This is a genomic window from SAR86 cluster bacterium, assembly GCA_029268615.1.
Classification (GTDB): domain Bacteria; phylum Pseudomonadota; class Gammaproteobacteria; order Magnimaribacterales; family Magnimaribacteraceae; genus JAQWNM01.
Genome location: JAQWNM010000015.1, coordinates 1 through 57,671 on the forward strand (window position 1 = coordinate 1; position 57,671 = coordinate 57,671).

The following is a 57,671-nucleotide window of genomic DNA, read 5'->3' on the forward strand; positions in this document are numbered from 1 at the left end:
AATTTCATGTTTGATTTTCAAGTTAGTCATAATGGAAGCTTTGAAGGACTTCAAGCTTTTAATCCAGTCACTAACCCTAGTTATACTTTAGCTGGATTGCAGATAGGTTGGTCACTGAATAGTTGGGAATTTATGCTAAATGTAGAGAATATTACTGATGAAGACTACTATGTAGATGTTCAATATTTATCTAACTTATATACTTTAGATGATAATGGGACAGGTAATATAATCATTGGTACCTTAGGTCAGCCTAGACTTTTCTCAGCTAGTCTTACCTATTATTTTGAGTAATATTTCAGAGGGAGGGTTTTATGAGTAAAACATTTAATATTCATCAAGATGAACTTGAAGGCAGATATGTCCAAATGGACCAAGTTGAATGGGTAGATTTTCCTGCTGCTTTATGTGAAGGGCCAATTAAATGGAAACTTTTAAATGTTTCTCCTGAACTGGGATCTTGGACTGCAATTTTTGATTGTCCGGCTGAGACTTCCTTCAATAGGCATATTCATATAGGACCTGGAGAGTACTTCTTAACCAAAGGACGTATGGATGTGAGAGGAGGAGATGATGATGGAGGATCTACTGCTATAGCTCCTGGATATGGTTATGAGCCCTGCAATGCAAGACATGACAAGACTTACTTTCCTGAGGATAGTGAGTTCTATATGAATTTTGTGGGACCTCTTAATTTTATTGATGAAGAGGGCAACACAATAGCATTAGTCACTTGGCAAGATGCTCAAGGTGCTTGGGAAGCATCATAAGTTAGAGTCATTATCAAAGACTCTATGTTAAAAATATTAAATTTTTTGAGGTAAAGTTATGTCAGAAGCTAAAGCCAATCCGGAATATAATCCATCAGGATATGGTGATTGTATTGATACAAATAGATTGCCTTGGATACCTGTACCAAATGTTAGTGGTATGTTTTTTAAACCGACTAGGGCAAGTTCAGAAAGTGGAATTTTTTCATTAATCTATAAGCTAGAGGCTGGAACTTCAATGCCTAGTGCAGTTTATTTAGGTGGTATGGATATGTTGATCCTTTCAGGAAAAGCTGAATATGACCAAGATGGTTCAAAGAGTATTTTAGAACCTGGAACTTGGGGTTTTATTTCTGCAAATTCTAAAGTAAATGCATTTGTGGCCATAGAGGATACTGAAGTGTTGGCTAATTTTTTTAGTGGAGTCGCTTTTTTAGGTGACGATGGATCTTTAGAATCATTATTTACAGCAGCAGATGTTTTAAGTCTTGCGAAAGAAAGTAAAGTTACTTTAGTTCCAAATTCATTATCAGCTTGTATGGAAGAGGGGACAATTCCATATAGTGGAAATGGCGAGCCTTTGGCAATAGCATCCTCAGATAATGCAAGTAAGATAGTTGATGAGCCAGTTTCTTCTTCATCAAATGGTTCTGTAACTCATCCTCACTTTGTTGACACACGTTCAGTACCCTGGTTAGTTCTTCCAACAATGCCAGACGTAGGTCTTAAGCTTCTTAGAGTTAGCGAAGAAACAGGCTTTGTATCTTTGATAGTTCGTCATAATGGAGTAGCTGATCCGCATACTCATTTAGGTGCTAGCGATTTCTTAGTTTTAACTGGGGCTTTAGGCGTAAGAGCAGGCCCTCCAGAAGGTTACGGTCCTGGAATGTGGTTTTATGAGCCAGCAGGTGCAAGACATGACGCAACACAAAGAGTTACAGAAGAGGACTTAATATACACAGCAAATATATATGGCCCTTTGTTCTTCGATCAAGGCAAGGGAACGCCAATAGATTACATTTTATCTTGGATGGACTACAAAGAGATGGCTGCAGCTTCAGGCGTTAAGCTTGTTCCTAGCACTACTCCAGGTGATTCTAATTTATTAGCTTGGTCTCCACTAAAAGCATCTAACTAAATTTTGATAAAGCATGGCTCATAAGAAGCTAGGCTATACTTTAATTACTAATGCTAGGATAATTGATGGTAGCGGAGGAGAGCCCTATTCAGGACATGTTCTTCTAAATAATAATAGAATAGATTCCATCTTGGATGATCTAAAAGATCTTTCTAAGAGCATCACTATAAGAAAGACTATAGATGCTGAAGGAAAAACTCTCATGCCAGGACTGATAGATGCGCATTGTCATATAAGTTTTGACGAACCTTCTTCTAATGACGAACTTTTTTTTCACAGAAGAGAAGGTTTAGCTTCCATCATTGCAAGTCAGAATGCCTATAAGGTTTTACAGGCAGGAGTTACAGGATTTCTTGATGCAGATAGTTTATATAATGTAGGCGTTGATTTAAGAGACGCAATCGAGAGCGGAATTGTTCAAGGCCCTAGAATGTCTGTAGGAGGGAATGCTTTAATGACTTCAGCAGGAGGCACTGCAGGAAGATTAATTCCTGACGAAGGAAAAAGGGGCTATGGAGCGGTAGTTAGGAATAAAGATGAAATAATTTTAGAAGTAAGAAGGCAAATAAAGTTAGGAGTTGACTGGATTAAGATTCATGTGTCTGGTTTAGTTCCTAGACAAACTTCTGATGGAGAACTAAAAGCATGGAGTTTAGAGGAATTAAAGGTAGCTTGCGACACAGCTCATGAACTAGATATTCCTGTAGTAGGTCACTGTAGAAGTGCTGATAGCGTGAAAGACTCTCTTTTAGCAGGTATGGATATGATCTTGCATGGCACGTATATGGATGAAGAAGGTTTAGAAATACTTGCTAATAAAAAAATACCGATAGTTCCTACTTTTACTTTTCAGGCAAACTTAATAGATTATGCAGATGAAATGGGTGCTTCAAAAGACTATAAAGAGATTTTTGAAAAGGAAATAGATGACAATATTGAGATTTTAAAAAAGGCTTATAGTCTAGGAGTTCCTTTCTTATGTGGCAGTGAAACAGGCTTTTCTGTTACTCCTTACGGTGATTGGCATTATAGAGAGCTAGAAGTTTTTGTGAATAAGCTTGGAATGACTCATTTAGAAGCAATAACTTGTGCTACCAAAAATGCAGCTCGAGCATTAAGGAAAGAAAAGGAGTTAGGCATGGTAAACCCTGGATTTCTAGCTGACTTGATTCTGATAGATGGAGACCCGTCTAAAGATGTAACTTTATTAGGAAAAAAAGACTTATTAAAAATGGTATTATTAGACGGTGAAGAAGTTGATTTAACTCCCAGACCAGAAAGACTGAAAGATCCTTCTGGATGGAGAGTTTCATCCTACTCAGAAAAAATACTAAAGAAATACTAAAAGAATTAATTTATGTCTAAATTATGTTTAGTGACAGGTGTTGGACCCGGAACAGGTAAAGCAACCGTCAAACGTTTCAGTGAGTCAGGTTATAAAGTTGCAATGCTTTCTCGTTCAGAAGAAAGATTATCCATTCTAGAAAGTGAAATTCCTAATACAAAAGCTTATCCTTGCGATGTTTCTAATGAAGAACAGATGGCTGAAGTAATTTCACTTGTTAAATCAGATTTAGGAATTCCTAATGTCCTTGTTCATAATGCTGTTAGAGGTGGGAGGGGAAATTTCCTAGAAATAAAACCAAAAGATTTACTTAAAAATTTTGAGATTAATACTATGGGTTTACTTTATCTCTCTCGAGGCTTTGCTGAGGATATGCTTAAAAGAGGTAATGGATCTATAATTGTTACAGGGAATACTTCCGCTAGAAGAGGCAAGCCTTGGTTTGCAACTACCGCTCCAACTAAAGCAGCTCAAAGAATACTTGCTGAGTCTATTGCTAGAGAGGTAGGACCTAAGGGGATTCATGTATCGTATATTCTTATAGATTCAGCAATTGATGTACCTTGGACTCGAGAAGCTTGGCCTGACAAACCTGATGATTTTTTTATGAAACCCTCTGCCATTGCTGATGAAATATTCCATATTGCTCATCAAGATAAATCAGCTTGGACTTTTGATGTAGAAATAAGGCCATTTGCTGAACCTTGGTAATGGATATTTTAGAAGAGATTAAATCAATTGTAGGCCAAAAAGGTATCTTATTGGGTCAAGATGTTTCAAATAGAAAGGCAGGTATATGGATAGAAGAAGGCATTAAAGCTAAGGCCATAGTAAGGCCAAAGAACACAGAGGAATTATCTAAAGTATTGAATTTATGTAATCATCACAAGCAAACCATAGTCCCTCATGGAGGTTTAACTGGGCTTGTTCAGGGGGCAATTACAAATAAAGAGCAAATAGCTCTTTCAACAGAAAGAATGACTTCTGTGTTAAATATTGACCCAATAGGAAGGACAATGACTGTAGAAGCAGGAGTGCAGTTAGAAAAAATACAACAAATTGCTAATGAGCATGAATTAATGTTTCCTTTGGATTTAGGTGCTCGCGGATCATGTTCAATAGGTGGAAATATTTCTACCAATGCCGGAGGAAACATGGTTATGCGTTATGGGATGATAAGAGATTCTATTTTAGGTTTAGAATCTGTTCTAGCCGATGGAAGAATATTATCTTCAATGAATCAAATGTTAAAAAATAATTCTGGTTATGATTTAAAACAACTTTTTATAGGGACAGAGGGTACTTTAGGTTTTGTTACAAAGGCAGTTCTTAGGTTAAGAGAAAAGCCTAAAAGTTGTAATACAGCTTTAGCTTCTTTTGATACATTTGATGAAGTAACCAATTTCTTAAAATTGATAGATCAAGGACTTGGAGGTAATTTAAGTTCTTTTGAAGTAATGTGGAAAGATTACTATAATTTAGTGACTAACCCTCCAGCTAAGAATAACCCTCCAATAGGTCAAGATTTTGCTTATTATGTATTAGTAGAATCAACAGGTTCAAATCAAGAAAAAGATGAAGTTCATTTTGAGTCTATTCTTGAAGAAGCAATAAATAGAGAATTAATTAAAGATGCTGTAATCGCCAAATCCCAGACAGAGAGACTTGCTTTATGGTCTATAAGAGATGATGTAGAGCAACAATTTCAGTATGGACCGGTAAAAATATTTGATGTTAGTTTGCCTATACTTTCGATGGAGAAATATATTCAAAATATAAATAATGAATTAAAAAAATATTGGGATTCATTTCATTGTACGGTTTTTGGTCATTTAGCAGATGGTAACTTGCATATTATTGTAGGAGTAGGTGCTGGTGATCATAAAACTATCCAAACCATAGAATCTTGCATTTATAAGCCATTAGAGCCTATAGGCGGTGCAATATCTGCAGAACATGGCATAGGTATTGAGAAAAAAGACTATTTATCAATTTCTAGGTCAAAGATTGAAATTGATGTCATGAAATCTCTTAAGAATTCTTTAGATCCAAATAGAATTTTAAACCCAGGCAAGGTATTTGATTAAATTTTAAAGATTATTGGTATAATTACTATTTATTTTACAACATAAATAAACTAAATATGAAAAATTCATTTTATTTCTTTTTAATTTTCTTATCATTGTCTATTTTTGCAAGCAAAGAGGAAGATGCGATTAGGGAAAGAATTGCCCCAGTAGGCAATGTATGTGTTGAAGGCCAAGATTGTGCATCAAAAGTTGTTCAGGTTCAGACATCGCAAATATCTTCAGAAGTTAATTTACCAAAGGTAATGTTATCTGGAGGAAATGAGCATGAAATAAAAATGCTCAATTTTGGACCAGGAGGTAATATGGTCTTTGATCCTCCTGTTATCAAAGTGTCAAAAGGAGATACCATTCATTTTAAGGCCACTGATATGTCGCATAATTCTGCTTCAATTGATGGAATGATTCCACCTGGTGCAGAATCTTGGCTAGGAAAAATGAGTCAAGATATAAGTGTGAAACTAGAATCTGAAGGGGTATATGTATATCAGTGTGATCCTCATGCCATGATGGCCATGATTGGAGTCATACAAGTAGGAGAACCTTTAAATCTTAAGGATGTAAAAGAAGTTGCAAAAGAACAAAAAGTTAGATTTTTAATGAATTCAGAAAGATTAGATGATTATTTGTCTCAACTGTAAATTAAGCTAAAAGGATAGTGAGTCTCCTTTTAAATAGACTTTTTCTTGAATAAAAGGAATAAAGTAAGAATGCATAAAACTTCTTTATTAATAATACTGTATATCCTTTTTGCTGCACCAGCAAATTTACTCGCAGAAGTTCAGAAAGGAGAAATGGTATACAAAAGAGCTTGCGGCACATGTCATGGAATAGGTGTGGCTGGAGCTCCAAAAATAGGAGATAAAGCTTCTTGGACTGTGATAAACGAAAAAGGTTTAGATATTCTTTTGCATTCAGTAGTTAATGGTTTAAATGGAATGCCCCCTAAGGGACTTTGCATGAATTGTTCTGAAGAAGAAATTAAGCAAGCAATAGAATATATCCTGGTCAAGTCTGGTCTAAATTTAGAATAAGATCTTTAATTTCTAGCCAATTTTTTGCCTCTAAGAATTCTGCTTTTTCTAATTCCCATTTTTTTTCAGTCGGGTTGAACCAGATTGCTTGAAAGCCAGAATTGATAGCTCCCAAAACGTCATGAGAAGGGTTATCTCCAACATGACAGATCTCAAACGGCTGTCTTTCAGTCTCACGAATTATCGCATGAAAGTTTTCTGGAGAAGGCTTGCTAGAATTGAGGTCAGATGATGAAAAATTAAAATCAAAGAACCTGTCCAGACCTATTTTTTTTATGTCAGCATTACCATTGGTTAGACCACCTAATATATATTTTTTGTTAAGAGATTCAAGCACCTTTAAGACATCATCATAGAAGGTAACATTATTTCTCGCTTCAAAAAAAACTTCAAAAGCTTCTTTACCAATCTTAGAGGCTTCTACTGAGCTATAGCCAGCTCTTATTGCTAGTTCTGTGATAGATAAAGTTCTTAGTTCAGATAATCTATTAATTAAGTCCTTGTCTTTATAGATTAAATCTTTTCTTATATTCAACAAAATATCTTCACTGAGTAATATTTCTACAGGAGAATAATTTTCTATAAGCCATTTTCTGGTTATTTTTTCTGCCTCCATGATAACAGGAAGGATTGGCCATAAAGTATCATCTAGATCAAAGCTTATGACTTTTATCATGATTTATTTTTCTTCGCCCTAGGATGAGTTTTATCATAGACTTTTGTTAAATGTTGGAAATCTAATTTTGTATATATTTGGGTTGTAGCTATATCAGAATGACCTAGCATTTCTTGAACAGCTCTTAAATCTCCACTGGACTCTAAAACATGGCTAGCAAAAGAATGTCTTAACATATGAGGATGAAGATCAGGAAGACCTCTTTTCTCACTAATTTTTTTTATCCTTAATTGCACGGATCTATGACCTAAGCGGTAACCCTTATTATTAATGAATAAGGCGTTAGTGGGATCTTTTAGATTTATCTTTATTTCCCGGGAACGCAACCATAAATTCAAAGATTGAATTGCTTTAATGCCTATAGGAACTATTCTTGTTTTATTTCCTTTTCCTAAAACTCGACAGGTTTGTTCTTTTATAGAAAGGTCTTCAATATTAATATTACAAAGCTCAGCAAGCCTCAATCCTGAAGAATAAAAAAGTTCAATTATTGCCTTATCTCTTATGTCTACCCAGGTTTTTGGTTTATAGTCTAAGAGCTTAAAGACCATATCAGCATCCATTGCTTTTGGAAGCAATTTTGGGCTTTTAGGGCCTTTGATATGAGCTAAAGGGTTATTATCAATCTCATCTTCATTAATTAGGTATTTAAAAAAACTTCTTATTGAAGATAAGAGCCGCTGAATACTTTTTTGGCTAAGCCCCTTTCTCCTTTCCTTATTTATGAATTGCCTGATATGTTTATCTTGTACTTCTTTCCATCTCCCTATATTCGATTCATATAATTCAGAAGATAATTTATTCAAATCTCGCTTATAGCCATCTAATGTATGACTAGAGTATTGCCGTGTAATTTTTAATTGATTAAGAAAGGATTCAATGCGCTTATTTAGCATCTAAATATTTTTCTTATCTATTATCTTGCTAAGAATTTCCAAAATAAAATCTAAGAATATAGTATCTTTATTCTTATTATACTTGCCTTCTAGGTGACTTCCAAACACTAACACACCTGAAACAGAGGTGCATTTAAGTTTTAAAATTGAGATATTCTTAATAACAGAATCTATTTCAAAGATCTTACGGACTTGTTTTGGGTTCACTGGGCCAAAGTAATTATTTTTAGATTTTAAAATATTTTCAATCTCTCTTTGTAGATTTTTTTCTTTTATTCTACCTACAGGCAAAAGATTATTAATTTCATCTATAAAAAAATATACTTTACAATCTGTAACTCCTAAATCGGAGATAAAGGTTGTTTCGACCTCCTCAATAACATCAGTTAACAAGTTACTTTCTAATAAATTTATGATAAGTTTTTTGCATATTTTTAAGAGCTCCTCATTATTTTTTGCATTTTCAAGAAGGGTATCTAGTTTGTTAGTAGTAACATTAGAGCTTTTTCTCAGTAATTCTACTTGTTTTTGTATTAAGGAAACAGCTGCTCCAGAATCATGAGATATATCTAAGGATTCTAGGATATCAGGATTTCTTTTTAAGAAATCAGGATTTAGAGCAAGAAATTCTCTAACTTTATTATCAGAAAGATTTTCTTTCATATTAGAATTCAAAGTGTCCATGAAAATGGGCATCTCCGAAAGCTTTTAGACTTTTAGATTTTGTATATTCTATTAATAATTTTCCCTCTTTAAAAAAGACATTTACTCTACTTTCCAAAAGATTTAATTCATTACCAATGACAACTGCTGCGCATGCACCACTTCCGCATGCTAAAGTCTCGCCTACACCCCTTTCATAGACCCTAAGATTTAGACTATTTCTGGAGGTTATGGATGCGATACCAAAATTAACTCCTTCTGGAAATTGCTTATCTTCTGAAAGGTCTAAACCCCATTTTTTTAGGGGAAATTCTTGTATATCATCCAAGAAAGCTACTATATGAGGGTTGCCAATGGATGCAATACCTACCTCTAATTTTTTATCTCCCCTTTTTAAGACATAATTCTCAGAGGGTTCATGAAGAAAAGGAAGATCAGAAGGTTTAAATCTAGGTAAAGGCATAGAAGTAGAAAAAATTCCATCATTTAAGGATTCTATATGCCAATTACCTCCATCAGTTTCTACTATAAACTTCTCGTCGGTAAGTAGTTTGTTTTCTACAACGTATTTTGCGAGACATCTTGAACCATTGATACAGTTTTGCGCTATTGAACCATCACTATTGAATATAGAAGTCCTAAGATCATTTTCTCGATTATGGGGAGGCTCGATAGTTAAGAGCTGGTCAAAGGAGGTTATTTTTTTTTTTGAAAAATCTTTAATTTGATCAGGTGAGATAGAATTATTTTCAGTAAGTAGATCTAGAATTAAAATTTCATTTCCCAAAGATGACATCTTTATGACCTTCATATTATCTTAAATTTCTTTTTCTAGTTTAACCATATCTTCAAATGACTCTTTTCTTCTAATAAGCTTAACAGTTGTCTCTTCAACTAAGATTTCAGGTGGTTTTGTTCGACTATTGTAGTTAGAGCTCATAGTAAAACCATAAGCACCACTGCTATGTATTGCCAATATGCTTCCTTCCTTTATAGCTAAGTTTCTTTTTTCCCCAAAAATATCTGCACTCTCGCATACAGGGCCTACAACAGTATAATTCTGAGGTGATAGATCTAAGTCTTCAATTGAAGTGATATTATGCCAAGCATTATATAAGGCAGGTCTTAAGAGATCATTCATACCTGCATCAATAAAAGCAAAAGATGAATTTTCTGTTTTTTTAATTAGTTCAACTTTTGTAATTATTACTCCCGAATTTCCAACTATGGACCTCCCCGGTTCTAGAATTAATTTATAGTTTTCACCTAACTCTTGTACTAATGAACTTACTATATTTTCAATAGATATTTCATCTTCTTGGTTATAAGTAATTCCTATTCCTCCGCCTAAATTAAGGTGAGTTATATCTAATCCTATTTCAATAAATTCCTCAGCACAAATTTTTACCTTTTCTAGGACTTCTAAGAGAATAGAAGGATCTGTTATTTGAGATCCAATATGGCAACTTATTCCATTTAAAGCGATTCCTTCTAAGTTTTTAGCATCTTTTGCAATATCTATCATTACTTCCTTTGAAAGGCCAAACTTACTATCCTTCAAGCCTGTAGAAATATACTCATGAGTTTGTGCTGAAATATCTGGATTTAGTCTCAACGAGCATTGGACCACTATTTTTTTATCCACGGCTAATTGATTAAGTTTAATCAGTTCACTATAGGACTCTATGTTTATAAATAAAATATCAGAGTCTATTGCAAATTTTAGTTCTTCCGTGGTCTTTCCTACCCCAGAAAAAACTATCTTTTTTGGATTTGCGCCTGCGAGTAGGGCTTTTCTAATCTCATTTGCAGACACAACATCAAATCCAGAATCTAAATCAGCTAATAGTTTAAGAATCTGTAAATTTGAATTTGATTTAACTGCAAAGCAAATCATATCTTGCGCTCTTAGCGAATGAAGATATTTCTGATAGTTTTCTTTAATAACAGATCCAGAATAAATATATGCAGGAGTTCCAAATTCTTCTGCTAGATCAGTTAATTGAATTTCATCAACGCAAAGAATATTATTTTTTTTGTTAAAACCTTTCATGTTCAGGGTATTGAAGATTAGCACTTTCAGGCATTATAAGAGGTCCTTTAATTCCGCATGAACTTAATGCAAAAAACAAGCTAAAACCAAGACATATTTTGATAATTGTATATTTAAGATTTTTCATTTCTTTTGTCTTAATTTTATTACTTCTTTAGCTTTTCTAGATGCCTTTAGTACTTGATCAGGAGAAGTTCCTCCAGTCTTATTTCTTAAATAAATAGTTTTATTTGGATCAAGAGAATTATATACATCACTTGAAATCAACTTTGAGAATTTTTTGAGTTCGTTAAGATTGAGCTCAAAAAGTTGCACACCTTTATCTTCTGCATAAGCTACTGCCTTTCCTACAATTTCATGAGATTTCCTAAAAGGAATATCTTTCATGACCAAATAATCAGCTAAATCCGTAGCTGTTATATGTCCTATATAACAGTCCTCTTTCATTTTAGCTTTATTAATTTTTACAGTCTTCAACATTGAACTGAAAATATCTAAACTTTCAATACAGTTATCCAAAGAGTTAAAAATGTATGCTTTATCTTCTTGCATATCCCTGTTGTAAGATAATGGCAGATTTTTCATTAAAGTTAGAAGCCCTAAAAGAGATGAAATATTTCTAGAGGATCTGCCTCTAATAATTTCTGCTACATCTGGATTTTTTTTCTGAGGCATTATTGAAGAACCTGTGCAGAATTCTTCACCTATATCAACATAATTGAATTGAGAGGACGACCATAAGACTAGTTCTTCACAAAATCTTGAAAGGTGAACCCCAAGAATGCTTGCAGAAGAAGCAATCTCAATCAAAAAATCTCTATCGCTAACTGCATCTAAAGAATTTTTAGTAATTCTTGCGAAGCCTAGTTTCTTAGCCAGTAAAGATCTATCTATTTTATATCTTGAGCCAGATAGAGCTGCTGAACCTAAAGGCATTTCATCCATTCTCTTTAAACCATCAGCAAATCTTTCATAGTCCCTTTGTAACATTTCAAACCAAGCTAACAAGTGATGACCTAAAGTTATCGGTTGGGCAATTTGCATATGAGTAAAACCAGGCATAATAGATTTATGATGCTTCTCAGCTAAGGAAGCAATTATTATTTGTGATTTTGTTATATTCTTTTGGAGATTCTTTATCAACTCCTTAAGATATAATTTTAGGTCTGTGGCAACCTGATCATTTCTAGACCTTCCTGTATGTATTTTTTTTCCAGCATTTCCTATTTTTTTTACTAAGGCTGACTCTATATTCATATGAACATCCTCGAGATTATATAGCCATTTGAATTTGTTTAACTCTATCTCTTTCTGAATAGATTTAAGTCCAGAAATTATCTTTTTTAGATCATTTCTAGTCAATATTCCTGCTTTATTAAGAGCTTTTCCATATTCTATTGACCCTTTTATATCTTCTAAGTAGATTCTTTTATCAACATCTAATGAGTTAGTAAAATTCTCAGCCATTGAGTTAGTTTCTTTATTGAATCTACCACCCCAAGATTTATTAGATTTTGTTTTTTTCATTTTTATAACCTTTTATCTAAATGACTTAATAATTGTCTCAGTTGGAGCTAATCTATTAATTGTATAGAAGTGGATACTAGGTACGCCATAAGAATAAAGTTTTTTGCAAAGATCTGTAATTATTTCTATTCCAAATTTTATTATATCTTCAGGATTTTCGTATGCCCTAAGTTTCTGCAAAAGGTCTTTAGGTATATTAGCACCGCATCCATCTGCAAATCTGATAACTGAATCTAGATCATGAATAGGCATTATTCCTGGCACGATAGGGAGATCTAATTTTTTCTTAGTACATAAGTCCATAAACTCATAATATGATTTTTCCTGATAAAAGAATTGAGTAATTGCTCCGTCCGCACCAGCTTCAACTTTAGATACAAAATTTTTAAAGTCTTGTTCAGCATTTAATGCTTCTGGGTGCTTTTCAGGATATGCTGCTACTTCTAAAGTAAAATATGAACCCATTTCATTTTTAATAAACTTTATCAAGTCTATTGCAAAAGGGAAATCTCCAATGCCACCAAATCCAGAGGGTAGATCACCTCTAAGAACCACTAATCTTGTTACGCCAATTTCTTTATACACATAAAGAAGTTCTTTTATGTCCTGCTTTGAGGATCCTATTCCGGATATATGAGCGCAAGCATTTGATTTAACTTCAGTAATTAAAGATTTGCAGGTTCCTATGGTTCCTTCTCTAGTTGATCCTCCTGCACCATAGGTAACAGAAAAGTATTCAGGATTGAACTTTTTAAATACTTTTGCTGTATTTATTAATTTTTCTTTTCCCGTTTCTGTTTTAGGCGGAAAAAATTCAAAGCTCAGTGCATTAGATTTATATTCCATGACTTAGACACTATAACTTAGTATTTATAAATGTCAGATTTGAATGGGCCTTCCCTAGAGACGTTTATATAGTCGGCTTGTTCCTGATTGAGTTTAGTTACCATTCCACCAAATCCTTCAACCATATAGGAAGCTACTTCTTCATCAAGAGCTTTAGGCAAGACTTCAACTTTTAGAAGGGCTAATCTTTTATCTTCATCATTAATTGAAGCAAAGGCTTGATCATAAAGGTACATTTGAGCTAACACTTGGTTTGCAAAAGAACCATCCATTATTCTTGACGGATGACCAGTTGCATTTCCTAAATTTATAAGTCTTCCTTCAGATAGTAGTATTAAGTAATCTGAGCTTTCAGGATCATGCTGACCTTCTGGTGAGGCATCTCTATAGACTTTATGAACTTGTGGCTTCACTTCGTCCCAGAACCAATTATCTTTCATAAATTTAGTATCTATTTCTGTATCAAAATGCCCAATATTACAAACAACCGAACCTTTTTTTAAAGAAGAAAGCATATTGGCATCACAAACATTATAATTGCCAGTAGTTGTTACAATTAAATCAGTATCATTCAGAAGCCTTGTGTCTATAGAGTCTATAGAGCCATTATTCACTCCATCGATATAAGGAGAAACTACTTCGAAACCGTCCATACAAGCTTGCATAGCGCATATTGGATCTATTTCAGTAACTTTAACAATCATTCCTTCTTGTCTTAGACTTTGAGCTGAACCTTTTCCTACATCCCCATAGCCTATAACTAGAGCTTTCCTTCCAGCTAAAAGCATATCTGTTGCTCGTTTAATGCCATCATTTAGACTATGTCTACAACCATATTTATTATCGTTTTTAGATTTAGTAACAGAATCATTTACATTGATTGCAGGGACTTTAAGTTCATTTCTTTCTATCATTTCATATAATCTATGAACTCCAGTTGTCGTTTCTTCAGTAATTCCATGAATTTTATCTAGCATTTCTGGATATTTTTCATGAACCATTGCAGTTAAGTCTCCTCCGTCATCAAGTATCATATTTGCGTCCCAAGGAGTTCCGTCTTTAAGAATAGTTTGTTCAATACACCAGAGGAACTCTTCATCATTTTGACCTTTCCAAGCATAAACAGGTATTTTCGAAGCGGCCATAGCGGCAGCAGCTTGATCTTGAGTGGAAAATATATTGCAAGATGACCACCTTACTTCTGCTCCTAGGACAGTTAAAGTCTCAATAAGCACAGCAGTTTGAACAGTCATATGAATGCATCCAATTATTTTAGCTCCCTTAAGCGGCTGATCCTTAGAATACCTTTCTCTCAATTTCATAAGCGCAGGCATTTCAGATTGGGCAATAACAATCTCTTTTCTACCCCATTCTGCTAGTGATAAATCTGAAACTTTATAATCTTTAAAATCTTCGCTCATAATTATTATGCGCTCCTTAACGCTTCTGCTTTGTCTGTTTTTTCCCAAGTAAAATCTATCTCATCTCTACCAAAGTGTCCGTAAGATGCTGTATTTAGGTAAATAGGTCTTTTTAAATCTAGCATAGCTATTAATTGTTTTGGTCTTAAATCAAAATTTTCATTTATTAAATCAGCTATCTTTTCTTCATCTATCTTAGCTGTTCCAAAAGTATTAACTGAAATAGAAGTAGGTTCAGCCACTCCTATAGCATAAGATACTTGTATTTCACACCTTTCAGCCAGCCCTGCAGAAACTATATTTTTTGCAACATATCTACCAGCATATGCAGCTGACCTATCAACTTTTGAAGGATCTTTGCCCGAAAAAGCTCCTCCCCCATGTCTTGCCATGCCTCCATACGTATCAACTATAATTTTCCTTCCGGTTAGTCCGCAATCTCCAACTGGACCTCCTATTTCAAATTTTCCTGTTGGATTGATGAGAAACTTTGTAGCTGCATTTAACCAATTTGCCGGGAGTATAGGCTTAATAATTTCTTCCCTTACAGCCTCTATAAGATCTTTTTGAGATACATCTGGATCATGTTGTGTTGAAAGAACAACAGCTGATATTGATTCAGGTTTGCCGTGTTTATCGTATACAAAACTAACTTGACTCTTGGCATCAGGTCTTAACCAACTTAGTTTATTTGATTTTCTTACTTTGGCTTGCTGTTTTACAAGTAGATGTGAATAAGTAATTGGTGCTGGCATTAAGACTTCTGTTTCGTTTGTGGCATAGCCAAACATAAGGCCCTGATCTCCAGCTCCTTGATCTTTATCTTCACCTTCTCCTTCATTAACACCTTGAGCTATGTCTTGAGATTGCTTACCTATTTTGTTAATAATCTCACAAGTATTGGCATCACAACCAAGTCTAGGGTCGTTGTAACCTATATCATTAATAACTTTCTTTACTAGGCTTTCAAGATCTGGATTAGATGATGAAGTAATCTCTCCAGCCAAAACTACAAGATTATCTTTAATTAAAGTTTCACAAGCAACCCTAGAGTCTTTGTCTCCTTCGAGCATAGCATCAAGTACGGCATCAGATATTTGATCTGCCATTTTATCCGGATGACCTTCTGAAACAGATTCAGATGTAAATATTTTATATTCAGACATAGTATTCCTTAAAAAATGAGCATTCTACACTCTAAAGCGTCCATTTATCCATATTTTCAGACATTAAATTAATTTTGAAGAAATATATTCAAGATATCTATACATGTATTTACTAATTAGAGACAATACATGTATTTCTAAATTAAAGGCATAAAGTAAAAAGTGGCAAATTCTATAAGAGACTCACAAAACAGAATATATCTTTCAAATGCACTAAGAGTTCTTGCGATGGATGCAGTTCAGCAAGCTAATTCAGGACATCCTGGCATGCCAATGGGCATGGCAGATATTGCAGAAGTTTTATGGAGAAAGCATTTAAAGCATAATCCTAAAAATCCAAAATGGCCAAATAGAGATAGATTTGTCTTATCTAATGGCCATGGATCAATGCTTTTGTATGGCTTACTTCACTTAACTGGATATGATTTATCTATAAATGAATTAAAGAACTTTAGGCAATTGGGCTCTAAAACACCAGGACATCCAGAATTTGGTGTTACAGATGGAGTTGAAACAACTACAGGTCCTTTAGGTCAGGGCATAGCCAATGCAGTAGGTATGGCTATTTCTGAAAAAATTTTAGCTAATAGGTTTAATAAATCGGGCTATCCAGTAATTGATCATTTCACCTATGTATTTACTGGAGATGGATGTTTAATGGAAGGAATCTCTCATGAAGCTTGTTCTTTAGCAGGTACTTTAGGCCTAGGTAAATTAATAGTTTTATATGATGATAATGGTATTTCAATAGATGGTCCTGTGGAAGGTTGGTTTACAGAAGATATTCCTGCAAGATTTAAGTCCTATGGATGGGAAGTTTTATCTGATATTGATGGTCACGATTCTTCAGCAATTGATTCAGCAATTGAAATAGCAAAATCTGAATTATCAAAGCCAACCATTATTTGTTGTAAAACGATAATTGGGAAAGGTTCTCCAAATAAGGAAGGCACAGCATCAACTCACGGAGCAGCTTTTGGAAAAGAAGAAATTCAGAATATCAGGGAAAATTTAGATTGGAAATTACCCCCTTTTGAAATTCCTGATTCTATTTATTCAGAATGGGATTTTAAAGACCAAGGTTTAAATCTAGAGGGAACTTGGAAAGATCTATTTCAAGATTATAGTGATTCATTTCCTGAATTAGCATCTGAGTTTTTGAGGTGTACGTCTCTCAAGGAACCTGAGGGATTAGATTTAGCTTTAGAAGATTTTATTTCTGAAATCCAGGAAGAAAAACCTGAAATTGCCACTAGAAAATCTTCTGAAAGAGTTATAAATATATTAGGACCTTACATGCCTGAGTTAATCGGGGGTTCAGCGGATTTAACTGGCTCTAATAATACAAATTGGTCTGGTAGTATTCCAATAACTAGAGACAATTTTAATGGAAACTATATAAATTATGGAGTAAGAGAGTTTGCTATGACGGGCATTATGAATGGAATGGTTCTGCATGGAGGGACAAGGCCGTATGGAGGAACTTTTCTAACTTTTTTAGATTATGCTCGAAATGCTGTAAGAATGGCAGCTTTAATGCAAATTCCCACGATTTTAATCTATTCGCATGATTCTATTTTTGTTGGTGAAGATGGTCCTACCCACCAACCCATAGAACATTTAACGAGCTTGAGAACTACGCCGGATATAGAAACCTGGAGACCTTGCGATACTGTAGAAACTGTTTTTGCTTGGAAAGCTGCAATAAAAAATATATCTAATCCCACAGCTTTAATCTTATCAAGACAAAATTTACCTACTATTGACAGAACTAGAGAACAAACTCAACTAATAGAGAGAGGAGGTTATATTGTTTATGAGTCTTCAAAAAATCCTGATCTAATCTTAATTTCCACAGGTTCTGAACTTTCAATAACTATAGAAGCTGCTAAGGAAATAGAAAATAAAACACCTGTTAGAGTAGTTTCTATACCCTGTACTGAAAGATTCGATATTCAGGATGTAGACTACAAAGAATCAGTTTTAGGAAAGGGTATAAAGAGAGTTGCTATTGAAGCTTCTTATGAAGATTGGTGGAGAAAATATGTAGGGCTAGAAGGACTAATCATAGGCATGAAGTCTTTTGGAGAATCGGCTCCAGGGAATAATCTAGCAAAGCATTTTGGCTTTACTAAAGAGCAGATTGCTGATTTTTTATTACAGAATATATAAATTAATAATCTTCTATGCAATATCTAGATGAATTTAATCTTGAGAATAAAAATATACTCTTACGTTTAGACTTAAATACACCTATTCAGGAGGGAAGGATTTCCAATGATGAAAGGATTATTCGCTCTATGAAAACAATAAGATATATTTTAGATAATAAAGGGAGATTAAAAATATTAAGTCATTTAGGGCGACCTTTAGAAAATGGAATAATCCAAAAGGAGTTTAGTTTGGAACCCGTAGCTAAAAGACTAGGAGAATTATTAAATAGAGAAATCAAACTAATAAATTCACTCGATGATAATTTTACCCCCCTACCCGGAGAGGTAGTTTTAATAGAAAATATAAGATTCTGTTTAGGAGAAAAGTCTAATGACGAAACTCTTTCTTCAAAACTAGCCAAAATGTGCGATATTTTTATTATGGATGCATTTGCTACATCCCATAGAGCTCATGCTTCTACAACAGGAGTCATATCTAAAGCAGATGAAGCCTGCGGAGGTTTTTTGCTTAAAGAAGAATTATTCTCGCTGAATCAATTACATCAAAATAATAATCATCCTTCTATAGCAATCTTGGGAGGATCTAAGATTTCTACAAAATTAGATTTGATAAACTCCCTTGCTAATAAAATGGATCATATAATCTTAGGAGGTGGAATAGCAAATACCTGCTTGGCTGCTCAAGGCTATGAGATAGGTAAATCTTTATTTGAAGAAGACATGATTGTCCAGGCTAGAGAGCTTTCAGATAAAGAAAATGTTCTTTTACCTTCAAAGGTTATAGTTTCTGATTCCGTTGAAGGTAAAGGAAGAGTTTCTGATATTGGCTCTATACAAGCTAATGAAGCTATATTTGATATAGCTCCTGAAAGTTTTGCGGATTTAAATGTAATTTTTGACAAAGCTAAGGTCATACTTTGGAATGGTCCTGTAGGTTTATTTGAATTTGAAGAATTTATATCCGGAACAAAGGCAATAACAGATTTGATAGTTAAATCTGAAGGATATTCAGTTGGGGGTGGCGGTGATACAATTGCTGCGGCAGAAAAATTAGGAGTTTTGAGTTCTTTAGATTACATATCCACAGCAGGAGGAGCATTTTTAGAGTATATGGAAGGGAAGAGATTACCAGCTATTGAAGCTCTAGAGGCAAAAGCTCTTGTGTCAACTAGCAATCAAGCTTAGGATAATTTCAAATTTTAGGAGAAGAATATGGCATTAAATACTTTAGAAGAAATTGCCTCATATATAGTGGCAGATGGAAAAGGTATTCTTGCTGCGGATGAAAGCAATCCAACTTGCGGCAAAAGATTTGACTCTATTGGAGTTGAGTCTACTGAAGAAAATAGAAGAACATACAGGGAATTATTATTTAGCTCTGAGGGCATGAAAGGTAATATCGGTGGTGTAATACTATTTGATGAAACAATCAAACAAAATACAAAAAATGGAATATCCCTCGTTGAACTTATAGTTAACCAAGGGGCGCTTCCAGGAATCAAGGTAGATAAAGGTTTGCAGCCTATTGAAGGATATGAAGATGAGACAATTACGGTAGGGTTAGAAGGGCTTAATGAAAGGCTAGAAGCCTACTATAATCTTGGTGCTAAATTTACTAAATGGAGAGCTGTTATAAGAATTGGAGAAAATATTCCTTCACAAATAGCAATAGATAAAAATATGGAAGCTTTAGCAGATTATGCAAAGCTAGTTCAAAAAAATAATATGGTACCAATGGTAGAGCCAGAAGTTCTTATGGATGGAGATCATGGGATTGAAGATTGTTTTGAAGTTACTAGTAGATCTTTAGAATCTCTATTTGCTTATTTAAAAGAAAAAGATGTAGACCTAAAGGGAGTTATTTTAAAACCAAATATGGTTACTTCAGGTTCTGAAAGAAAAAACAAGGCTAGCATTAAAGATGTTGCAGAGCTTACTCTTAAATGTTTAAAAAAATCTGTTCCTGATGAGTTACCAGGAGTAACATTTTTATCAGGTGGGCAGTCTGATATTAATGCAACAGCGCACCTAGACGCCATGAATAAGATAGGCGGTTTTGATTGGAAGTTAAGTTTTTCTTATGGAAGGGCTTTGCAGCAACCTGCTCTCAAAATATGGCAAGGAAAAGAAGAAAATATTGTAGAGGCACAGAAGGCTTTATCTCACAGAGCATTAATGAATAAAAGAGCCTCTTTAGGAGAATGGGATATTAATTTAGAGAGTTAACTGTAAATTGAAATTACTTGCACAGCGAGTATTAGGAGCTTCTATCAAGATAGAAGATAATTTAATAGTTAGTATTGATCAAGGGGTTTTAGTTTTTGTGGCCATTGAAAAGAAAGATAATATAGAATCCTGCAATAAAGCTTCTAATAAACTACTAAGTTATAATATATTTTCAGATCTTCATGGAAGAATATCAAAGAATATTATTGAAGTAGATGGAGAAATACTTCTTATACCTCAAGTAACTCTTGCAATGAATACAAAAAAAGGGATAAAACCAAGTTTTTCTGAGGCCGCAGACCCTCAAAAGGGGCTTCATTTATTTAATACATTCTTTGATTTACTTTTATCTGAATTTAAGAACGTAAAATCAGGTGTTTTTGGCGCTGATATGCAGGTGAATTTGATAAATGACGGCCCTGTAACCTTTCTCTTTGAGATTTAAATAATTAATTAGATTCTTTTTTTCCAAAGACTCTACTGAATAAAAGCCCAAGTTCAAATAAAAGCCATACTGGGATTGCTAAAAGGGTTTGTGAAATTACATCTGGAGGAGTTAATAACATGCCTAACACAAAACATCCTATCACCACATAGGGTCTTTTTTGAGCTAAAGCATCAGGAGAGGTAATGCCAGCCCAAGTTAATAAAAAGATTAGAATAGGAATTTCAAAAGATACAGAAAAAGCAAAGAACATGGTCAGAACAAAATCTAAATATCTTTGTATGTCAGTCATTACGGCAATACCTAAAGGTGCAGCACTAGTGAAGAAGCCAAACACTAATGGAAAAACTAGGTAATATGCAAATAGTATTCCAGAATAAAAAAGTATAATGCTTGAAATTAATAGACCATAAGCAAGCCGTTTTTCGTCTTTATACATTCCTGGAGAAATAAAGCTCCATATTTGAAAAAGGATATATGGCATAGATATTAATAGAGATACAAAAAAAGTTAATTTAATGGGAGTAAGGAAGGGAGAAGCTACTTCTGTAGCAATCATAGATGTATTAGGCAGGAAAGCTTGTAAAGGTTTTGAAGCAAATTCATATATTTCATTAGAAAAATAAATTAAAGCTATAAAGCAAACTAAAATAAATAAACCTGCTTTTATTATTCTAGATCTTAGTTCTTGAAGATGATCCGAAAAAGTTTGTTCATTTGAATTTTTATCCATCCTTTTTTTGATTTTGATCATCTAGGTTTTGCATTTCGTCTTTAAAGTTATTTATTTCTTTAAGAGTATCTTGATTATATATATCTTGTTTTATTTCCTGTAGCCCTATTGTCTTTTCAACCTCAGCTTTTCCTTTGTCAAAAACATTTTTAATCCATCTCATAAATTTGATGCTATTTCTAGCTACTTCAGGAAATCTTTCAGGGCCAACAACAACTAGAAATAGAGAAGAGACGATTAGGAGTTCAAAGAAACCGATATCAAACATTAATTACTTATTTTCTTCTTTATCTTCTTCTTTATCTTCGTCTTTAAGAGCTTTTCTAAAGTTCTTTATGGAGTTGCCTAGATCACTACCTATGCCTTTTAATCTTTTTGGACCAAAAATTAGTAAAATTATCACTAATACAATTAATATTTGCCAAATGCTTATTCCGCTGAATCCCATAATTTTTTCTCCAATATTATCTTATTATCTATTTTTCTTTTCTTCTAAGCCAGAAATGCCCATTCTAGACTTTAATTCTAAAAGCATCTGATGAGATTTAATATCTTCAAAGTTTAAGAGTACTAAAATATGAAATAATAAATCAGCTGCTTCATGAATTATTTGATCTTTCCGTTTCTTATTTCCACTTGCCGCTTCAATTAGTTCTTTTGCCTCTTCTAATATCTTTTCAGATATTTTATTGATGCCCCCTTCAAATAGACTAGCTGTATAAGATACTGTGCCGTTAGAGTTTTTTCTATTATCAATTACCGCATCCAATTCTTCTAAAATTGTTTTTTCTATTCTCATAAGGAGATTGTAACTAGATGTTGTTAAGACTCCAAAGGAGAATTCCAGTTACCAATATATAAAAAAGAACATGTTTTTTATTGTTATTCTTAATTTCTTTTATTAATTTTTTATTTCTTGATTCACTTTGAGTATTGTATTCTTCAAGTCTTCCTATTTGAGATATTGCCTTTTCTGCCATAGATGGAAGTTTCTTGGATTTCTCAATCCATTCAAAAGCATTTTCTTTGACCCATGTATCTAGATTTAAGGGATTATAACGCTCTTGTATCCATTCCTTTAAGAAGGATTTTGCGATTTTCCAAAAGTCCAACTCAGGATAGAGTTGTTTTCCTAAACCTTCAACATTTATTAAAGTTTTTTGAAGCAACATTAGACTAGAAGGTAAGCTTAGATTGAATTTCTCGGTTGACTGAAAAAGAAACATCAGAAGTTTTCCAAAGTTTATTTTTTCTATCGGTTGGTCAAATATTGGTTCGCATGCAGCTTGAATAGTTCTCTCCAACTCAACTTTTCTTGTATCAGAATTAACCCAGCTAGCTTCAATCATTATTTCAGCAATTTCTGAAAAATTTCTATTAAATAACGCAAGTAGTATTTTCCCTATTTGAAATAGCTCTTCTTCAGTAAGAGATCCAATTATGGCGTAGTCTACAGCTATGTAACTTGGTTCATCTGGATTATCAACATTTACAAATATATTTCCCGGATGCATGTCCGCATGAAAGAAATTATCTACGAAGACTTGCTTTAGAAATATCTCAACCCCTCTTTCTGATAGCAGCTTCAAGTCAACATCTAACTCTTTAAGAGATGTTATATCTGATATTGCTATGCCTTTTATTTTTTCCATTACTAAGAGATTTTTAGAAGTTAAATCAACGTAAACTTTAGGTACATAAAGCAAAGAGTTATTATCAAAATTTCTTCGTGTTTGCGATATATTTGAAGCTTCTATCCTCATATCCAATTCGGCATTAATTACATAATCATATTCATCTATTAATGCAGTTAAGTTTAGCCTTTTAGTTTTTTTAAAAATTTTTTCTATTATTCTTCCAATTGCTTTTAATAACGATATATCTCGTTTTATAATTTTTTCAATTCCTGGCCGAACAACTTTAATGGCAACTAGCTCGGGGTCTTCATTTTTTATCCTTAAAGAAGCTTCATATACTTGAGCAATGGACGCAGCGGCTATTGGCTCCTCAGAAAATCTCTCAAATAAACTATCTATCGAAGCATTAAGCCCTTCTTCTATAACTTGTTTAGCTCGATGTAAGTCAAATGGATTAAGGTTAGCTTGTAATCTTTTGAGCCCTTCATGTATCTTAGGTTCTAAAACGTCAGGTCTAGTAGAAAGAAGTTGACCAAATTTTATAAATACTGGACCACCCTTTTCAAGACCTCTAGCTAGCCTTTCTCCATGATCTCCCTTAGGTTTAATAAGTTGATAAGGCGAGAAGAGTAAAATATATTTAAGTAAAGTTGGGTATAAAGATTTTTCCTTTAAAAGTAGATCAATCCTAGATTTCAGGAGCAAGTGAATAAGAAAAAGAAGTCTAAAAAAATTTCCAATCATAATGTCTATTCTTTGAATCCTCTATGAATGGCAACTATTCCATTAAAAAGGTTTTCATAACTACAATTAGTGAAACCAGTTTCCTCAAATAGTGTTTTCAATTCATCCTGATCAGGGTGCATCCTAATTGATTCTGCAAGGTATCTATAACTTTCTGAGCTTTTAGTTATTAGATTTCCGATAATAGGCATTACTTCAAAGGAATATAAATCATAGAGTTCTTTAAAGACCTCGTTTTGAGGTTTTGAGAATTCCAGCACCATAAGACTCCCTTTGGGTTTTAGAGAATTATAAATTGACTCGAGAGCTATTTCTTTTTCAGCAAAGTTTCTTAAACCAAATGCAACAGTCACTAAATCAAAACTATCATCATTAAAAGGTAAATATTGTGCATTTATTTGAGCATAGGAAACATTATTTATTCCTGAATCAAGGAGTCTATTTCTGCCCTCAAGTAGCATTTTTTTATTAAAATCAGATAAAATCAGTTGTCCTCCTTCTCCTATCTTTGACGAGATCAGTTTCGTTATATCACCAGTCCCTCCAGCTATGTCTAGAACTTTAAAATCTTCTCTTATTGAGGATAGCTCAACTGCTAATCTCTTCCAAAGTCTGTGAGCTCCAAAAGATAATAAATCATTCATGAGGTCATAATATTCAGATACATTATCAAATACTTCATTTACAAGTTTAGGCTTTTCTTCTGTATCAACCTCAATAAAACCAAAGTTAGATTTATTATTCGTTTTTTTCTTTTTCACCATTAGGTTAAGTCATTTATTAATTCTATATAGTAGTCAATTTTCTTTTCAAAACGTGAGTATTGCTTTTTATCCAATGATTGCATAATTTTTAGACAAGAAGATAGAAAAATTTGTTTATTTCTTTCATAAAAAGTATTTTCTTCCTCCCTGTTAATATTGATATGTTCCAATAGTTCATTATTAAATGATGACTTATCTCGGTTTTTAAGTATCTTAAGAAGCTTTAAATTCCATTCCTCCTGGCTTTCTAGATAAATCTCTCTGTTATCTTCAAGGTCATCTAGCTCTTTATATAAGATTTCTTTTTGAGAAGCATTGAGTCTAATAGCCAATCTTTTGAATCCATCTATGGTATTTTCTTTAGTTTCATTGAGATATTCCTCCTTAGAGAGATCTAAAAATTCTTCTTTATTCTTTTTATTTATTTCCTGGAAGTGCGAATAAATACTTTGAACTTGTATATCGCTTAATCCAGATGCCAGCTCAATAAAATTTGGTTGAAAGAAATTATTCACTTCAATGAAGTTCGAATAAATTTTCTCATATAAGAGTTCAAGTGACTTAATGTCTCTATATGTTTCTATTTTTTTTAATTCACCTAAGAGCTGTCTATACACAGGAAGTTCAAATTTTTTATGCCAGTATAAGAATTCTTTAGTTGTATTTTTGACAAAAGTTTTTTGCGTTTCAGAGAATTCAGCATATTCAAAAAAGTAACTATTTAAATATTTATCTAGGTTCATGTACCATAAATTTCCTATCAAGGAACATGAAGATATAAGAAAAAAAAACAGTAGCCCTAATAAATTTTTTTTTAAAGACAGTGAATTTTCTCTAACTATATACATCATCCTTCATTATACTGCTTGTTTTATTGTAAGGATAAGATGTTAACAAATGAAAAATATCCAGCTTTAGTTTGGCTGGACTTAGAAATGACAGGATTAGACCCTGAATCTGAAAGAATTATAGAGATTGCTACTGTCGTAACTAATTCTGATCTGAACCAATTGATAGAAGGGCCTAATTTAGTAATCAATCAACCAGAAGAATTTATAGAGGGTATGGATGCTTGGAATGTAGACCAACATGGAAACTCAGGATTGATCGATAAAGTAAGAATAAGCAAGATGTCAATTGAAGAAGCAGAACAATTAACTCTTCAATTCCTTAAGCAGTACACCGAAGCAGGTAAGTCTCCTTTATGCGGAAATTCTATATCCCATGACAGAAAGTTTTTATCTTTGTACATGCCTGAACTTGAAAATTTTTTCCATTATAGAAATGTAGACGTAAGTTCTATAAAGGAAGTTGCAAAACGTTGGTTCCCTAATTCCTTAGAAAGTTTTAGAAAAGAAGGAGGACATCGTGCAATGGTTGATGTGTTAGAGTCAATTGAAGAGCTGAAATACTATAAAAGAAGTCTTTTTAAGGACTTAAGCAAATAGTAATTAATCCTTTTTCTTGAAGCCTCCATCTAAAATATTAGGAATAGATGTTACTTTATCCCCTTTATGTTCAGTGATTTTTGGATTACCTTTCTCATCAACTTCATCTATTCGGATAATTGAACCTATTGGTATATAGCTTCTTTTGACTCCTTTGAATTCGCTTTTTAGTTTTTCTTCACTAGGATCAACGAGGATTTTTGAGTTTTGATCAAAAAGATATTCTTCTATCTCAATAAAGCCATAAAGGTCACTTTGAAAGATAGATTGGGCATATAGTTCATATATTTCTCCAAGTTGAATTAAGAGAATTTTGTAGATTCCTTTTTTAGCCATTACAATCATCACCCATATTATTTATATTTATTATATATGGGCAAAAAACTATTCATCAAGACCCACGGGTGTCAAATGAACGAATATGATTCTAATCGTATGAAAGACCTTTTGCATAATAGTCATGAGTTCAAAATAACCCATAATGAAGAAGAGGCAGATTTAATTTTATTAAATACTTGTTCTATAAGGGAGAAAGCTCAAGAAAAGGTTTTTCATCAATTGGGAAGGTGGAAAAGGCTAAAAAAGAAAAATAAGGATCTCAAAATTGGTGTGGGAGGTTGCGTTGCTAGTCAAGAAGGTTCAGCAATAAAGAAAAGAGCTCCTTATGTAGATATCATTTTTGGACCTCAAACAATTCATAAAGTCCCAGAATTGTATGATGCTTCTAAAAAAAATAATAAAACTTCAATAGATATCTCATTTCCAAAAACAGAGAAATTTGATGTCCTACCTCAGCCAAATGAAGAAGGGCCTTCATCTATGGTGTCTATTATGGAAGGTTGTAATAAATACTGTTCTTTCTGTGTCGTCCCTCATACCCGTGGTAACGAGATAAGCAGAGATATAGAAGGTATTTTGGATGAAGTGCATCACTTCGTTAAAAAGGGTACAACTGAGATAATTTATTTAGGACAGAATGTAAATGCTTATAGAGATAGTTCATCTAAAGTCAAGGGAGAAGGCTTGGCAAATCTTATTAGAGAAACAGCAAAAATTGATGCTGTGACTAGAATTAGATATACGACCTCTCATCCTTTTGAATTTGGGGATGATCTAATTGAGGTATATAGAGAAGAGCCAAAATTAGTTAGTCATATTCATTTACCAGTGCAGAGTGGATCAAATAATATACTTAAGGCAATGAGAAGGCGGCACACTAGGGAGCAATATCTAAATTTGATAGATAAGATTCATGCTACTAGGGATAATATTTCAATATCTTCAGACTTTATAGTAGGTTTTCCGGGCGAAACAGATAAGGACTTTAATCAAACCCTGGATTTAGTAACTTCAATAGGCTTTGATGAATCTTATAGCTTTATGTACAGTGAAAGACCTAATACTAAGGCAATAGAAATGAATGATTCTGTGCCCTTAGAAGTCAAAAAAGAGAGATTAGAACTCCTACAGAGTGCCTTAAAGAGGCAAGCCCAAGATATAAGCCGAAAGATGTTAGGTAAAATTGAGAACTGCCTTGTGCTCGGGAGTTCAAAAAAGGACCCTGGTGAGTTTCAAGCTAGAACTGAGAATAACAGAGTGGTGAATTTTCCTGATGAGGGCAAAGAGATTTTTGGGAAAATAATCCCTTTAAAAATTATAGAGGTTTTGCCAAATTGCTTGAGAGGAATAGCTGTCTAATGATATGGAAAATTTAAAATTTCAATTAGAACCAGAAGATCATCAAAGAATTCAGAATCTGTGCGGACCGACAAATCTTTTCTTAAAGCAAATAGAAAAAACTTTAGAGATAAAGATTAGTAATAGAGGATTTAATTTTAAGCTGTCCGGTAAAGAAGGTAATCTAGATATAGGAAAAAAGGTATTGCTTGATTTATATGAACATTTATCTTCTTCAAATGAATTAACGCAATTGGATGTGCACTTACATCTTGCAGAGGCTTTAAATTCTCCTGATATAGATGTTATGCAAGATCAAAATCAAAAGAAAATCCATTTAGTTACCCCTAAATTAGTAGTTATACCCAAAGGTGATATACAAAAGAAATATGTTCAAACTATTAAGACCAGAGATATAACTTTTGGAATTGGGCCTGCTGGAACAGGTAAAACATTTCTTGCTATAGCGGCCGCTGTAGAGCAGTTGATAAGTGGTCAAGTGCAAAGAATCATGCTGGTAAGACCAGCTGTGGAAGCGGGAGAAAAATTAGGATTTCTTCCTGGAGATTTATCTCAAAAGATTGATCCTTATTTGAGGCCACTGTATGACGCATTATTTGAGATGTTAGGTTTTGCCGAAGTTAGTCAGATGATAGATCAAAATATTATTGAAGCGTTGCCATTAGCTTTTATGAGAGGAAGAACATTAGATAATTCATTTATAATTTTGGATGAAAGCCAAAATGCAACTAAAGAACAGATGAAAATGTTTTTAACTAGGTTTGGTTTTGGGTCTAAATCAGTGATTACAGGTGATATAACACAAATTGATCTACCTTCTTCGTCTCAATCAGGCTTGATCCATGCTCAAGAAGTGCTTAAAGATTTAGGAAAAGAAATTGGTTTTATTAATTTTACAGAAAGAGATGTAGTAAGGCATGGGCTTGTAAAAAAAATAGTCCAAGCTTACGAGAATGATAATTTTTAGTCGTAATACTTTTCATGGATATCACATTTCAAAATCATAATAAACAGCTGCCTTTAACTAAAAAACAAATAAAGAATTGTATACAACTCTTATTTACCGAAATAGGAAATAAAGATTTTAATAAAATTAACATGTCCATAGCTTTCTTATCAGATAAGGATATTAGGGCTCTGAATTTAAAATATAGAGAGGTAGATAAAAGCACTAACATTCTTGCATTTCCAGATTTATCCCCTATAGATTTCAACTCTAATTCTTACCTAGGAGATTTAGCAATTTGTTTGTCAGTTGTCCAGAAAGAGGCTAATATTAGGTCTTTAAAATTATCTAATCATCTATTTCATATTATTATTCACGGCACTCTACATTTATTAGGTTATGATCATAATAATGAAATTAAAGCTGGTATTATGGAAAACATAGAAATTTCTATATTAGAAAAGTTAAAAATTACTAATCCTTATTAAGAAATAATAGAAGACTAAATGAAAGAAGAGCCTCCAAGTATAAACGCCAAGCCCTATGGGCTTGGTTTCATGAAACGTTTTTTTAGAATTACTAAAAGCTTTTATCAGAAGTTTTCTTACAAACCTAAAGATAAGGTTTCCTTTTTAGTTCACCTTAAAGATATTTCTTCTAATGGTGTTATAGAGAAAGGCACTCTAAGAATGCTAGAAGGAGCTTTAAAGGTAAGCACTTCTAAAGTCAGAGATATTATGATTCCAAAGACTCAAATGATAATGGTTGACTCAAAGGAGTCTTTAAAAGATTTTTATGAAAGAATAATAGAATCTGGCCATTCTAGATACCCAATTTTTGATTCCGATATAAACAAAATAATAGGAATTTTACTTGCGAAGGATTTGTTATCAGAGTCCTTGTTAGGAAAGACTGAGACTTCGGATTTTTCAAAAGTAATGAGGCCAGTAGTATTAATTCCCGAAAGCAAGAAGCTGAATACTCTTTTAGATGAATTTAGGATGAATAGGAACCACATGGCTATAGTTATTGATGAGTATGGTGAAGTGACAGGATTGGTTACTATTGAGGATGTATTAGAAGAGATCGTGGGCGAAATTGAAGATGAAACTGACGATCAATTGAATAAAATGATAGAAAGGAATAAAGATGGAAGTTATTTAGTTTCAGCTCTTACTCCCATAGAAGATTTTAATCTTGAATTTAACTCAAATCTTCTGAAGGAAGACTTTGATACTTTGGGTGGTATATTGAGTCATCATTTTGGAAAGATACCTAAAAAGAATGATAGTATTTCAATAGAATCATTACAATTTTTTATAGAATCAACTGAAAAAAGAAGAATTAAGAAAGTAAGAGTTATAAAGTTATCTTAATTTTATTTAAGAAGTTTTTAGTTATTAAATAAAATAATGAAGACTAAATATTTACTTTCAATAATTTCAGGCTCCCTATTCTCTTTGAGCTTTGCACCATTTAATGTATGGCCCCTATTAATTTTTTCTCTTGTTTTATATATCTATTTATTAAATGGATTAACTTATAAACAAAGTTTTAGGGTTGGATATTTATATGGATTAGGTATTTGGAGCGTAGGTATTTCCTGGGTGTATGTGAGTATTCACTATCATGGAAACATAAATATTTATTACTCTATAATTATTACCTTACTTTTTATAGTCCTCTTATCCTTTTATTCTGCTTTGCAGGCAATCATTTATAAATATTTTAATTTTAATAGATTATCAGGCCCTCTTCTTTCATTTTCTTTGTCGTGGGTTTTATTAGAACTAATTAGAGAATCTTTATTTACAGGATTTCCTTGGTTGATTGCAGGTACCTCTATTGCAGGTTCATTAATAGATGGCTGGATACCAATTATAGGCGCAATTGGCATGTCAATTTTAATATCAGTCCTTTCAGGATCAATATATATTTTAATTACACAGTTAAATAATAGAAAATTAGTAACTTTTGCAGTTATTACTATCTTAGTTATAGTCACCCCCGGTTATTTATTGAAAGATATAAATTGGACTCAAAAAAAAGATCAAATAACTATTTCAGTAATTCAGCCTAATTTAACTTTAAAAGAGAAATGGAGTTTATCAGGCATACAAAAAACTAGAAGAATATTTGAAAAAGCTATAAAACAAGCAGACAACAAAGAACTAATTATCTTTCCTGAAACAGCATTAATTCTTAATGAAAGTAAGCAGATAAATTGGTTAAATTCTATGGATAAGTCTGCTCGACTAAAAGAAGTAGGTATCATTACTGGCATTATAGAAAGAAAGGAAACTGATCTTAATTCTGAAGATTCATTAATTTATAACAGAATAAAGGGATTTGGAGATGCACAAGGTTCATATAACAAAATAAAATTAGTCCCTTTTGGAGAATTCATCCCTTTCAATAGATTTAGCGGAAATTTACTAGATCTTATTGGATTAAAACTTACAAATACCATCCCAGGTCAAGATTATAGTTCTATAATATTCAAGGATAATAATATCTCACCTTCAATATGCTATGAAGTAGCTTTTAGTAATTTAATTAGAAAATCATCTTTAAATAGCAACTTATTAGTAACAATTAGCAATGATACTTGGTTTGGAGGTTCTATTGGACCAGACCAGCATTTGGAGATAGCCCAAAATAGAGCAATAGAACATCAAAAACCTTTAATAAGGTCTACAAACAGTGGCATAAGTTCTATAATTGATAAAAATGGTAATTTTTTACTAAAACAAGGAAATTTTGAAGATAAATCTATGAAAGCCACAATTAGCAGCTATCAAGGATTAACTCCTTTCGTTAAATATGGGTACTTATTTACTTATATATACTTAATATTAGGTTATTTATGGTTATTTTTTAAAAAAGTAACAAAAGTATCATAATTAATATTTAAAAAATGAACTTATTAAAAAAACTACATATATTGCCAATTATATTCTTTTTAGCTTCTTGTAATGTAACAAATGTTGATTATTTAATTAGTGATCAGCAAAAAATCTTATATTCTATAAAAGAAATAGATGATACATTCTTAAAAAAAGATATTATTTTTATTGATATTACTTCTCAATCACTATATTTTTTAAAAAAGGGACAGGTTTTTAAAAAATACACTATTTCCTCTTCTAAGTATGGTACAGGTAGTAGTGAGGGGAGCTTAAAAACGCCTTTAGGTATTCATTCTATTAAACAAAAAATAGGAAAAGATCTTCCTTTAGGAGCAATTCTAAAGGGAAGGGTCTGGAATGGGGATATAGCTCAAATTATTTCTGAACCTATTGATACTAATTTTGATCATGTAACTTCTAGAGTTTTATGGCTAGAGGGTTTAGAAAATGGTTTAAACAGAGGAAAAGGGATAGACTCTTACAACAGATTTATATATATTCACGGCACAGCAGAAGAAGGATTGATAGGAAGTCCTGCTTCAGATGGCTGCATTAGGATGTATAACGATGATGTTGTAGATTTGTACAATCTATCTGAAATTGATATGCCTGTTTTAATTTTTTAATATAGGAGCTAATTTTGAAAAAATTATTTTTTTTATTTTTTTTAACAATTCCATTTTATTCTTATTCTCAATGTCCTGAAATTTTAGATCATGACATTAGGGTTTTAGCTTCTTCGGAAAGTAGAAGCCTGTGTGACTTTAAAGATAAGGTAATATTAGCTGTAAATGTAGCTAGTCAATGTGGCTATACTTATCAATATGAATCTTTACAAAGTTTATATTCAAAATATAAAAGTAAAGATTTTGTAGTACTTGGTTTTCCCTCTAATGATTTCTTCCAAGAAAGAGCAAAAGATGAAGATGAAGTAAAAGAGTTCTGTAAAACAACATATGGTGTGGATTTTCCAATGTTTAAAAGATCTCATGTAAAAACTGGCGGAGGGATGATCAGAAAATCTTTTAAACCAAATTCTTTTTATGAAGATTTAATTAAAGAAACTGGTATTGAACCAACCTGGAATTTCAATAAATATTTAATTTCAAAGGATGGCAAAGTTCTTCATTTTGACCAGAAGGTTGAACCTGATAGTGAGCAATTACTTACAGCTATATCACTACTTTTATAAGGTTTCTATATTTATTATTTTTATATCTTGATCTGATGCTTCAATAATTACATCAGCTTTTCTTTTAGAAAAAATACCATTTTCTACAATGCCAGGTATATTATTAAGTGTATTTTCCATGTCGTAAGGTACCGGAATTTTTAGATTATGTACGTCTAATATTTGATTACCATTATCTGTAATAAAATTAGTTCTATATACTGGCTTTCCTCCCATTCTCATTACTTCACGCGCTATTGAACTTCTAGCAATTTCTAGCACTTCAATTGGTAAAGGGAATCTGCCTAACAAATCAACGTTTTTAGAATCATCCACAATGCATAAAAATTTCTTTGAGGAGTATGCTAGGATTTTTTCTCTAGTTAGGGCACCTCCTCCACCCTTAATTAATTCAAAGTTAGAATTAAATTCATCAGCACCATCTATATAGAAATCTATTCCGTGCACCTCATTGAGTTCTAGTATATTAATGCCTGAAGTAAGTAATAAATTTTTAGAGGCTTCAGAGCTGCATATAGCTGCTTTAAAAGTGAGCTTACTTTTAATTAATTCATCAATAAAAAAGTTAGTTGTTGAGCCTGTGCCTATTCCTATTACTGAATCTTCATTCAGAAAAGGGAGTATAAATTCAAAAGCTTTTTTAGCAGCTTCTTTCTTTTTGGTGTTTTGATCCATAGAATAAATATGTATAAGGTGATTATTATTTACCTCAAAGTATAATGATCTTTTCCTATTATTTGGGAATTATTAAAATTTAATGAAATTAACTAAAAGTAAGCCATTTTTAAAAAAGATACAATCAAGTAATGTTTATGATGTTGCTATGGTTACACCCTTAACTCAAGCCTCTAAGCTTTCAAAAGAGCTTGATAATAATATCCTTCTTAAAAGGGAAGATCTTCAACCTGTTTTTTCATTTAAATTAAGAGGGGCTTATAACAAATTATCTAGGTTAAAGAAAAAGGGCTCAAATAAGAAGGTTATAGCTGCCTCTGCAGGAAATCACGCACAAGGAGTGGCTTATGCATCCAATAAATTGGGTATTAGATCAACAATCGTAATGCCATTAACTACTCCTTCAATAAAGATAGATTCAGTAAAGAATTATGGAGCAAGAGTCTTACTTTATGGAGATAACTTTGATGAAGCATTTGCTTACGCTAAAAATTTATCTTTAGAAAAAAAAGAAGAATTTATTCACCCTTATGATGATCCTGACGTAATAGCTGGTCAAGGTACGATAGGAATGGAAATTCTTGAAGTGTTGCCAACTCTTGATGCTATTTTTGTACCCGTTGGAGGTGGAGGCCTTATCGCTGGTATAGGGGCATACATAAAAAGTTTGAGACCGGATATAAAAGTTATAGCAGTAGAGCCAGTTGACGCAGCTTGCTTACAATTAGCTCTTTCAGCAAAAAAGCGGTTGGCTTTGAAAGAGGTTGGGCTTTTTGCAGATGGAGTTGCGGTCAGACAAATAGGAAAACTTACATATGGTTTAATCAATGAATGGATAGATGAAGTGGTGACAGTGTCAGTAGACGAAATTTGTGCAGCAGTTCAAGATACTTTCGAAGCTACGAGAACAATCCCAGAACCGGCAGGTGCTTTGTCTTTAGCAGGATTGAAGAAATTGACTTTACAGAGGGGCTGGAAAAATAAATTTTTAGTAGCTATTAACTCAGGAGCAAATATTAATTTTGATAGATTATCTCATATTGTAGAAAGAGTTCAGCTAGGAGAAAAGAAAGAAGCGCTAATAAGTATAAAAATTCCTGAAAAGAGAGGCAGCTTTAGAAGATTCTGTAAAAGTTTAGAAAAAAGAATGATAACGGAGTTTAATTATAGGGCGGACGATGAAGTTTCTGCCAATATATTTGTGGCTTGTAAAATCAATGGTGGTTCTTCTGAAAAGAAATCATTAATTAAAGGCCTTAAATCAAAAGGTTATTCTCCTATAGACCTTTCTGAAAACGAGGTGGCAAAAATACATATAAAACATATGGTAGGTGGAAAGGCTCCTAAACATATAACTGAGTATGGAGAGTTAGTATTTAGAGTTGAGTTCCCTGAAAAGCCTGGAGCTTTGTTAAATTTTTTGAGCACATTAGGCGATGAATGGAATATTACATTATTTCATTATAGGAATCAGGGTGCAGCTTACGGACGTGTTTTAGTAGGTTTTCAAGCAAAAGAGAATGAAAGATATAAATTAATTAAGAAACTAAAAGAAATTAATTTCCCTTTTTGGGATGAGTCTGAAAACAAAGCTTATTTGTCATTTCTGAATTAATCTTGGACCTTTACAAATTTTGTAGGTGTTAAGATGCCGTCCATCTTCAGATCATGATTCTCAGGAAAGCATGTTTCTTGTTCTTGAAAATCATAGGCTAGTCCGAGAAGCGGAGCCAATAGATCTTTCTTTGTACTGAAAGTAATATCATAAAACCCTAATCCCATGCCGACCCTGAAGCCTAAGTTATCAAAAGCAATGAGAGGCAATATTATCAAGTCTAATTCTTCTATTTCTATTTCTTTGGTACCTATAGGTTCTAATATTCCGAAGGAATTTTCTATCATTTTAGAATCATGTATATATTCTTTGAAGATCATTTTGCGCCTTTTTTTATCTATAATTGCAGGCAAATAACAATCATTTCCTTCTTTAAGAATTTTTTTTATGATTCCTAATGTACTTATCTCACTTTTATAAGACCAATAAATTCCTATTTTATTAGCTTCATACTCTTTCTTTATTAATTTATCCCATAATATTATGAGTTTTTTTTCTAAGACATTCTGCTCTTCTTTAGAAATAGCAGATCTTATTTTAAGTATTTTTGTTCTTATTGCAGCCTTGGAATTCATAATAGTGACCGCCCAGATTGCCGGTGTAGGCACATCCTTGAACCGATTTGTTCAAGGCGGTGGTTCTCTAAAGATCTTCAGGCTTCCCTTTAGTAGGGCTTGCACAACAGAGCTTGCAAAAACCTCCTAATTATTTTTTATCGGCTCAAGCGTTTAGTACTTACTGCCAAACAATCTAGGTAGTGATAAAAGTATAACTCAATTTTTTTTTAAAACTAAATGTGTTTATCAGTCTATTTCTTTCAAAGAAATTAATTGTTTTTTTAGTTTATTATTTAAACTATCTATCCTTTGGGACGTAGCATCATCAACTATTAAATTATTTTTAATTTTTAATAATTCCCGAGCAATATTAAGCCCAACTATTATAGCTGCTCTATTTTCATCTAATTGAGAGTTCTGTCGTATCTCTTTGAGTTTGTTATCTAAGAATTCAGCAGATTCTCTTAATTCATCTCTTTCTGAATCTTCGCAAGAAATTTTATAACTCTGTCCCAGAACTTCTATAGATATAATTTTTTTTGGTTCATTCATTACTTATTTATTTTTTATATTAGTAACAATCTCTTTTAATTTATCTTGCGCTTTTGATATCTTAAGTTTTATTTTTGAGTTTTCTATTCTCAGGTTCTTATTCTTATCTAATAAATTCTTATTAACCTGTTTTAGTTCTTCGCTTAAAATAATTAATGCTTGAAGATTTTTTTCTAAACTTTCTAATTCTGTATTTGTCATCATTATATAAATAAGAGTAAAGTGTAACTTCCTAAAATATATCTTTCTAGTTTAGGATAAAAAAAATATGAAAAAAGTAGATATAAATTTTTTAGAGAGAAGAAGAAAAGTCTTTAATTTAGTTCAAGATAATTCTCTTGTAATTATTCATTCTAGTAATTTAGTGGCTAGGAATGCAGATGCTAATTACCCTTTCAGGCAGAATAGCGATTTTTTCTATTTAACTGGTTTTGATGAACCTGAATCTTGCTTAGTTTTAAAAAAGGTATCAGGGGTGGAAGAATTTATTTTATTTTGTAGAGATAGAGATCCCTTAAGGGAGCAATGGGATGGTTTAAGATCAGGTCAAGAAGGAGCCAAAAAAGACTTTGGTGCTGACGATGCATATAGCATTCAAGATTTAGATAAGATTTTACCTAATACTTTAGAGGGTATAAGAACAATTTACTATCCTATGGTAAATTCTAATGGAATAGATATTAGTCTTAATAAGTGGCTAGAAATTACTAGATTAAATGCTCGATCAGGATCTGAAGCTCCTCAAACTATTATTGCTTTAGAATCCATTCTTCATGAAATTAGATTAATAAAATCTAGTGAAGAAGTAGAGGTGATGAAAATTGCTGCAAGTATAACAGCGGAAGCTCATTGCAATGCAATGAAAAAAGTAACCCCAGGAATGTTTGAATACCAACTAGAAGCTGAATATCTTCAAACATTTATGAAACATGGCTCTAGAGCTGCAGCTTATAATTCAATAGTGGGTGGTGGAAATAATGCATGCATTCTCCATTACAATGAAAATAAGGATGAGCTAAAAAATGGAGATTTAGTTTTGATAGATGCTGGTTGTGAATATCAGAACTATGCTTCCGATGTAACAAGAACTTTTCCAGTAGGAGGTAAATTTACAGAAGCTCAAAAGTCTATATATGAAGTTGTTTTGAATGCCCATAGTGAAGCTTTAAAACAGCTTATCCCTGGGAATCCTTGGATAAAAGTCCATGAAGCATCTGTAAATGCCATAACCAAAGGCTTAATTGATTTAGGAATCCTAGATGGTGTTATGGAGGATTTAATTGAACAAGAGAAATTTAGCAGATTCTATATGCATCGGGTAGGTCATTGGCTAGGAATGGATGTCCATGATGTAGGAAATTATAAAGTTGATGGTGAATGGAGGGCCCTAGAAGCAGGGATGGTTCTTACCATAGAGCCAGGAATTTATATTCTAGATTCATTAGAAGGAGTAGATGCTAAATGGCTGGGTATTGGAATAAGAATTGAAGATGATGTTCTTATAACAAAAGATGGTTTTGAGATTCTTACCTCTGAAGTCCCCAGGGAAATAGAAGCTATTGAGGCTTTGATGCATGGCTCCTAACTTGAAATATGATGTAGTAATAATAGGAGCTGGTGTAGTGGGTATGATAATGGCCACACTCCTGTCAAGAAATAACTTAAAAGTTTGTCTTGTAGACAAAAACGAAGGATTCTCATTAAATGAAGAAACACTTTACCTCGGAAGAACTGCGGCACTTAATCTATTTTCTATAAGATTATTGCAAGATATAGGCGTTTGGAAAGATATAGCTCCTTATGCTACTACTTATTCAGAAATTAAAACGTGGGATACTGAAGGAAGTTCAGGGATTTCTTTTCATGCTTCAGAAGTGAATCTTGAGAATCTAGGTGCTGTAGTTTCAAATAATGCCTTAATGTATTTCTTAAATAAATTTAATTTTAAAAATGAAAATATAAATTTTATAAAAGGATCAAGCCTTGAAAATATATCTGAAATGCCTGGAAAGTTGGCCATCAAAATATCTGAAGGCAAAAAGATTTTTACTGAAGTTTTAATAGGTGCCGATGGAGGATTATCAACTGTTAGAAAAAAAGCAAAAATTAGAACAAAAGAATGGAGTTATGAACAAAAAGCCATAGTGGCTGTTTTATCTTCAGAAAAGGACCATTGCTTTATAGCTAGACAGATTTTTACTCCACAGGGCCCAATAGCTCTTCTGCCTTATGATTCTATGAATGAAAGTAGGCTTTCATTAGTATGGTCTATAGATAATAAGTCATTTCAAGAAGTGAGTTCATTAAATAATGAAGATTTTTGTGCTCTACTACAATTAAAAGTAGAAGGAGTTTTAGGAGATTTTAAGCTCCATGGAAAAAGGAATTCTTTTCCGCTGCATCAAATACATGCAAAAAAATATTTTAAAGGTAGAGTAGCTTTAGTGGGTGATGCAGCTCATGTAATTCACCCGTTAGCTGGCCAAGGTTTAAATCTAGGCATTGCAGATGCTGAATCCTTATCAAGGGTAATAATACAGTCAAAAAGAAAATTTATAGATATAGGTTCTGAAGGGGTATTAAGTAAATTTCAAAAAGAAAGATTTCTTACAAATATGAGGATGATGAGCTTAATGGAAGCATTTAAAAGGGGTTTCGAAGTTCAAAGTCCTTGGTTAAAGTACGGAAGGAATCTACTTTTTAAGGCAATAGATAAACCTAATAATTTAAAGAGGAAGTTTATAAAAGAAGCTACAGGTATTTAAAAGAATTTTATTTTATTTTCTCTTCTTTATAGATTACATGCTTTCTGACCACAGGGTCGAATTTCTTTATTTCCATCTTATCAGGCATAGATGATTTATTTTTGTCAGTAGTATAGAAGTGGCCAGTTCCTGCCGAAGAGACTAATCTTATTTTTTCACGCATTCTAATTTCCTCTAGCCTTTATATCTTGTAGAACTTTATCTATTCCCACTTTATCTATTATACGCATTCCTTTTGCAGATACAGTTAAACTTACAAATCTCTTTTGTGATTCAACCCAGAATTTATGCTTGTGAAGATTGAGATTAAATCTACGTTTTGTAGAATTCTTTGCAAAAGAGACATTATTTCCAAACATTGCTCTTTTTCCTGTTACCTGACAAATTTTTGACATTTTTAATATAATTTAACTTCAGAATTCGGTTTTATACCAGAACGAATTACTACTAGCAACAGGAAGTGGATATAATTAGTATTTAATTTTTCATAAAATATTTAAAAGTCATGAAATCTCTTATAAATAAAAAAATCCTTTTAGGCATAACCGGAGGCATAGCTGCATATAAATCTGCAGAAATAGTAAGATCTCTTAAGAAGATTGGATCGGAAGTAAGAGTGGTCATGACAAGATCTGCTCAAGAATTTATGACACCATTAACTATGCAAGCTTTATCAGGAAATCCAGTGTCTTCTGAACTTTTAGATCATAATGCGGAAGCAGGTATGGGGCACATAGAGCTAGCTAAATGGGCGGATGCTGTTCTTATAGCTCCTTGTACTGCAGAATGTATATCTAAACTAAGTATGGGCAGAGGGGATGATTTACTGACCACTTTATCTCTAGTCCATGAGGGAAATCTAGCTATTGCTCCGGCAATGAATCAAGCTATGTGGGCTGATGTAAGAACACAAGATAATATAAGAACACTTAAAGAAAACGGAACTCAAATCTTTGGCCCTGGATCAGGTGATTTAGCTTGTGGAGATATTGGATTAGGCAGAATGCTTGAACCTGAAGAAATAATATTTAAATTATCTCAACTTTTTTCTACTGGATTGTTGGCAGGTAAAGAGATTCTAATTACAGCTGGGCCCACTCAAGAGATGATTGATCCAGTGAGATTTATTTCTAATAAAAGTTCAGGGAAAATGGGATATGCTATAGCTACATCAGCCCAAGAGGCTGGCGCAAAAGTAACTCTTATAAGTGGACCTGTTAAATTAAGTCCACCAGATAATGTTCTATTTGAGTCAGTAACTTCAGCTGATGAAATGTATAAATCCGTTATGCATCATGCACGAAAATCAGATATTTTTATTTCTACAGCGGCAGTTTCAGATTTTAAACCTAGAGATTTGTCTCAAAATAAGATTAAAAAGAAAAATAAAGATGGAATGACCATTGAATTAGAACAAAATAAAGATATTTTGAGTTCAATAACTGAGAAATTTGATTCTATCTATACCGTAGGATTTGCAGCAGAAACAGAAAAAATTGAAGAGTATGCTAAAAAGAAATTAATAGAAAAAAAATTAAAATTAATAGTAGCCAATGATGTTTCAGATAAAGATATAGGTTTTGATTCAGATGAGAACGAAGTAACTATATTTAGTCTAAATGCAAAATTAGTTATAAAGAAGGAAGATAAGTATAAAGTCGCTAGGAAGTTAATCGAGTTTATTGCAAAGGATTTGTAGGTTATTTCGTCTCTTTGTCTGAAGCTTCAACTGGAGCTTCTTCAACCTCCGATACTTCTGGAGTTTCAACTGGAGCTTCTTCAACCTCCGATACTTTTGGAGTTTCAACTGGAGCTTCTTCAACCTCCGATACTTCTGGAGTTTCAACTGGAGCTTCTTCTAATGGAACTTTTGGAGAGGATGTCTTTTTCCCAAATCTCTTTTCAAATTTATCTATCCTTCCCCCAGTGTCTACTAGTTTCTGCTTTCCTGTATAAAATGGATGGCATTCAGAACAAACATCTAGTTGGAGAGGTTCCGCAAGAGTAGATTTCATATTAATTATATTGCCACAACTGCATGTAGCTTTTATATCATGGTATTCTGGATGTGTATTTTGTTTCATTATTAAATATCTATTCTTGCAATATTTAGAGGGCGCATAATAACAGACCTATAAAAGTAGGCAAATACTTAACACTTTTATTATTATATTTTAATGTGAATAATCAAATTATAGAAATAATATTACCAGTACCTATTCAAGGAACTTTTTCTTATCTAGTACCTAATTCTTTGACAAAGGCAGAATTAAAAGTAGGTTGTAGAGTGTTAGTACCTTTTGGTACCAGAAAACTTGTAGGAATTATTTTAAAACATTCGAACATAATTAAAGATAAAAGCATTAACTATAAATCAATAACTAGTTTGTTAGATGATAACCCTTTAATTGATAAGAAATTATTATTATTAGCAGATTGGGCTTCTCGTTATTATCATCACCCTATAGGAGATGTATTAAGTTATTTTATGACTCCCTCGCTAAGAAAAGGTGAAGAGGCCTCTTTTGCTTATTCTGATAGTTGGCACATTACAACTGAAGGTGACTTTATTCTTCCTGAGTCATTGAAAAGTTCTCCTAAACAAAAAGAGGCAATAAGAATCTTTAAAGACACAAAGAATTTAAATAGAGTTGCTGCAAAAGCATATGGAATTACATCTTCTACTATTAAATCTTTAGAAGATAAAGATTTAATAAAGAAGTCTAAAATTGAGGTAATACCTCAATTCGAGAATTTGGAAACAGCATTTCAAAGAAGAACTCTTAATTCAGAACAAAGTAAGGCTGTAGAGGAATTAAAAAGAGGGAAAAAAGATTCTACTTATCTTTTGTATGGTGTTACAGGCAGCGGGAAAACAGAAGTTTATATTGAAGCTATCTCAGATGTTATAGATCAAGGAAAGCAGGCGTTAGTTTTGATACCAGAAATAGGACTCACCCCTCAAACAGAAGAGCGGTTCAAAAAGAATTTTGGATCTAGAGTGGTATCTATGCATTCTGCTAAGAATGATAGGGAGAGATTAGATGCGTGGTTGTGCGCCAAAAGGGGAATGGTAGATGTAGTAATAGGAACAAGATCATCAGTTTTTACACCTTTTAAGGATCTAGGAATTATAGTTGTAGACGAAGAGCATGATCTATCATATAAGCAAACTGATCGTTTTAGATACTCTGCAAGGGATATAGCTATCTATAGGTCTAAATTATTAAAGATACCTTTGATATTAGCTTCGGCAACACCTTCATTAGAATCATTGAAGAATGCTGAAGATGACAAATATACTCTATTAAAACTTAATAAAAGAGCTTCGGGCGTAGAGATGCCGATATTTAAATCCTTGGATATTAGGGGTGAACGTTTAACTAATGGTTTTTCAGAAAATTTATTAGAAGAAATAACTTCAGAATTACAAAATAATAATCAGGTATTAATTTTTATAAATAGACGTGGTTTTGCACCTTCATTGGTGTGTGAAGCTTGTGGCTGGATTGCAACTTGTAAAAGTTGCGATGCAAGTATGATAATTCATACCAAGCCTCTAAGAATGAGATGTCATCATTGTTCAGCTGATCAAAAACCTCTAGAAATATGTGGAAATTGCAGAGATCCAAATCTTAATTATTTAGGTGTCGGCACACAAAAGGCCGAACAATTTCTTGAGGAAAGGTTTTCAAAATATCCTGTTATTAGGATAGATAGAGACTCAACAAGAACTAAGAAATCAATGGATAACTATCTAAATGAAATAATGACCGGCAAACCATTGATTTTAGTTGGTACTCAAATTCTTGCAAAAGGTCACCATTTTCCTAATGTAACTTTAGTTGGCATTTTAGACTCAGATAGTGGTTTATTTAGTGCTGACTTTAGGGGTAGCGAGAGAGTTGCCCAACTCATTACCCAAGTTTCTGGTAGAGCTGGACGTGCTAATAAGAAGGGAAAAGTATTATTGCAAACTTATTGTCCTGATCATCCTCAAATAGAAGAATTGACTTCTGGAAATTATGAGAATTTTTCTAAAAAAATTCTCATAGAAAGAATGCAATCTAGTATGCCTCCTTATACTTATCAAGCTAGATTCCAGGCAGAGTCTTCTCAAGGAGAATTTGCAATGAGATTTTTAGACGATCTGAAACAAGAAATTTCTGAGGGTAAATTAAGAATTGTAGGCCCTATTCCTTCAATCATGGAACGTAAAGCAGGAGTCTATAGATGGGAATTAAGTCTCTATGCAGAAAGTAGACTTATTTTGCATAGAAAATTAAAAGAAATGGTTAATTTTCTTTACAATAAAAAAAGAATTTCTAATGTAAGATGGTCTTTGGATGTAGACCCCCTAGGGGTTTGGTAACTTAAAATTTAATTCCAGTTAAATCTTCGGTTAATTTCCATAATTTAGCAGCGGTTTCATCATTCGAAGCAGCAGAAGTTAATTTACCTATTTTGCAGTCATAAAAATATTCCCCTGAAATTTCTTCAACTTCATTTGATGAACAAAGATATATTGAAGAAGAGGCACCTTGGAAACTTTTTCTAGCAAAAGGAGTAGCAATCTTCATAGCAAGACGTCCCCAAAAAGAATCATTTTGAGTACCAAAATTTGTGGCTACAAATCCAGGATGTAAACAATTAACTGTAATTCCTTTTTCAAAAACCTTTCTACTTAACTCTCTGGTAAAAAGAATATTTGCTAATTTTGACTTTCCATAAACATTCATAGCTTTGAATGTTTCTTTTGACTGCAAGTCATCAAGGTCTATATCTTTTACAAAAGCGTGAGCTGCTGAAGAAACATTTACAATCCTACTAGGACTAGATTCTTCCAATTTTTGTAATAGAAGTAAGCTAAGAGAGTGGTAAGCAAGATGATTTACAGAAAAAACTTCTTCAAATTCATCCACTGTTTCTTTTCTTTCTAGATTAATTATTCCAGCATTATTAAGCAATACATGTAACGGAATATTCAATTTCAGAAATTCAGACGCTGCTTCCTTTATTTGATCTTGACTAGAGAGATCAGCTATAAAGTAAACACTTTCTTTGCCCGTTTCTTTATATATAGTCTCTTTAAGAAATTCTGCTTTTTTCTTGTTTCTAGCGATAAAAAAAATATTAGCACCTTGTTTTGCTAGTTCAAGTGAAGTTGCTTCACCAATACCGCTTGTAGCGCCAGTTATTAGACAATTCTTGTTTTTCACTTATAAGTTATATCCAATATAAATCAAACTCAAAACACATATTAGTAAAGATATAATGCTAAGCACAAATCCAACTTGCCTGAAAATATTTGGATCCTGCTCTTGATTAAGTCCAAATCCATGGCTAGCTCGAGCTATAAAAGAGAGAATTCCTATCGTATGGATTAACCAAAGAGGTCCTTCTGCCAATGAAATTAATAATAAGGATATGATGTAAGCAGGCGCATATTCAGCCCAATTTCCATGTGACCTCATTCCTTTCAACATTTCAGTATTTCCACCATCTCCTAATAAAATCTCTGTCTTAAACCTTAATTTAACAGCATTGATTGATAGTAAAAACCCTATTAAAAGCTGGAAACCGCTATATATAAGAACTAGTTGCATAGATTCATTCATATTATTTCTCTCCAAGTTAATTGAATGTGATAACTTTACATTAACTTTCTAGATATTTTGAGGTTTCTATGAAAATTTATGAGAAATATGTGTTACCCAAACTTTTAAATTTTACTTGTGGTTTAAAACCAATGCGTCATCAACGTGAAAAAGTAGTGCCACTAGCTAAAGGAGAAATACTTGAAATAGGCATTGGATCAGGACTTAATATACCTTTCTACAAAACTTCTGGAGTTAAAAGAATTTGGGGACTTGATCCTTCAGAAGAGTTGAATGTAATGGCTAAGAAAGTTGCAGATCAATCTGATCTAGAAGTAAAATTCTTATTATCAGGAGCTGAGCAGATACCCCTTCCTTCTAATTCCATTGATACTATTTTGATTACCTATACTTTATGTACGATTCCAGAAGTAGAAGCTGCGGTGAAAGAAATGAATAGAGTTCTCAGGCCAGAAGGGGAATTAATTTTTTGTGAGCATGGCAGGTCTCCAGATGAGAATATACTCAAATGGCAGGATAAAATAAATCCTTATTGGAATGTCATAGGAGGAGGTTGTAATGTAAATAGAGATATTCCAAGATTAATAGAATCAGCAGGATTTTCAATAAGGCAAATGGAGTCAATGTATCTTCCAGGAACCCCAAAAGTCTTAGGTTTTAATTATTGGGGTTCAGCAAGACTTTTATAATTTTAATGAAAAGTAGATTTATAATCCTAGCCTTAATTATGACAAGTATGTATGGAAATGGTTACGATAGAATAACTGGAGAGAACTTTGCTAGTAGATCTGAAGTTTTAGGACAGAATGGGATGATAGCCACTAGTCATCCTCTAGCTACACAAATTGGCTTAGATATCTTAAAAAAAGGGGGCACTGCTATAGATGCTGCGATAGCAGCTAATATTGCATTAGGTCTTATGGAGCCAACAGGCAATGGCATAGGCGGAGATTTATTTGCAATAGTTTGGGATTCTAAAGAAGAAAAACTCCATGGATTAAATGCTAGTGGCCCATCTCCTAAATCACTTAATTTAAAATTTTTTAAGGAAAGAGGGTTAACAAAAATTCCTCCTTATGGCCCCTTGCCAGTGACTGTTCCGGGAGCTGTAGATGGATGGATTAAACTTCATGAGAGATTTGGGAATCAAGAGTTTGAATCTTTATTTGAGCCTACTATTGAATATGCTAGAAAAGGATTTCCAGTGACGGAAACGATTGCGTATTATCTTGAATCTTCAAAAGATAGATATTCCCAATACCCAAATTTTTCAGACATTTGGCTAAAAAAAGGAAAAACTCCAGCAAAAGGAGACATATTTAAGAACCCTGCTCTGGCATTGACTTTAGAAAGTATAGCCAAAAAAGGGCGTTTAGGTTTTTATGAAGGTAAGATAGCAAGAAAAATTGCAGATTTTATTCAATCTCAAGGGGGAGTTCTCACTTATGAAGATTTATCAGAGTTTCATTCTGAATGGGTAGAGCCAGTTTCAACAAATTACAGAGGATATGACGTTTGGGAAATGCCACCCAACGGACAAGGGATAGCAGCGTTACAAATACTAAACATCTTAGAAAATTTTGATATTAAGAAGTTAGGTCTTTTGAGTGCTGAATATATCCATTTATTTATAGAAGCAAAGAAATTAGCCTTTGCAGATAGAGCTCAATATTATGCTGACCCAGATTTTGCAAAAATCCCTTTGAAAGAACTTATCTCAAAATCCTATGCTAAAAAGAGGGCTTCATTAATAGATCTACAAGAGCCTTCTTTAACAGATACACCGGGCGTACTAGAAAATGGTGACACTATTTATCTAACAGCGGCAGATAAATATGGAAACATGATTTCATTAATTCAGAGTAATTATAGAGGGATGGGTTCAGGCATGATGCCGACTGGCTTAGGTTTTATGTTGCAAGATAGAGGGGAATCATTTAGCCTTCAGGAAGGGCATTCTAATGTTATAGAAGGGGGTAAAAGACCTTTTCATACAATTATCCCTGCTTTCATAACTAAAGATGGAAAACCTTACATTAGTTTTGGAGTTATGGGTGGTGCTACGCAACCTCAGGCACATGCTCAAATAGTTATTAATATAGTTGATTTTGGCTTAAACCTTCAGGAAGCTGGAGATGCGCCTAGAATAGTTCATAGCGGATCCTCTCAGCCTACAGGGCAGATTATGCATAATGGTGGAACTTTAAGTATTGAGAAAGGCTTTGGCTTAGGATTAGAAGAAGCTTTAAAAAAGATGGGGCATAATTTGAAATATGAAAAGGGAATTTTTGGAGGTTATCAGGCTATAAAGCTAGAAAATGGTGTTTATTATGGAGCATCAGAGAGCAGGAAAGATGGACAAGCTTCAGGATTTTAAGACTGATTTACTCTCTGTTAATAAGGCTGCATAAATCTACTTCTCAAATAAAAAATAATCAAGCAGAGCCCTCATAATCCATTGGTTAGAATTAAAGAAGCTTTCTTAATTTCTCTAATTTCTCTTTGAATTTTATATCTATATAGCGCCAGTCTATATGATTTTTATCATGATTGAGCTTAATATCAATGCAAGGTAAAGGTATTATTGAGCCGGCATTTTCTGGCCATTCAAAAATACTTATTGCATTTTTTTGTTGGAGGTAGTCATGAATTCCTATTTCAAGAAGCTCTTTAACAGAATCAAGTCGATAAAGGTCAAAGTGAAATATAGTTATGTTATTTGTTTCATAAATTTCAACTAATGCGAAGGTAGGACTTTTAACCAGACCATTAAAGCCAATTCCTTCCATTATTCCTTTTGAAATAGTTGTTTTTCCAGTTCCTAGATCTCCTTGAAGATGAATTGTTTTTATTTCTTTTTGGTTATATCTAATGAACTCTCCAAGTTCTTTGCCAAGTTTTTTAGTTTCAACATCATTTTGAGTTTTCACAAAAGAATCAAAATGCTAGGTTTAATCTAATAGTTTTAATTACATCACTAGCTAACAGACCTAATTCACCTAAGTCTTGTGATGCTATGTCTGCACTTGCTGAATGGATTTCCACTGCGGTTTCAGTTGCTTCTGAAAGGTTTAAACCTTGAGCAATGAAGCTTCCAATTAAACCAGAAAGAATATCTCCCATCCCTCCAGAAGCCATACCAGGATTTCCAGATTCACACACACCTAGTTTTAATTTATTAAAATTTGAACATACTATTGTTCCTGACCCTTTTAGAACGGTAATTGAATTGAACTTTTTTGTAAGTTCTTCTGCTGACTTGAATCTATCTTCTTCTATTTTTAGTACATCTTTTTTTAATAAAAGAGCTGCTTCTCCAGGATGTGGAGTTATCACTAATTTTTTTGGGGTCATAACTTTTAATTTTATGGATGTCAGCATATTTAAAGCATCTGCATCCATAACTAATGGAAGATTGCGTTTTTTACATTCTATGAATGCCTTCTGCATCATTTGTTCTCCCCAAGCGCTCTTCCCTAGCCCAGGCCCTATGACAATGACATCAGGAGAACCTAAAAAGTCATCTAAATCCTGCCCAGAATTCACTCCTTTTGCCATAACTTCCGGACAAGAAGTTAGTGCTGCTCCTATGTGTTCAGGTCTTGTTGCAAGACTTACAAGACCGCAACCAGACATAGCTGCACACTTAGAGGCTAAAATAGCTGCGCCTCCAAAGCCTCTATCTCCTCCTATTATCATTAGGTGGCCATAATGACCTTTGTGGGCATTTAAATCTCTATCAATCAATTTATTTAGAGAATTTTCAGAATCAAGGAGATAAGAATTGGACTTAACTTTAGATCTTAATGAAGATTTAATATCCAATTGGTTAAGAAGTATCTCTCCGGCATAAGATCTGCCTTCAGATGTGTATAACCCTCTTTTTAAACCAATAAAAGTTAGTGTGAGATCTGCTTTTACCGCTATGCCAAGAATTTTTCCAGTATCTGCACATATACCTGAAGGCACATCCAAAGCTATTATTGGATAACTTTTTCCTAGAGCATTAATATTTTGGACGGCTGAGTGCATCTTCCCATTTAATCTTCCTCTAATTCCAATACCTATCAAGGCATCAACAATTACGGTGTCTTTTTTCGATAATTTTAATTTATTAAATTGTTTTATGCCGAGTATTTTAATTCTCATTGATTTAGCTAAAGATAAAGCTTGAGATGCAGCTGAAGAAAATTTCTTAGTAGGTTCTGGACAAACAATAGTGACTTCAATACCTGAGTCTTTTGCTAATGAAGCTAAAAGGTAGCCATCTCCTGCATTATTCCCTTTTCCACAAAAGACAATCATATTTTTCATTTCCGGCCATCTATTGCGGATTATTTGGAAAGAAAATTTTGCAGCTTTTTCCATCAAAGAAAAAGAGGTAATATTTCTCTCTTTAATAGCTAAACCGTCTATTCTTTTTGTTTCTGACGTCGTGTAAAGTTCCATAAGAATATGTTTATCTCAATAATATTAGAAATTATAGACTTTAAAAATAAAGTCCACTACTAATCAAAATATGGAAAAAGAAATACCTGAGAGAGAGTTAACTAGTCTTGTTCTTGAAATTAAGTCTTTTGCAAAAAATTTAGGCTTCAACCAAGTAGGTATTTCTGACATAGATTTAAAAAATCATGAACAATATCTTGACGCTTGGTTGGAGAATAATTTTCAAGGAGACATGGATTATATGAAGAGGCATGGAACTAAAAGAAGCCGTCCCGAAGAATTGATTGAAGGTACTAAAAAGGTTATTTCTGTATCTATGGACTATCTGCACAAAGATTATAAAGGAATGGAGCTCATAGAAAATAAAGACAAAGCCTTTATTTCTGGATATGCCTTGGGCAGAGATTACCACAAGGTAATGAAGAAGAAGTTACAAAAACTAGTTGATTTTATAAAGTTAAAAGTTTCTTCTGAAGCAAGAGTCTTTGTAGATAGTGCGCCAGTATTAGAGAAAGCTTTAGCTGAAAAATCTGGTTTAGGTTGGATAGGTAAGAATACTCTTCTTTTAAATAAACAAAGAGGATCATTCTTTTTTTTAGGAGAGATATACACAAATTTGAATTTACCAATAGATGCTGCTGAGGAAATTAATCATTGTGGATCTTGTAAGGCTTGCATTGATATTTGTCCTACTAAAGCCATTGTGGGGCCAAAGCAACTAGATGCTAGAAAGTGTATTTCTTATTTAACTATTGAGTACAAAGGCTCGATAGATGTAAAACTTAGACCAATGATGGGCAATAGAGTTTTTGGTTGTGATGATTGTCAGTTAGTTTGTCCTTGGAATAAGTTTGCACAATTTACCGAAGAAGAAGATTTTAAACCTAGGCACAATTTAAATAACTCTAGTCTTTCTGAACTCTTCAAATGGACAAAAGAAGAGTTTCAAAAGAAAACCAATGGATCACCCATCAGAAGAGCAGGTTATGAAAGTTGGTCGAGGAATATAGCAATTGCGTTAGGAAACGCCGATACAAATAAAGAGGTATATGAATCTTTGGTCTCTAGAAAGAATGACTCTTCGGGTATAGTAAGAGAGCATGTAAAGTGGGCTTTAGATCAACATAAAGGAAAAGCATCATGAAAGAAGAATATATTGTTAAGTTAGATCCTGAAGATGAGTATACTCATACTCCTGATGAGTCTTCAAATTATAATGAGAGCATGTATTTCAATGTATTTGATCATAAAAAAAAGATAGGGGGTTGGTTTAGATTAGGAAATAGGCCTAATGAAGGCTACTCTGAAATGTCATGTTGTTTATATCTACCAGACGGTAAAGTAGGTTTCATGTTTGGAAAGCCATCGATTTCTGATAATAATTCTTTTAATGCTGGCGGGATGTCTTTTGAAGTTTTAGAACCATTTAAAAGATTACATATAGAATACAAAGGAAAGATTTTATTATTGAGCGATCCACAGCAAATGATGAATCCTGGAAAAGCATTTAAATCTAATCCGACTGTAGATTGTCAGGTAAGTCTTGGAATATTAGGTGAATCTCCAATGTATGGCGGAGAAACTTTGAAAAAAGATGGTTCTGCATTAGATGTAGATCCAGAAAAAAGTTTTTCAAAGGCGCACTATGAACAACATATATCTGGAAAGGGATTAATGAAGATAGGCGAGAAAGAATTCTCTATAAAAGGCCTGGGCCTAAGAGATAAGAGTTGGGGGCCTAGATATTGGCAAGCGCTGGAGTGGTATAGATGGTTAACCATTAACATCAATAAGGATATAGGCTTTATGTTTAGTATTGTTCATCAAGGAGATGGCATTGAGCGAAGAGGCGGACTGGTATTTATAGATAATAAATACCACAATATTCAGGAATGTAAGATTCAAACTAAATATGATGAAAATTTCTGTCAAACCTCTCTCAAAGCTTGGGCAAAAACCAAAGTAGGAGAGTATGAAGTTGAGGGAAATATCCTATCTTTAATACCTTTGAGAAATAGGCGCACTTCGCCAGATGGGAAGGTATTAACTACTAGAATTACTGAAGGTATGACTGAGTATACATATCAAGGAATGAAGGGGTATGGGATGTCAGAATATTTAGATCAGATTATTGATGGAAAACCGATAGGCGTTTAATTTATGAAAATTAGTGCGGTTGATCAATCTCCTATTTTTTCTAATTCAAATGCGAACTCGGCTCTTCAAGAATCTGTGGAACTAGCTAAAGAATGTGATCTTATAGGGTTAACTAGATTTTGGGTTGCAGAGCATCATGGTTCAAACTCATTTGCAGGTTGTTCACCTGAAGTTTTAATTCCTAAAATTGCAGCAGAAACTGAATCTTTGCGCATAGGGTCTGGAGGAGTAATGTTAATGCATTATAGTCCCTATAAAGTAGCTGAGAATTTTAGATTATTAGAATCATTATTTCCTGGGAGGATAGATTTAGGCTTAGGAAGGGCACCAGGTAGCGATCCTCATCAGGCAGGAGCTTTAGCATACGGATCAAAGACGACTGGCCCAGAATTCTTTCCAACAAAAATGAAAGACCTCACATCTTTTTTGGTTGGAGATCAGCCAACTTCACTAGCTTTTGAGAATGTTAGCGTCACGCCAGGCCTTGGAAATATACCAGAAATATGGCTACTAGTTTCTTCTCAACAAGGAGCAGAATATGCGGCGCATTTTGGATTACCTATATCACTTGCATATTTTATTAATCAAGATTGTTTAGACTTAGCTGATTACTATCGACAGAATTTTAAACCTTCTGTCTTTAGTAAAGTGCCTATAGTCAGCTTAGGAATATTTGCTATATGTGCTGAAAAAGATGATGAAGCAGAAAGGTTATCGGCTAGTGCTGCATTATGGAGAATGAATTTACAGAGAGGTCGTTTTGAACCTTTTAAAACTACTGAAGAGTCTCTAGCAATTATTGATCAAGATAAAATTGATATCTCAGATAGTAGAACTTTTATTGGATCTCCAGAAACAATCTATAAAAAGCTGATGCCTCTTTTAGAGATAACAAAACCAGACGAACTGAAAGTTGTAACAATTTGTGAGCCCTTATCAAAAAGGGCAAAGTCCTACAAATTACTAAAAGAATTTTTTGATTCTAAATAATCTTTCTTTGGATTGAGGAAATAAAATTCTTTTAATAAATTTATGAAATATAATTATGTTTAATCTATTTAAAAGGAATTAGGTGTCTAGTTTAAATATACCAGCATATTCTCAAACAAGGGTTCTAAGCTCAGCTTCGCCATGGCATTTATTTTGCTTAAGTATGCTTTATCTAGCCCAAGGTTTACCTAATGGTTTTTTAGGCCTTGCTTTGCCTACCTATTTGGCAACTCAAGGAGCTTCAGTAGCAGATATTGGTCTTTTATTATCCATTACGATGTTACCTTGGACAATAAAGTTTTTATATGGTCCTTTTGTAGATAGTTTCTCTTTGTTAAAATTTGGTAGAAGAAGATTTTGGATACTATTAAGTCAATCTTTGATGATTATTTCTCTTGTACCTTTAGTAGTTATTGGAGTTGATAATTTAAGTATAACTAACTTAGTAATCATCTTAGTTATTCATAATATTTTTATGGCTTTTCAGGATATTTCTACTGATGCATTGGCTGCAGATAGTTTGCCGGAGAAGGCATTGAGTAAAGGAAATGGCATAATGTGGGGAAGTAAAGTATTCGGTAAAGGCTTAGGAATGGCTATAGCTACCTCCATATATTTTACTTATGGAACAACTTTAGGTATCAGTGTCCTTATGATTCTAATAGCTCTAATCATGTTAGTTCCTATGTTTTCAAAAGAGCTTAATTATAAAGTTGGCCTAGAAAAAGAAGTCTATGAAGTTGCAAAAAAGTTAAATGTTAAAGAGTTATTAACTGGAATTTTTAATGGGTTTAATTCCTCAAGAGTTTTTTTTGCCATTATTTTTATTTGTTTTGCAAATTTAAGTATGGGAGTTTATGAAGTTTTATATAATAAGTTTTATATAGATGAATTGAACTGGACAGGGCAAATGATTGGGGATGCAAGACCTTGGGGATTTTGGATTGGAGGTTTAGTAGGTCTTGGAGCGGGATTATTAGGCTCCTTCATAAGTCATACAATTTTATTGAGAATCTTTATTTTTTGTGAGCTTATATTGTTTTTTCTTTTGAGTACCTATTCAGCATTTTTTTCACAAACATTAGGGTATATTATTCTTTTAGGCATAGAGGTTTTCGATGCAGGAATGACCGTACTTCTTTTTGCGATTTTAATGAGCCTATGTACAACCAAGACTAGTGCTACAAATTTTGGAATCTTCATGGCTATTTCAAATATGTCTTTATTTGCAGGTGACATTATTGCTGCCCCAATTTTGATCTTAGTAGATTATTCCGGAGCTTTTCTTTTCTGCGGTATTTCGTTGATACCCTGCTTCTATTTAGCTTCCAGATTAGAAATTAAGAGAGGATAATCTTTTAAGGTTAATCTAAATTTTCTAAGAAATTACTCAAAGCTTCCCCTATCTGATGAGGAGAAATCTCTTGAATAAAATGACCACCTTCTACTGTCACTTCTTTTTGATTAGGCCATTTTCTGGCAATTTCTCTTTGATTGCCCACCAATATAGATCCAGGTTCTGCATTTATAAATAACTTAGGAATTTTAGTTTCACTCATAAACTTTGCATAATCTTGGCAAATCTTTACAACATTTTCAGGCTCTCCATCAATAGGAATCTGCCGAGGCCAAGTGAGAGTGGGTCTTCTTGATTCACCAGATTCTTTAAAAGGTTTTCTATAATTATTCATTTCTTCTTCAGAAAGTCCTCGATAAACATCACCCGCTAGAACCCTTTCTACAAAAAAGTTTTTTTCTAAAATTAATTCTTCTCCAGCATCACTTCTAAAAGCCTGAAATATATTTCTAGCTGCTTCTGGCCAATCTTCCCAACTGTCAATAGGGCTTGTTATGGCTTCCATATAAATAATGGCTTTAACCTTTTCAGGATTTAAGTTAGCCCAATGAAAACCTAATGCAGAACCCCAGTCATGAATAACAAAAGTAATATTATCTAAGTTTAACTCTTCAAAGAGTTTATAGAGATATTTAGAATGATCTTCAAAGGAGTAACTATTAGGACCTGAATTATCTAATTTATCTGAATCTCCCATACCAATTAGATCTGGTGCTATGATGCGCCCATGCTTCTCTGCATAAGGCATTATATTTCTCCATAAATAGGACGAAGTTGGATTACCATGTTGAAAAATAATAGGGTCACCTTTACCTTTATCTACATAGGCTATCTTTTTCTCATATACTTCTGTAAAAGACTTTTGGTAAGGAAATTCACTTGAAATTTTTTTGGTCATCTTAATTAATTTTTATCAAATTTTAATAGTAAAGCAGGGAAATAAAATAGGTCTAATATTAGAGCTACAAAAAAGGCAAGGGAGGAAAAGAGAGCGAATCCATGCATTGGAACGAAATATGCCCAGAGAAGAACCATGAAGCCACAGATTAATATGAATGTCATAATAATTAGTGGAAATCCTACGGTTTCAAAGCCATAAATAATTGCTTCTTCTTTACTAAAACCTAATGTATTTTTAGCATGTAGATACTTACTTAATAGATGAACTGTAAAGTCTACAACAATTCCAAGGGTTGTTCCCATGCCAAGAGCAGTTAGGAAACTTACTTCTGAAACTAATAAACCCCATATACCAAAGGCAACTCCAATCGGCAAAATATTAGGAATAGTAGTCAGAATGCCAAGTTTAAATGATTTAAAAAATAATATGATTGTTAGTGTAATCATTACCAGGCCTACTGATAAAGCATAAGAGAGGTTTTCTAAAATTACTTGACCCATATACACAAAGATTGCTCTTTGGCCTGTACCTTCTGAGACCATATTTTCTGGCATATTATTGGCCACATATTTATCTACTCTATCAGCAAAACCTTTGTATTCTAAAGAACCCAATTCACTTAATGACGCAGTTATTTTCGTAGAAAGCCTATCTTGACTAATAGAATTATTTAAATCTAGACCAAAAGGTAGTGACATTTCATAGAAGAATAAATACTGAGAGCTTAGGTCTTGATCCTTTGGAATAACGTTCCATTTTTGATCACCTCCATGCAAGGTACTATTTAGTTTCTTCATTGTGGTAGAAAGCGAACTTACATGCAGAACTTCAGGTTGAAGTTCTAGCCATTTTTTAAATTTTTCTACTTCAGCAAGAAAAGTTGGATTAGAGATTGAATCTGTATCAGTAGAAAGTTGGTAATTTACTGGAAACGTTCCACCCAGCCTTTCATTTAGCCACATGGTGTCAGAAGTTAAAGGACTAAATCTTTCTGAATAAAATTCCATCGGACTGTCATTTGTATGATTTAAAGGGATAAAAGAGATTAGGAGAACAGATACAAGAGGTACAACCCAAAATAATCGTTTGGCATGAAGGATGCTAAACTTTCCTATTCTTTTTGCAAAATTTGTATGTTGCTCAGTTCTCTTAGGAGCGCTTACTGCAAAAAAAGAACAGAGAGGAGCAAGTAAGAATATAGTAAAGAAGAAGGCTAATAATACTCCAAAGAAGACACTATTGCCCAACGTTCTTAGGGGTTCAATTGGTGTCAAATTCAAGGAAAGAAAACCTATCGCAGTCGTTATAGATGTTAAGAATAATGGTTGAAGATTCAATTTAAGGCTTTCAAGCATTGATTCTTTAGAGTCCATATCTTTTAATCTGTATTGGAAATAGATACTAAAGAGATGAACACAATCCGCTACTGCTAAAGTTGAAATTAGTATAGGCACCATCATAAAAGGTTGAGTAACTAGTCCGCCATACCATCCTGTTAAACCCATGGCGCTTCCTACACTTGAGACTATTATTATTAAAGATCCTGTTACGGCTGTAATACTTCTCAAGAGGAAATATAATGATACTAAAATTACTATAAAGAGCAGAGGAATTAGAATTGGAAATTGAGCTTTAATAATTCTTGGACTTAAGTATTCTACATAAACCATTCCAGATATCTTAATTTCCAATTCTGGATATTCAACGCGAGTCGTTTCTAAGAGATTTAAAACAGGAGTTACCGTTTCTCCATATTCTTTCTCTACATCTAACCTTGGAGGATCAACGGTAATATTAATAAGAGTTGTTTTTTTATCTTTAGATATAATTGAGCCATAAGCTAAGGGCTCATTTTCAATAAGCGTTTCTTTTTTTGAGATTTCTCCTTTACTCATGGAAAGGGTATCCTCTATAAAAGGTTCTACATATAGATCATCTCCAACTGCTGAAACGTAAGAGTAATTACTTAAAGAATCAACTCTAACTGAGTGAGGAATAGTCCAGGCTTGTTCGGTTAATTTTTCTATGAGATCCAGAGTCCTAGGTTGAAAGATGGTGCCTTCTTTAGATCCTATAGCGATTACCAAGTTGTCTGTGGTTGTAAAAGTATCTTCTACCTCTTTGTGCGCAAGAACAGTACTATGATTTTCAGGGAAAAAGTTATCAATATCTGGTGAAAATTCAATAAATCTAATCCCAGATAGACAAATGCATAGAGTTAATATAGATAAAATTATTAAAATAATTCTAAACTCCATTATTTTGTTTGCTACCCAATTTATCATCCTTGTCTCCTGAGATTAATTTTATAAATAGTATATAAATTCCAATTTGAGGAAATCTTCATCTTGAAAATAATCAAATAAGCCTTGCGGTTCTCTATAAGGGTTAAATGTATTTAATTTCTTTCCTTTAGTAAAGATAACTCCTTCAATAGAAATTTTACAGCAGCTTTTGAGTCTACTAGAGGCTTCAATGAATATATTTTTCTCATTTGTATCTTGATTCCATAAAAGTCCGCTTAGGATTTGAGTATCAGCTATATCATTAAATGTAAGACGAGTTCCAACTGATATAGGGGAATTTTCAATTCTATCATCATGATTAAACTCAGCTATCCATCCTAAATCAATCCTACTTTCAAAGATCCCTATTTGGGTATATTCAACACCAGCAGTGGCAGCAGAGAAACGATCTTCTTGTCCTGATCTTGAAAAACCTTCTAATTTGAATGCCATATTGCCTAGAATATACAAGATCTCAATTCCAGTTTGATCAATCACATTGTATAAAGGTCGAAGCAGAGGTACTTGCTTTGATAAATCTATTTCAAAAAGCGGTTCTCTACTGGTACCCGAGAAATGAGACACAGCATATTCAAAAGCGCTAAAATATTGATTCCAGCGAAAAGCAAAATCGATTCTTTTTTCCTCTGAGTTAGATTCATACAAAGGATTTTCAGTATTTACCAAGATGGGAGCTCTAAGTCTTGCATTTTGTCCGCCAAAGGTTCGTTCTCTAAAGCCTAATAGAGCATAGGCATCAAAAGTTCCATGTAATCCTTCAAAAGAAATATTTATCATGGGTTGCCCAAGTTTATCTTCTCCATCTATATTTTCAACTAAGTCTGTTTGGTTAATTATGTCTACTCGATGTACCGTTTCTGTAACGCCCCAAAAGTCTTTTCTAATTCCAATTTTAGTTTCAAAAATATTTCCCACTATTGTCCAATTTAATTCTTGTATATCAATTATGTCTCTCTCAGAATCTTCCGAATCTTTTCTAAATTTTGACTTAAAAGTAAAACTTTTTTTTGAATCTTCAGACTCAATATATATCTCTGGTGAAAATGATATTGATGAATGAAATTTATCTTGGTCAAAGAATCCTTCTTTGGAGAAATACCTTCCTTCAAAAGAAACTTCTCCCAAGAATTCTCTACCCGAAAAACTATTTTGGCTGAAACTAAGAACTAGGAATGAGAAAACTAGCCTATT

The 57,671-nt window shown here is 33.2% G+C and carries 62 protein-coding genes, 1 other RNA gene and 1 pseudogene (1 of these 64 running past the window's edge); 31 read left to right on the top strand and 33 right to left on the bottom strand.

What is annotated here, in order from left to right; translation table 11 throughout:
- From P8J93_07570 to P8J93_07605, 8 genes are all read left to right on the top strand, one after another.
- On the top strand, positions 1–294 hold a 294-nt coding region (locus P8J93_07570), incomplete at its 5' end, for a TonB-dependent receptor (GenBank protein MDG2061656.1).
- A gap of 20 nt (positions 295–314) precedes the next feature.
- Entirely contained in the window at positions 315–770 is a 456-nt protein-coding gene (locus P8J93_07575) for an acetylacetone-cleaving protein (protein ID MDG2061657.1), read from the top strand.
- A 58-nt stretch (positions 771–828) separates the two neighbouring features.
- Entirely contained in the window at positions 829–1,908 is a 1,080-nt protein-coding gene (locus tag P8J93_07580; protein MDG2061658.1) for a hypothetical protein, read from the top strand.
- A 13-nt stretch (positions 1,909–1,921) separates the two neighbouring features.
- Entirely contained in the window at positions 1,922–3,253 is a 1,332-nt protein-coding gene (locus tag P8J93_07585; protein ID MDG2061659.1) for an amidohydrolase family protein, read from the top strand.
- Between the two features lie 12 nt (positions 3,254–3,265).
- Positions 3,266–3,964: an SDR family NAD(P)-dependent oxidoreductase gene (locus P8J93_07590; GenBank protein MDG2061660.1), complete on the top strand. Its 699-nt coding sequence runs from the start codon at positions 3,266–3,268 to the stop codon at positions 3,962–3,964.
- On the top strand, positions 3,964–5,340 hold the full coding sequence (locus tag P8J93_07595) for an FAD-binding oxidoreductase (protein ID MDG2061661.1): 1,377 nt from the start codon (positions 3,964–3,966) through the stop codon (positions 5,338–5,340). The genes P8J93_07590 and P8J93_07595 overlap by 1 nt, the downstream gene beginning before the upstream one ends.
- Positions 5,341–5,396: 56 nt before the next feature.
- Positions 5,397–5,981, top strand: coding sequence for a pseudoazurin (locus P8J93_07600; protein ID MDG2061662.1), 585 nt, complete (start codon positions 5,397–5,399; stop codon positions 5,979–5,981).
- A 69-nt stretch (positions 5,982–6,050) separates the two neighbouring features.
- Positions 6,051–6,374: a c-type cytochrome gene (locus tag P8J93_07605; GenBank protein ID MDG2061663.1), complete on the top strand. Its 324-nt coding sequence runs from the start codon at positions 6,051–6,053 to the stop codon at positions 6,372–6,374.
- Here P8J93_07605 and P8J93_07610 read toward each other — a convergent pair.
- The 10 genes from P8J93_07610 to metK are packed head-to-tail and all read right to left on the bottom strand — an operon-like array spanning position 6,349 to position 15,622.
- The gene (locus tag P8J93_07610; protein ID MDG2061664.1) at positions 6,349–7,050 is read right to left on the bottom strand and encodes an HAD-IA family hydrolase; all 702 of its coding nucleotides are present in this window, start codon (positions 7,048–7,050) and stop codon (positions 6,349–6,351) included. The two genes, P8J93_07605 and P8J93_07610, sit on opposite strands and share 26 nt — an antisense overlap.
- Complete coding sequence (xerC, locus tag P8J93_07615; protein MDG2061665.1) at positions 7,047–7,946, bottom strand: tyrosine recombinase XerC; 900 nt, start codon at positions 7,944–7,946, stop codon at positions 7,047–7,049. The genes P8J93_07610 and xerC overlap by 4 nt, the downstream gene beginning before the upstream one ends.
- A complete protein-coding gene (locus P8J93_07620) occupies positions 7,947–8,609 on the bottom strand; it encodes a DUF484 family protein (GenBank protein MDG2061666.1) in 663 nt (220 codons plus the stop codon).
- A gap of 1 nt (position 8,610) precedes the next feature.
- Entirely contained in the window at positions 8,611–9,420 is an 810-nt protein-coding gene (gene dapF, locus P8J93_07625) for a diaminopimelate epimerase (protein MDG2061667.1), read from the bottom strand.
- A 6-nt stretch (positions 9,421–9,426) separates the two neighbouring features.
- Entirely contained in the window at positions 9,427–10,662 is a 1,236-nt protein-coding gene (gene lysA / locus P8J93_07630) for a diaminopimelate decarboxylase (protein ID MDG2061668.1), read from the bottom strand.
- Positions 10,649–10,789, bottom strand: coding sequence for a lipoprotein (locus tag P8J93_07635; GenBank protein ID MDG2061669.1), 141 nt, complete (start codon positions 10,787–10,789; stop codon positions 10,649–10,651). Before P8J93_07635 ends, lysA begins: the two co-directional genes overlap by 14 nt.
- Positions 10,786–12,189 (bottom strand): argininosuccinate lyase, encoded by a 1,404-nt coding sequence (argH, locus tag P8J93_07640; protein ID MDG2061670.1) that lies wholly within the window; start codon positions 12,187–12,189, stop codon positions 10,786–10,788. The genes P8J93_07635 and argH overlap by 4 nt, the downstream gene beginning before the upstream one ends.
- 12 nt (positions 12,190–12,201) lie before the next feature.
- Entirely contained in the window at positions 12,202–13,035 is an 834-nt protein-coding gene (metF, locus tag P8J93_07645) for a methylenetetrahydrofolate reductase [NAD(P)H] (protein MDG2061671.1), read from the bottom strand.
- 17 nt (positions 13,036–13,052) lie between these two features.
- Positions 13,053–14,456, bottom strand: coding sequence for an adenosylhomocysteinase (ahcY, locus tag P8J93_07650; protein ID MDG2061672.1), 1,404 nt, complete (start codon positions 14,454–14,456; stop codon positions 13,053–13,055).
- A 5-nt stretch (positions 14,457–14,461) separates the two neighbouring features.
- Positions 14,462–15,622 carry a methionine adenosyltransferase gene (gene metK / locus P8J93_07655; protein ID MDG2061673.1) on the bottom strand — a complete coding sequence of 387 codons (1,161 nt, stop codon included), beginning with the start codon at positions 15,620–15,622 and terminating at the stop codon, positions 14,462–14,464.
- 162 nt (positions 15,623–15,784) lie between these two features.
- Between metK and tkt the strand changes: the two genes are divergently transcribed.
- From tkt to dtd, 4 genes are read left to right on the top strand one after another with little or no spacing between them, the layout of a single operon-like run.
- Complete coding sequence (gene tkt / locus P8J93_07660) at positions 15,785–17,794, top strand: transketolase (GenBank protein MDG2061674.1); 2,010 nt, start codon at positions 15,785–15,787, stop codon at positions 17,792–17,794.
- Between the two features lie 14 nt (positions 17,795–17,808).
- Positions 17,809–18,981 (top strand): phosphoglycerate kinase, encoded by a 1,173-nt coding sequence (locus P8J93_07665; protein ID MDG2061675.1) that lies wholly within the window; start codon positions 17,809–17,811, stop codon positions 18,979–18,981.
- A gap of 27 nt (positions 18,982–19,008) precedes the next feature.
- Positions 19,009–20,022 carry a fructose-bisphosphate aldolase class I gene (locus P8J93_07670; protein ID MDG2061676.1) on the top strand — a complete coding sequence of 338 codons (1,014 nt, stop codon included), beginning with the start codon at positions 19,009–19,011 and terminating at the stop codon, positions 20,020–20,022.
- A gap of 7 nt (positions 20,023–20,029) precedes the next feature.
- On the top strand, positions 20,030–20,467 hold the full coding sequence (gene dtd, locus P8J93_07675; GenBank protein ID MDG2061677.1) for a D-aminoacyl-tRNA deacylase: 438 nt from the start codon (positions 20,030–20,032) through the stop codon (positions 20,465–20,467).
- A 4-nt stretch (positions 20,468–20,471) separates the two neighbouring features.
- Here dtd and tatC read toward each other — a convergent pair whose 3' ends face one another.
- From tatC to P8J93_07710, 7 genes are read right to left on the bottom strand one after another with little or no spacing between them, the layout of a single operon-like run.
- Positions 20,472–21,221, bottom strand: coding sequence for a twin-arginine translocase subunit TatC (gene tatC / locus P8J93_07680; protein ID MDG2061678.1), 750 nt, complete (start codon positions 21,219–21,221; stop codon positions 20,472–20,474).
- Entirely contained in the window at positions 21,193–21,468 is a 276-nt protein-coding gene (gene tatB, locus P8J93_07685; protein MDG2061679.1) for a Sec-independent protein translocase protein TatB, read from the bottom strand. Before tatB ends, tatC begins: the two co-directional genes overlap by 29 nt.
- A 3-nt stretch (positions 21,469–21,471) precedes the next feature.
- Entirely contained in the window at positions 21,472–21,648 is a 177-nt protein-coding gene (gene tatA / locus P8J93_07690) for a twin-arginine translocase TatA/TatE family subunit (GenBank protein MDG2061680.1), read from the bottom strand.
- A 24-nt stretch (positions 21,649–21,672) separates the two neighbouring features.
- The gene (locus P8J93_07695; GenBank protein ID MDG2061681.1) at positions 21,673–21,999 is read right to left on the bottom strand and encodes a phosphoribosyl-ATP diphosphatase; all 327 of its coding nucleotides are present in this window, start codon (positions 21,997–21,999) and stop codon (positions 21,673–21,675) included.
- 13 nt (positions 22,000–22,012) lie between these two features.
- Positions 22,013–23,581 (bottom strand): AarF/UbiB family protein, encoded by a 1,569-nt coding sequence (locus P8J93_07700; protein ID MDG2061682.1) that lies wholly within the window; start codon positions 23,579–23,581, stop codon positions 22,013–22,015.
- A gap of 5 nt (positions 23,582–23,586) precedes the next feature.
- Positions 23,587–24,345, bottom strand: coding sequence for a class I SAM-dependent methyltransferase (locus P8J93_07705; protein MDG2061683.1), 759 nt, complete (start codon positions 24,343–24,345; stop codon positions 23,587–23,589).
- Positions 24,345–25,088, bottom strand: a complete 744-nt coding sequence (locus P8J93_07710) for a DUF6279 family lipoprotein (GenBank protein MDG2061684.1) — start codon at positions 25,086–25,088, stop codon at positions 24,345–24,347. The genes P8J93_07705 and P8J93_07710 overlap by 1 nt, the downstream gene beginning before the upstream one ends.
- Before the next feature lie 144 nt (positions 25,089–25,232).
- On the opposite strand from P8J93_07710, the gene orn reads away from it, so the two are divergent.
- Positions 25,233–25,793 carry an oligoribonuclease gene (orn, locus tag P8J93_07715; GenBank protein MDG2061685.1) on the top strand — a complete coding sequence of 187 codons (561 nt, stop codon included), beginning with the start codon at positions 25,233–25,235 and terminating at the stop codon, positions 25,791–25,793.
- A gap of 3 nt (positions 25,794–25,796) precedes the next feature.
- Here orn and P8J93_07720 read toward each other — a convergent pair whose 3' ends face one another.
- Complete coding sequence (locus tag P8J93_07720; protein MDG2061686.1) at positions 25,797–26,129, bottom strand: DUF1820 family protein; 333 nt, start codon at positions 26,127–26,129, stop codon at positions 25,797–25,799.
- Between the two features lie 36 nt (positions 26,130–26,165).
- On the opposite strand from P8J93_07720, the gene miaB reads away from it, so the two are divergent.
- The 7 genes from miaB to P8J93_07755 are packed head-to-tail and all read left to right on the top strand — an operon-like array spanning position 26,166 to position 32,538.
- On the top strand, positions 26,166–27,491 hold the full coding sequence (gene miaB, locus P8J93_07725) for a tRNA (N6-isopentenyl adenosine(37)-C2)-methylthiotransferase MiaB (GenBank protein MDG2061687.1): 1,326 nt from the start codon (positions 26,166–26,168) through the stop codon (positions 27,489–27,491).
- 4 nt (positions 27,492–27,495) lie between these two features.
- Positions 27,496–28,458, top strand: coding sequence for a PhoH family protein (locus P8J93_07730; GenBank protein ID MDG2061688.1), 963 nt, complete (start codon positions 27,496–27,498; stop codon positions 28,456–28,458).
- A gap of 14 nt (positions 28,459–28,472) precedes the next feature.
- Positions 28,473–28,925, top strand: coding sequence for an rRNA maturation RNase YbeY (ybeY, locus tag P8J93_07735; GenBank protein MDG2061689.1), 453 nt, complete (start codon positions 28,473–28,475; stop codon positions 28,923–28,925).
- A gap of 18 nt (positions 28,926–28,943) precedes the next feature.
- On the top strand, positions 28,944–29,813 hold the full coding sequence (locus P8J93_07740; GenBank protein ID MDG2061690.1) for a transporter associated domain-containing protein: 870 nt from the start codon (positions 28,944–28,946) through the stop codon (positions 29,811–29,813).
- A 36-nt stretch (positions 29,814–29,849) separates the two neighbouring features.
- On the top strand, positions 29,850–31,340 hold the full coding sequence (gene lnt, locus P8J93_07745; protein ID MDG2061691.1) for an apolipoprotein N-acyltransferase: 1,491 nt from the start codon (positions 29,850–29,852) through the stop codon (positions 31,338–31,340).
- Positions 31,341–31,354: 14 nt separating this feature from the next.
- Positions 31,355–31,972, top strand: a complete 618-nt coding sequence (locus P8J93_07750; GenBank protein MDG2061692.1) for a L,D-transpeptidase — start codon at positions 31,355–31,357, stop codon at positions 31,970–31,972.
- Positions 31,973–31,986: 14 nt separating this feature from the next.
- Positions 31,987–32,538 carry a glutathione peroxidase gene (locus P8J93_07755; GenBank protein MDG2061693.1) on the top strand — a complete coding sequence of 184 codons (552 nt, stop codon included), beginning with the start codon at positions 31,987–31,989 and terminating at the stop codon, positions 32,536–32,538.
- Here the strand turns inward: P8J93_07755 and rpiA are convergent.
- Positions 32,533–33,213, bottom strand: coding sequence for a ribose-5-phosphate isomerase RpiA (gene rpiA, locus P8J93_07760; protein MDG2061694.1), 681 nt, complete (start codon positions 33,211–33,213; stop codon positions 32,533–32,535). The two genes, P8J93_07755 and rpiA, sit on opposite strands and share 6 nt — an antisense overlap.
- A gap of 82 nt (positions 33,214–33,295) precedes the next feature.
- On the opposite strand from rpiA, the gene ilvA reads away from it, so the two are divergent.
- Entirely contained in the window at positions 33,296–34,828 is a 1,533-nt protein-coding gene (gene ilvA, locus P8J93_07765) for a threonine ammonia-lyase, biosynthetic (GenBank protein ID MDG2061695.1), read from the top strand.
- Here ilvA and P8J93_07770 read toward each other — a convergent pair.
- The 4 genes from P8J93_07770 to P8J93_07785 all read right to left on the bottom strand — a co-directional run bounded on the left by P8J93_07770 (position 34,825) and on the right by P8J93_07785 (position 36,141).
- A complete protein-coding gene (locus tag P8J93_07770) occupies positions 34,825–35,403 on the bottom strand; it encodes a 5-formyltetrahydrofolate cyclo-ligase (GenBank protein MDG2061696.1) in 579 nt (192 codons plus the stop codon). The two genes, ilvA and P8J93_07770, sit on opposite strands and share 4 nt — an antisense overlap.
- Positions 35,404–35,408: 5 nt before the next feature.
- Positions 35,409–35,588: non-coding RNA, 6S RNA (ssrS, locus tag P8J93_07775), on the bottom strand.
- A 43-nt stretch (positions 35,589–35,631) separates the two neighbouring features.
- Positions 35,632–35,937 (bottom strand): cell division protein ZapA, encoded by a 306-nt coding sequence (locus P8J93_07780; GenBank protein MDG2061697.1) that lies wholly within the window; start codon positions 35,935–35,937, stop codon positions 35,632–35,634.
- A gap of 3 nt (positions 35,938–35,940) precedes the next feature.
- Positions 35,941–36,141: a hypothetical protein gene (locus P8J93_07785; protein ID MDG2061698.1), complete on the bottom strand. Its 201-nt coding sequence runs from the start codon at positions 36,139–36,141 to the stop codon at positions 35,941–35,943.
- Between the two features lie 64 nt (positions 36,142–36,205).
- Between P8J93_07785 and pepP the strand changes: the two genes are divergently transcribed.
- On the top strand, positions 36,206–37,522 hold the full coding sequence (gene pepP, locus P8J93_07790) for a Xaa-Pro aminopeptidase (GenBank protein ID MDG2061699.1): 1,317 nt from the start codon (positions 36,206–36,208) through the stop codon (positions 37,520–37,522).
- Positions 37,512–38,702 carry an FAD-dependent monooxygenase gene (locus tag P8J93_07795; protein ID MDG2061700.1) on the top strand — a complete coding sequence of 397 codons (1,191 nt, stop codon included), beginning with the start codon at positions 37,512–37,514 and terminating at the stop codon, positions 38,700–38,702. The genes pepP and P8J93_07795 overlap by 11 nt, the downstream gene beginning before the upstream one ends.
- Positions 38,703–38,709: 7 nt before the next feature.
- On the opposite strand, the gene rpmG is transcribed toward P8J93_07795, so the two are convergent.
- Both rpmG and rpmB read right to left on the bottom strand, forming a co-directional pair.
- Positions 38,710–38,865, bottom strand: coding sequence for a 50S ribosomal protein L33 (gene rpmG / locus P8J93_07800; GenBank protein ID MDG2061701.1), 156 nt, complete (start codon positions 38,863–38,865; stop codon positions 38,710–38,712).
- A gap of 1 nt (position 38,866) precedes the next feature.
- Positions 38,867–39,097 carry a 50S ribosomal protein L28 gene (rpmB, locus tag P8J93_07805; GenBank protein MDG2061702.1) on the bottom strand — a complete coding sequence of 77 codons (231 nt, stop codon included), beginning with the start codon at positions 39,095–39,097 and terminating at the stop codon, positions 38,867–38,869.
- Between the two features lie 110 nt (positions 39,098–39,207).
- Here rpmB and coaBC point away from each other — a divergent pair, with 110 nt between their 5' ends.
- Positions 39,208–40,401: a bifunctional phosphopantothenoylcysteine decarboxylase/phosphopantothenate--cysteine ligase CoaBC gene (gene coaBC / locus P8J93_07810; GenBank protein MDG2061703.1), complete on the top strand. Its 1,194-nt coding sequence runs from the start codon at positions 39,208–39,210 to the stop codon at positions 40,399–40,401.
- Positions 40,402–40,591: 190 nt separating this feature from the next.
- Here the strand turns inward: coaBC and rpmE are convergent.
- Positions 40,592–40,786 (bottom strand): annotated as a pseudogene (rpmE, locus tag P8J93_07815) (50S ribosomal protein L31).
- 95 nt (positions 40,787–40,881) lie between these two features.
- On the opposite strand from rpmE, the gene P8J93_07820 reads away from it, so the two are divergent.
- Positions 40,882–43,074 carry a primosomal protein N' gene (locus tag P8J93_07820; protein ID MDG2061704.1) on the top strand — a complete coding sequence of 731 codons (2,193 nt, stop codon included), beginning with the start codon at positions 40,882–40,884 and terminating at the stop codon, positions 43,072–43,074.
- A 1-nt stretch (position 43,075) separates the two neighbouring features.
- Here the strand turns inward: P8J93_07820 and P8J93_07825 are convergent, their stop codons facing one another.
- Positions 43,076–43,921 carry an SDR family oxidoreductase gene (locus P8J93_07825; protein MDG2061705.1) on the bottom strand — a complete coding sequence of 282 codons (846 nt, stop codon included), beginning with the start codon at positions 43,919–43,921 and terminating at the stop codon, positions 43,076–43,078.
- Positions 43,922–44,320, bottom strand: coding sequence for an MAPEG family protein (locus P8J93_07830; protein MDG2061706.1), 399 nt, complete (start codon positions 44,318–44,320; stop codon positions 43,922–43,924).
- A gap of 68 nt (positions 44,321–44,388) precedes the next feature.
- Between P8J93_07830 and P8J93_07835 the strand changes: the two genes are divergently transcribed.
- Positions 44,389–45,009 (top strand): class I SAM-dependent methyltransferase, encoded by a 621-nt coding sequence (locus P8J93_07835; GenBank protein MDG2061707.1) that lies wholly within the window; start codon positions 44,389–44,391, stop codon positions 45,007–45,009.
- A gap of 5 nt (positions 45,010–45,014) precedes the next feature.
- Positions 45,015–46,697 (top strand): gamma-glutamyltransferase, encoded by a 1,683-nt coding sequence (gene ggt / locus P8J93_07840; GenBank protein MDG2061708.1) that lies wholly within the window; start codon positions 45,015–45,017, stop codon positions 46,695–46,697.
- A gap of 91 nt (positions 46,698–46,788) precedes the next feature.
- On the opposite strand, the gene tsaE is transcribed toward ggt, so the two are convergent.
- Both tsaE and P8J93_07850 read right to left on the bottom strand, forming a co-directional pair.
- Entirely contained in the window at positions 46,789–47,250 is a 462-nt protein-coding gene (tsaE, locus tag P8J93_07845; GenBank protein MDG2061709.1) for a tRNA (adenosine(37)-N6)-threonylcarbamoyltransferase complex ATPase subunit type 1 TsaE, read from the bottom strand.
- A 7-nt stretch (positions 47,251–47,257) separates the two neighbouring features.
- On the bottom strand, positions 47,258–48,769 hold the full coding sequence (locus P8J93_07850) for an NAD(P)H-hydrate dehydratase (GenBank protein MDG2061710.1): 1,512 nt from the start codon (positions 48,767–48,769) through the stop codon (positions 47,258–47,260).
- Between the two features lie 70 nt (positions 48,770–48,839).
- Between P8J93_07850 and queG the strand changes: the two genes are divergently transcribed.
- The 4 genes from queG (at position 48,840) to P8J93_07870 (ending at position 53,270) form a co-directional block, all read left to right on the top strand.
- Positions 48,840–49,913 (top strand): tRNA epoxyqueuosine(34) reductase QueG, encoded by a 1,074-nt coding sequence (queG, locus tag P8J93_07855; protein MDG2061711.1) that lies wholly within the window; start codon positions 48,840–48,842, stop codon positions 49,911–49,913.
- Positions 49,910–50,926 carry a hypothetical protein gene (locus P8J93_07860; protein ID MDG2061712.1) on the top strand — a complete coding sequence of 339 codons (1,017 nt, stop codon included), beginning with the start codon at positions 49,910–49,912 and terminating at the stop codon, positions 50,924–50,926. Before queG ends, P8J93_07860 begins: the two co-directional genes overlap by 4 nt.
- Before the next feature lie 3 nt (positions 50,927–50,929).
- Positions 50,930–51,916, top strand: a complete 987-nt coding sequence (locus P8J93_07865; GenBank protein ID MDG2061713.1) for an LLM class flavin-dependent oxidoreductase — start codon at positions 50,930–50,932, stop codon at positions 51,914–51,916.
- Positions 51,917–51,998: 82 nt separating this feature from the next.
- Entirely contained in the window at positions 51,999–53,270 is a 1,272-nt protein-coding gene (locus tag P8J93_07870) for an MFS transporter (GenBank protein MDG2061714.1), read from the top strand.
- 10 nt (positions 53,271–53,280) lie between these two features.
- Here P8J93_07870 and P8J93_07875 read toward each other — a convergent pair whose 3' ends face one another.
- The 3 genes in view from P8J93_07875 to P8J93_07885 are tightly spaced (at most 21 nt apart) and all read right to left on the bottom strand, a layout consistent with a single transcriptional unit that may run on beyond the window.
- Positions 53,281–54,171, bottom strand: coding sequence for a haloalkane dehalogenase (locus P8J93_07875; GenBank protein MDG2061715.1), 891 nt, complete (start codon positions 54,169–54,171; stop codon positions 53,281–53,283).
- A 5-nt stretch (positions 54,172–54,176) separates the two neighbouring features.
- The gene (locus P8J93_07880) at positions 54,177–56,459 is read right to left on the bottom strand and encodes an MMPL family transporter (protein MDG2061716.1); all 2,283 of its coding nucleotides are present in this window, start codon (positions 56,457–56,459) and stop codon (positions 54,177–54,179) included.
- Positions 56,460–56,480: 21 nt separating this feature from the next.
- On the bottom strand, positions 56,481–57,671 hold the 3' portion of the coding sequence (locus P8J93_07885) for a hypothetical protein (GenBank protein ID MDG2061717.1). The gene runs 78 nt beyond the window's last position; only the last 1,191 of its 1,269 coding nucleotides appear in the window; its start codon lies off the right edge, out of view; it ends in the stop codon at positions 56,481–56,483.

Coding starts and splice junctions, on each gene's coding strand:
- P8J93_07575 (MDG2061657.1), top strand. CDS start 315: ATGAGTAAAACATTTAATATTCATCAAGATGAACTTGAAGGCAGATAT.
- P8J93_07580 (MDG2061658.1), top strand. CDS start 829: ATGTCAGAAGCTAAAGCCAATCCGGAATATAATCCATCAGGATATGGT.
- P8J93_07585 (MDG2061659.1), top strand. CDS start 1,922: ATGGCTCATAAGAAGCTAGGCTATACTTTAATTACTAATGCTAGGATA.
- P8J93_07590 (MDG2061660.1), top strand. CDS start 3,266: ATGTCTAAATTATGTTTAGTGACAGGTGTTGGACCCGGAACAGGTAAA.
- P8J93_07595 (MDG2061661.1), top strand. CDS start 3,964: ATGGATATTTTAGAAGAGATTAAATCAATTGTAGGCCAAAAAGGTATC.
- P8J93_07600 (MDG2061662.1), top strand. CDS start 5,397: ATGAAAAATTCATTTTATTTCTTTTTAATTTTCTTATCATTGTCTATT.
- P8J93_07605 (MDG2061663.1), top strand. CDS start 6,051: ATGCATAAAACTTCTTTATTAATAATACTGTATATCCTTTTTGCTGCA.
- P8J93_07610 (MDG2061664.1), bottom strand. CDS start 7,050: ATGATAAAAGTCATAAGCTTTGATCTAGATGATACTTTATGGCCAATC.
- xerC (MDG2061665.1), bottom strand. CDS start 7,946: ATGCTAAATAAGCGCATTGAATCCTTTCTTAATCAATTAAAAATTACA.
- P8J93_07620 (MDG2061666.1), bottom strand. CDS start 8,609: ATGAAAGAAAATCTTTCTGATAATAAAGTTAGAGAATTTCTTGCTCTA.
- dapF (MDG2061667.1), bottom strand. CDS start 9,420: ATGAAGGTCATAAAGATGTCATCTTTGGGAAATGAAATTTTAATTCTA.
- lysA (MDG2061668.1), bottom strand. CDS start 10,662: ATGAAAGGTTTTAACAAAAAAAATAATATTCTTTGCGTTGATGAAATT.
- P8J93_07635 (MDG2061669.1), bottom strand. CDS start 10,789: ATGAAAAATCTTAAATATACAATTATCAAAATATGTCTTGGTTTTAGC.
- argH (MDG2061670.1), bottom strand. CDS start 12,189: ATGAAAAAAACAAAATCTAATAAATCTTGGGGTGGTAGATTCAATAAA.
- metF (MDG2061671.1), bottom strand. CDS start 13,035: ATGGAATATAAATCTAATGCACTGAGCTTTGAATTTTTTCCGCCTAAA.
- ahcY (MDG2061672.1), bottom strand. CDS start 14,456: ATGAGCGAAGATTTTAAAGATTATAAAGTTTCAGATTTATCACTAGCA.
- metK (MDG2061673.1), bottom strand. CDS start 15,622: ATGTCTGAATATAAAATATTTACATCTGAATCTGTTTCAGAAGGTCAT.
- P8J93_07665 (MDG2061675.1), top strand. CDS start 17,809: ATGCAATATCTAGATGAATTTAATCTTGAGAATAAAAATATACTCTTA.
- P8J93_07670 (MDG2061676.1), top strand. CDS start 19,009: ATGGCATTAAATACTTTAGAAGAAATTGCCTCATATATAGTGGCAGAT.
- tatC (MDG2061678.1), bottom strand. CDS start 21,221: ATGATCAAAATCAAAAAAAGGATGGATAAAAATTCAAATGAACAAACT.
- tatB (MDG2061679.1), bottom strand. CDS start 21,468: ATGTTTGATATCGGTTTCTTTGAACTCCTAATCGTCTCTTCTCTATTT.
- tatA (MDG2061680.1), bottom strand. CDS start 21,648: ATGGGATTCAGCGGAATAAGCATTTGGCAAATATTAATTGTATTAGTG.
- P8J93_07695 (MDG2061681.1), bottom strand. CDS start 21,999: ATGAGAATAGAAAAAACAATTTTAGAAGAATTGGATGCGGTAATTGAT.
- P8J93_07700 (MDG2061682.1), bottom strand. CDS start 23,581: ATGATTGGAAATTTTTTTAGACTTCTTTTTCTTATTCACTTGCTCCTG.
- P8J93_07705 (MDG2061683.1), bottom strand. CDS start 24,345: ATGGTGAAAAAGAAAAAAACGAATAATAAATCTAACTTTGGTTTTATT.
- P8J93_07710 (MDG2061684.1), bottom strand. CDS start 25,088: ATGAACCTAGATAAATATTTAAATAGTTACTTTTTTGAATATGCTGAA.
- orn (MDG2061685.1), top strand. CDS start 25,233: ATGTTAACAAATGAAAAATATCCAGCTTTAGTTTGGCTGGACTTAGAA.
- P8J93_07720 (MDG2061686.1), bottom strand. CDS start 26,129: ATGGCTAAAAAAGGAATCTACAAAATTCTCTTAATTCAACTTGGAGAA.
- miaB (MDG2061687.1), top strand. CDS start 26,166: ATGGGCAAAAAACTATTCATCAAGACCCACGGGTGTCAAATGAACGAA.
- P8J93_07730 (MDG2061688.1), top strand. CDS start 27,496: ATGGAAAATTTAAAATTTCAATTAGAACCAGAAGATCATCAAAGAATT.
- ybeY (MDG2061689.1), top strand. CDS start 28,473: ATGGATATCACATTTCAAAATCATAATAAACAGCTGCCTTTAACTAAA.
- P8J93_07740 (MDG2061690.1), top strand. CDS start 28,944: ATGAAAGAAGAGCCTCCAAGTATAAACGCCAAGCCCTATGGGCTTGGT.
- lnt (MDG2061691.1), top strand. CDS start 29,850: ATGAAGACTAAATATTTACTTTCAATAATTTCAGGCTCCCTATTCTCT.
- P8J93_07750 (MDG2061692.1), top strand. CDS start 31,355: ATGAACTTATTAAAAAAACTACATATATTGCCAATTATATTCTTTTTA.
- rpiA (MDG2061694.1), bottom strand. CDS start 33,213: ATGGATCAAAACACCAAAAAGAAAGAAGCTGCTAAAAAAGCTTTTGAA.
- ilvA (MDG2061695.1), top strand. CDS start 33,296: ATGAAATTAACTAAAAGTAAGCCATTTTTAAAAAAGATACAATCAAGT.
- P8J93_07770 (MDG2061696.1), bottom strand. CDS start 35,403: ATGAATTCCAAGGCTGCAATAAGAACAAAAATACTTAAAATAAGATCT.
- P8J93_07780 (MDG2061697.1), bottom strand. CDS start 35,937: ATGAATGAACCAAAAAAAATTATATCTATAGAAGTTCTGGGACAGAGT.
- P8J93_07785 (MDG2061698.1), bottom strand. CDS start 36,141: ATGATGACAAATACAGAATTAGAAAGTTTAGAAAAAAATCTTCAAGCA.
- pepP (MDG2061699.1), top strand. CDS start 36,206: ATGAAAAAAGTAGATATAAATTTTTTAGAGAGAAGAAGAAAAGTCTTT.
- P8J93_07795 (MDG2061700.1), top strand. CDS start 37,512: ATGGCTCCTAACTTGAAATATGATGTAGTAATAATAGGAGCTGGTGTA.
- rpmG (MDG2061701.1), bottom strand. CDS start 38,865: ATGCGTGAAAAAATAAGATTAGTCTCTTCGGCAGGAACTGGCCACTTC.
- rpmB (MDG2061702.1), bottom strand. CDS start 39,097: ATGTCAAAAATTTGTCAGGTAACAGGAAAAAGAGCAATGTTTGGAAAT.
- coaBC (MDG2061703.1), top strand. CDS start 39,208: ATGAAATCTCTTATAAATAAAAAAATCCTTTTAGGCATAACCGGAGGC.
- P8J93_07830 (MDG2061706.1), bottom strand. CDS start 44,320: ATGAATGAATCTATGCAACTAGTTCTTATATATAGCGGTTTCCAGCTT.
- P8J93_07835 (MDG2061707.1), top strand. CDS start 44,389: ATGAAAATTTATGAGAAATATGTGTTACCCAAACTTTTAAATTTTACT.
- ggt (MDG2061708.1), top strand. CDS start 45,015: ATGAAAAGTAGATTTATAATCCTAGCCTTAATTATGACAAGTATGTAT.
- P8J93_07850 (MDG2061710.1), bottom strand. CDS start 48,769: ATGGAACTTTACACGACGTCAGAAACAAAAAGAATAGACGGTTTAGCT.
- queG (MDG2061711.1), top strand. CDS start 48,840: ATGGAAAAAGAAATACCTGAGAGAGAGTTAACTAGTCTTGTTCTTGAA.
- P8J93_07860 (MDG2061712.1), top strand. CDS start 49,910: ATGAAAGAAGAATATATTGTTAAGTTAGATCCTGAAGATGAGTATACT.
- P8J93_07865 (MDG2061713.1), top strand. CDS start 50,930: ATGAAAATTAGTGCGGTTGATCAATCTCCTATTTTTTCTAATTCAAAT.
- P8J93_07875 (MDG2061715.1), bottom strand. CDS start 54,171: ATGACCAAAAAAATTTCAAGTGAATTTCCTTACCAAAAGTCTTTTACA.
- P8J93_07880 (MDG2061716.1), bottom strand. CDS start 56,459: ATGATAAATTGGGTAGCAAACAAAATAATGGAGTTTAGAATTATTTTA.